General features: G+C 70.2%; 31 protein-coding genes and 3 pseudogenes. 20 read left to right on the forward strand and 14 right to left on the reverse strand.

Annotation, left to right across the window (positions count from 1 at the left end):
- A pseudogene (locus ACFYX0_RS38100) lies at positions 1–91 on the reverse strand (IS607 family transposase); the annotation flags it as partial.
- 116 nt (positions 92–207) lie between these two features.
- Positions 208–351 (reverse strand): hypothetical protein, encoded by a 144-nt coding sequence (locus ACFYX0_RS38105; RefSeq protein ID WP_388977938.1) that lies wholly within the window; start codon positions 349–351, stop codon positions 208–210.
- 518 nt (positions 352–869) lie between these two features.
- Between ACFYX0_RS38105 and ACFYX0_RS38110 the strand changes: the two genes are divergently transcribed.
- Positions 870–1,316 carry a hypothetical protein gene (locus ACFYX0_RS38110; RefSeq protein WP_388977941.1) on the forward strand — a complete coding sequence of 149 codons (447 nt, stop codon included), beginning with the start codon at positions 870–872 and terminating at the stop codon, positions 1,314–1,316.
- 424 nt (positions 1,317–1,740) lie between these two features.
- Here ACFYX0_RS38110 and ACFYX0_RS38115 read toward each other — a convergent pair whose 3' ends face one another.
- Positions 1,741–3,339: a PHB depolymerase family esterase gene (locus ACFYX0_RS38115; RefSeq protein ID WP_388977944.1), complete on the reverse strand. Its 1,599-nt coding sequence runs from the start codon at positions 3,337–3,339 to the stop codon at positions 1,741–1,743.
- Positions 3,340–3,985: 646 nt separating this feature from the next.
- Between ACFYX0_RS38115 and ACFYX0_RS38120 the strand changes: the two genes are divergently transcribed.
- The 5 genes from ACFYX0_RS38120 (at position 3,986) to ACFYX0_RS38140 (ending at position 10,445) form a co-directional block, all read left to right on the forward strand.
- Positions 3,986–4,300, forward strand: a complete 315-nt coding sequence (locus ACFYX0_RS38120) for a PAS domain-containing protein (protein WP_388977947.1) — start codon at positions 3,986–3,988, stop codon at positions 4,298–4,300.
- A gap of 198 nt (positions 4,301–4,498) precedes the next feature.
- Positions 4,499–5,590 carry a SpoIIE family protein phosphatase gene (locus tag ACFYX0_RS38125; RefSeq protein ID WP_388977950.1) on the forward strand — a complete coding sequence of 364 codons (1,092 nt, stop codon included), beginning with the start codon at positions 4,499–4,501 and terminating at the stop codon, positions 5,588–5,590.
- Positions 5,591–5,964: 374 nt separating this feature from the next.
- Positions 5,965–6,789 carry a 3-hydroxybutyrate dehydrogenase gene (locus ACFYX0_RS38130; RefSeq protein ID WP_388977953.1) on the forward strand — a complete coding sequence of 275 codons (825 nt, stop codon included), beginning with the start codon at positions 5,965–5,967 and terminating at the stop codon, positions 6,787–6,789.
- A 186-nt stretch (positions 6,790–6,975) separates the two neighbouring features.
- Positions 6,976–8,373 (forward strand): MFS transporter, encoded by a 1,398-nt coding sequence (locus ACFYX0_RS38135; protein WP_388977955.1) that lies wholly within the window; start codon positions 6,976–6,978, stop codon positions 8,371–8,373.
- Between the two features lie 119 nt (positions 8,374–8,492).
- Entirely contained in the window at positions 8,493–10,445 is a 1,953-nt protein-coding gene (locus ACFYX0_RS38140) for a helix-turn-helix domain-containing protein (RefSeq protein ID WP_388977958.1), read from the forward strand.
- An 82-nt stretch (positions 10,446–10,527) separates the two neighbouring features.
- Here ACFYX0_RS38140 and ACFYX0_RS38145 read toward each other — a convergent pair whose 3' ends face one another.
- The 6 genes from ACFYX0_RS38145 to ACFYX0_RS38170 are packed head-to-tail and all read right to left on the reverse strand — an operon-like array spanning position 10,528 to position 16,365.
- A complete protein-coding gene (locus ACFYX0_RS38145; protein WP_388977960.1) occupies positions 10,528–11,496 on the reverse strand; it encodes an alpha/beta hydrolase in 969 nt (322 codons plus the stop codon).
- Entirely contained in the window at positions 11,493–12,626 is a 1,134-nt protein-coding gene (locus ACFYX0_RS38150; protein ID WP_388977962.1) for a branched-chain amino acid ABC transporter permease, read from the reverse strand. Before ACFYX0_RS38150 ends, ACFYX0_RS38145 begins: the two co-directional genes overlap by 4 nt.
- Positions 12,623–13,510: a branched-chain amino acid ABC transporter permease gene (locus ACFYX0_RS38155; protein ID WP_388977965.1), complete on the reverse strand. Its 888-nt coding sequence runs from the start codon at positions 13,508–13,510 to the stop codon at positions 12,623–12,625. The genes ACFYX0_RS38150 and ACFYX0_RS38155 overlap by 4 nt, the downstream gene beginning before the upstream one ends.
- Entirely contained in the window at positions 13,510–14,316 is an 807-nt protein-coding gene (locus ACFYX0_RS38160) for an ABC transporter ATP-binding protein (protein ID WP_388977967.1), read from the reverse strand. Before ACFYX0_RS38160 ends, ACFYX0_RS38155 begins: the two co-directional genes overlap by 1 nt.
- Positions 14,313–15,125: an ABC transporter ATP-binding protein gene (locus ACFYX0_RS38165; protein WP_388977970.1), complete on the reverse strand. Its 813-nt coding sequence runs from the start codon at positions 15,123–15,125 to the stop codon at positions 14,313–14,315. The genes ACFYX0_RS38160 and ACFYX0_RS38165 overlap by 4 nt, the downstream gene beginning before the upstream one ends.
- 4 nt (positions 15,126–15,129) lie before the next feature.
- Positions 15,130–16,365 (reverse strand): substrate-binding domain-containing protein, encoded by a 1,236-nt coding sequence (locus ACFYX0_RS38170; RefSeq protein ID WP_388977973.1) that lies wholly within the window; start codon positions 16,363–16,365, stop codon positions 15,130–15,132.
- Positions 16,366–16,663: 298 nt separating this feature from the next.
- Here ACFYX0_RS38170 and ACFYX0_RS38175 point away from each other — a divergent pair, with 298 nt between their 5' ends.
- The 6 genes and pseudogenes from ACFYX0_RS38175 to ACFYX0_RS38200 all read left to right on the forward strand — a co-directional run.
- Positions 16,664–17,464: a CoA transferase subunit A gene (locus ACFYX0_RS38175; protein WP_388977976.1), complete on the forward strand. Its 801-nt coding sequence runs from the start codon at positions 16,664–16,666 to the stop codon at positions 17,462–17,464.
- A gap of 2 nt (positions 17,465–17,466) precedes the next feature.
- Positions 17,467–18,126, forward strand: coding sequence for a CoA transferase subunit B (locus ACFYX0_RS38180; protein ID WP_388977978.1), 660 nt, complete (start codon positions 17,467–17,469; stop codon positions 18,124–18,126).
- A 433-nt stretch (positions 18,127–18,559) separates the two neighbouring features.
- Complete coding sequence (locus ACFYX0_RS38185) at positions 18,560–19,192, forward strand: response regulator (RefSeq protein ID WP_388977981.1); 633 nt, start codon at positions 18,560–18,562, stop codon at positions 19,190–19,192.
- Positions 19,193–19,337: 145 nt separating this feature from the next.
- Positions 19,338–20,390, forward strand: a complete 1,053-nt coding sequence (locus ACFYX0_RS38190) for a sensor histidine kinase (protein WP_388977984.1) — start codon at positions 19,338–19,340, stop codon at positions 20,388–20,390.
- Positions 20,391–20,608: 218 nt separating this feature from the next.
- Positions 20,609–22,930 carry a hypothetical protein gene (locus tag ACFYX0_RS38195; RefSeq protein WP_388977987.1) on the forward strand — a complete coding sequence of 774 codons (2,322 nt, stop codon included), beginning with the start codon at positions 20,609–20,611 and terminating at the stop codon, positions 22,928–22,930.
- A 369-nt stretch (positions 22,931–23,299) separates the two neighbouring features.
- Positions 23,300–24,328 (forward strand): annotated as a pseudogene (locus tag ACFYX0_RS38200) (glycosyl hydrolase); the annotation flags it as partial.
- 81 nt (positions 24,329–24,409) lie between these two features.
- Here the strand turns inward: ACFYX0_RS38200 and ACFYX0_RS38205 are convergent.
- The 3 genes from ACFYX0_RS38205 to ACFYX0_RS38215 all read right to left on the reverse strand — a co-directional run bounded on the left by ACFYX0_RS38205 (position 24,410) and on the right by ACFYX0_RS38215 (position 27,964).
- Entirely contained in the window at positions 24,410–24,721 is a 312-nt protein-coding gene (locus ACFYX0_RS38205) for a hypothetical protein (RefSeq protein ID WP_388977989.1), read from the reverse strand.
- 412 nt (positions 24,722–25,133) lie between these two features.
- Positions 25,134–27,041, reverse strand: a complete 1,908-nt coding sequence (locus tag ACFYX0_RS38210; RefSeq protein WP_388977992.1) for an exo-alpha-sialidase — start codon at positions 27,039–27,041, stop codon at positions 25,134–25,136.
- A gap of 176 nt (positions 27,042–27,217) precedes the next feature.
- The gene (locus tag ACFYX0_RS38215) at positions 27,218–27,964 is read right to left on the reverse strand and encodes a hypothetical protein (protein WP_388977994.1); all 747 of its coding nucleotides are present in this window, start codon (positions 27,962–27,964) and stop codon (positions 27,218–27,220) included.
- Positions 27,965–29,136: 1,172 nt separating this feature from the next.
- On the opposite strand from ACFYX0_RS38215, the pseudogene ACFYX0_RS38220 reads away from it, so the two are divergent.
- Positions 29,137–29,379, forward strand: a pseudogene (locus ACFYX0_RS38220) (hypothetical protein); the annotation flags it as partial.
- Here the strand turns inward: ACFYX0_RS38220 and ACFYX0_RS38225 are convergent.
- Positions 29,336–30,007, reverse strand: a complete 672-nt coding sequence (locus ACFYX0_RS38225) for an IS5 family transposase (protein WP_388977997.1) — start codon at positions 30,005–30,007, stop codon at positions 29,336–29,338. The pseudogene ACFYX0_RS38220 and the gene ACFYX0_RS38225 sit on opposite strands and share 44 nt — an antisense overlap.
- Positions 30,008–31,135: 1,128 nt before the next feature.
- Here ACFYX0_RS38225 and ACFYX0_RS38230 point away from each other — a divergent pair.
- From ACFYX0_RS38230 to pheA, 4 genes are all read left to right on the forward strand, one after another.
- The gene (locus ACFYX0_RS38230) at positions 31,136–33,967 is read left to right on the forward strand and encodes an AMP-binding protein (RefSeq protein ID WP_388978000.1); all 2,832 of its coding nucleotides are present in this window, start codon (positions 31,136–31,138) and stop codon (positions 33,965–33,967) included.
- Between the two features lie 5 nt (positions 33,968–33,972).
- Complete coding sequence (locus tag ACFYX0_RS38235) at positions 33,973–34,908, forward strand: NAD(P)-dependent oxidoreductase (protein WP_311700412.1); 936 nt, start codon at positions 33,973–33,975, stop codon at positions 34,906–34,908.
- A gap of 92 nt (positions 34,909–35,000) precedes the next feature.
- A complete protein-coding gene (locus ACFYX0_RS38240; protein WP_311700397.1) occupies positions 35,001–35,396 on the forward strand; it encodes a nuclear transport factor 2 family protein in 396 nt (131 codons plus the stop codon).
- An 11-nt stretch (positions 35,397–35,407) separates the two neighbouring features.
- The gene (gene pheA, locus ACFYX0_RS38245) at positions 35,408–37,360 is read left to right on the forward strand and encodes a prephenate dehydratase (RefSeq protein ID WP_388978003.1); all 1,953 of its coding nucleotides are present in this window, start codon (positions 35,408–35,410) and stop codon (positions 37,358–37,360) included.
- 27 nt (positions 37,361–37,387) lie between these two features.
- Here pheA and ACFYX0_RS38250 read toward each other — a convergent pair whose 3' ends face one another.
- The gene (locus ACFYX0_RS38250; RefSeq protein WP_388978006.1) at positions 37,388–38,284 is read right to left on the reverse strand and encodes a LysR family transcriptional regulator; all 897 of its coding nucleotides are present in this window, start codon (positions 38,282–38,284) and stop codon (positions 37,388–37,390) included.
- 316 nt (positions 38,285–38,600) lie between these two features.
- Here ACFYX0_RS38250 and ACFYX0_RS38255 point away from each other — a divergent pair, with 316 nt between their 5' ends.
- From ACFYX0_RS38255 to ACFYX0_RS38265, 3 genes are read left to right on the forward strand one after another with little or no spacing between them, the layout of a single operon-like run.
- The gene (locus ACFYX0_RS38255; RefSeq protein WP_388978009.1) at positions 38,601–39,518 is read left to right on the forward strand and encodes an LLM class flavin-dependent oxidoreductase; all 918 of its coding nucleotides are present in this window, start codon (positions 38,601–38,603) and stop codon (positions 39,516–39,518) included.
- Complete coding sequence (locus ACFYX0_RS38260) at positions 39,515–40,051, forward strand: hemerythrin domain-containing protein (RefSeq protein WP_388978012.1); 537 nt, start codon at positions 39,515–39,517, stop codon at positions 40,049–40,051. The genes ACFYX0_RS38255 and ACFYX0_RS38260 overlap by 4 nt, the downstream gene beginning before the upstream one ends.
- Before the next feature lie 52 nt (positions 40,052–40,103).
- Complete coding sequence (locus ACFYX0_RS38265; protein WP_311700391.1) at positions 40,104–40,457, forward strand: DoxX family protein; 354 nt, start codon at positions 40,104–40,106, stop codon at positions 40,455–40,457.
- The last annotated feature ends 295 nt before the right edge of the window (positions 40,458–40,752 follow it).

A 40,752-nucleotide genomic window follows, 5' to 3' on the forward strand; every position in this document is an offset into this window, starting at 1 on the left:
CCGCAGGTACCGGCAATGTGCCCTCACGGAACCATCGATACGCGGTACGCGGGGCAATTCCCTGCGCACGTGCCCATTCCGTCAGGTTCATGCACGAGATCGTACAACACTCATGACATCTAAAAAACACTCATGGACACTTACCCGAGAGCAGGTTCTGACCCTCGGCCCAGGCGCGCCGCGCGGCCGGCTCACCGGTTCGGGCGTTCAGCGGCTGCGGCGTCCTGCTGTTTCAGGCGGCCGTGCTGAGCCGGCCGCGGCCCGGTCCTGCTCGCGCAGCGGGGTGAAGTCCACGTCCAGCTTCGGGTCGTACGCTTCCGGCTGGATGCCGAGTTCATGTGTGCTGTACACGCCGAACCGGTTCACTGTAACGGCTCTGGCCCGCAGTCGGTGGTGACGCCGGGTGTCCGTCAGGGTAGGAGGATGCGGTGCCGGTAGAGGAGGTCGAATCCACGGCGGCACAGGCCGGCGTGCCGGGAGGGGCGGCCTCATCGGGACCGCACCCGGAATCGACCGGATGCGGTCGGGGACGCCGACGCTAGCGGGGCAGGACAGGCCGCGGTCAGCAGCAAGGTCTCCCCCAGCGGGCTCAGCAGCTTTCCGCCCTCGGCATGCCAATCCCGGCGACACCCGCCATCACGTACCGTGATGACATTCACCCGATCTGGTGACAACGTGCAGGTAGGGGGATCGTCGGGAGACGCCCGTTCAGCCTGCGGCATTGCCGAAACCGATGGACGTTGCAACGGCTCACGCGCCCGCTTCGACATGCCGCTCAGCCGCCCACGGGCCAGCCTGGATGCGGCGAGCCGCCCCGAGGAGCCGACCCGCCGCCAGGGGGGACTCCGACGAAAGCAGGAGACCCATCAATGAGCTCCACCCAAAGCCGAAGCGCCCGTGCGCTCGCCGCCGGTGCCCTGTCCGCCGCCATGCTGTCGACCGGTACGGCCGGAGCCGTCGCCGCGACCGGGACGCCGCCCCCCAAGCCCATTATCACCGGCACGCCGAGCGTGAAGCCGTCGCGGACGCCGACCGCCATGGGCTCGATCACCGTCTCGGCCAACCGCAAGGCCGTCAAGGTGGGCAACGCCGTGGTGTTCACCGGCCGGGTCAGGGGCATCAAGGCCGGTTCCACGCTGGTGCTCCAGCACCTGCACAACGGCAAGTGGACCACGCTGAGGACCACGGCGGCCGTCAACAAGAACGGCACCTACACGATCAAGCGGACGTTCACCAAGAAGGGCACCGAGCAGGTGCGGGTGGCGACCAAGTCCGGCACGTTCCACTCCTCGCCGGTCACCGTTCAGGTCAGCTGACGGTGACGGGGGTCCAGCGCTGGGTCGCAGCGGCGTTCGGACGGGCAGCGGGGCCAGGAAGAGAGATCTTCACCGGCCCCGCTCGCATCAGCCGAAACCGAGCGTGCCTCCGCGGTCCACGAAGGAGCCGGTAACACCTTTCGGTGACGGCATCCCGCGCTTGGGACACGGGGATGCCAACGGTGCCTCCTCCAGCTCTTCCTTCGGCCGAAGGAAGAGCTCACATCACGGACTTGCGGTCTTTCAGACACGCTCTCGAGGGCCAGGGCAGTGCCCGCTATGAAGCCGTCGAGGGTGTTCGGCCGGTGCTGAAAGCGCTTGAACCGGTTGCGTACGAAGGCCTCGAGCCGGAGAAGCGGGCGTGCCAAGGCCGGGCGCCGCGGGTCTCGGCACACCATCTGTCACTGGTGCGGTGGGAGGACTGTCATGATGGGCATCCGCTGTTGGCGATGACGTAGTAGCCCGGTGAGGTCTCCTCCAGGGTGTTCGTCGCGTAGGTGTTGTACAGCCCCATGTCCTGGTTGGAGCCGTTGGCGTAGACCTCGCCCAGGGTCTGGTGGGCGCGGCCCGCGGAGACCTGGTTGTAGTTGTTGTCGGTGTAGCAGGTCGGGGTGTAGCTGCTGGTGGTACCGGTCACGGCAGCGGACTGGGCACCCACCTTGCCGCTGCTGTCCACGGCGGCGACGGTGTAGCTGTAGCTCGTACCCGTGCTCAGTGCGGTGTCGGTGTAGCTGGTTTTGCTGGTCGCGGAGGAATTCACCTGGGTTCCGTTGCGGTAGACGTTGTAGCCCGCTGCGCCGGAGACGGCGTTCCAGCTCAGTGCGATCGAGCTGCTGGTCACCGTGCCGACGGTGAGGCCGGTCGGTGCCGGAAGTCCCGGGTTGGTGCCGGTGGTGGTGGCGCTGACGGCGGCGGACTGGGTGCCGATGTTGTCGCTGCTGTCGACGGCGGCGACGGTGTAGCTGTAGGCGGTGCCGGCAGTCAGCCCTGTGTCGGTGTAGGTGGTGGCGGTGACGGCCGAGGTGTTGACCAGGGTGCCGTTGCGGTAGATGTCGTAGCCGGCCGCACCGGAGACGGCGTTCCAGCTCAGGGAGGCGGAGTTGTCGGTGGTGGCGGTGACGGCCAGGCCGGTGGGGGCAGCGGGGCCGGTGGCGTCGAGGCCGAAGAACTGGGCGGTGTAGTAGCTGGAGCAGATGTAGTTGAGGTAGTACGTGCCGGTGCTGCCGCACTGGTTGGTGGCGGAGCCAGGGTTGACGGCCAGTCCGTGACCCATACCGGAGATCGAGTAGGTCTCGACGGCCGGGTTGCCATTGGCGTCGTCGTAGATGTTCTCGGTGGTGCTGCCGGGCAGGGACTTGGTGCTGGACGGGGTCTGGCCGATGCCCCAGACGTTGGTCCAGCCGTCCATGTTGTAGGTGAGTTCGGCGGGGTTGACGGTGGTGTCGGAGCTGCCCTGCCAGATGGCCACGCGCGGCCAGGGGCCGGTGTAGCCGGAGTCGGAGTTCTTGATCAGGCTGCCCCACTGCGCAACCGTGTTGCTGGTCGTGCCCGAGGTGCAGTTGGTGTTGGTAATGCCCGAGGTGGAGCACTGGGCGGCCGGGCCGGAGTCGATCGAGCCGGCGGCGAAGACGTCCGGGTAGTCGGCGAGCATGTCGGCGGTCATCCCGGCACCCGCCGACAAGCCGGTGATGTAGATCCGGTTCGGGTTGACGTGGTAGTTCGTCTCCGCGTACTGGACCATCTGATAGATCGACAAGGCCTCTCCCTTACCGCGGCCGTCATCGGAAGGGGTGCCCCAGTCGAAGCAGTTCATGATGGGACTGGTGGTGGAGGGCTGCTCGGGGAAGACCAGCGCGAAGTGGTACAGGTCGGCGTACTTGGACCAGCCGGAGTTGGTGTAGTAGTCGTTCGCGCTCTGTGTGCAGCCGTGCAGGGCGACAACCAGGGGTGCGTTGCTGGGCAGGCTCGAGGGCAGGTAGCTGTACATGTTCAGGCTGCCCGGGTTGGAACCGAAATTGGCCACCTGGCTAAGACCAGAGGCAGCGGACGCCGGCGCCGCGGTGGGGACCAGGCCGCCGAGCAGCAAAAGCACCCCCGTCAGGAGCGCGGCCCAGCGCCTAAGGGAGCATGGCCGGATGGTTCGTTTGCTTGCCGAGACCGTCATCGCGCGTACTCCTGTCTGGGTGTTTCGGTTTCCCGGCGTCGAACCGTTGGCGTCGCCCCCTCCTGCCTTGCGCCGCTGGCCGAAACCTGCCGCGAAGGATGCGACCGGCGACACAGGCTGCGACATGTGCGCGAAACCCAGTCTTCATCGCGGCGCCGTATTGGAAGTCGACATGGCGCTGCGCGCGAGCCTGTGGTCTGCTGTGACGTCCGGGCGGGAGCGCGTGTTGCCCGAGCCACCAGACGTTGATGGGGTTGACCGACGGTGGCTGTGAGGAGGGGCGTGCCAGGGCGGTCCTGCGCAGCGGGGGCAGCAAGCGCCGGTGGCGGTGACGGCCTGGTGGATCGTGCTCTCCCGCGTCGGAGCGGACCAGTATCAGTCGCCTCGGTGTCTTCGGCGCCTGTCGGTTCTGCAGATCTGGGCGTGCCCGGGCATGATGAGCGGAGGCCTGTCTTGCTGGCGACCGGTGGCGGGGCCATACGGTTTATCCGGGAAGGCGCGGGTGATGGCACCTACGGATCCCACCGCAGGGGGTCTTGCTGGCGGCCCGCCCGCCGAAGCGTTCTGCGACACCGTGGACCTGAACCATCTCTTCGCCCAGGCACCCGTGGGTTTGGCCGTCTGCGACGGCGCGCTTCGGGTTCTGCGGGTCAACGCAAGACTCGAACGTCTCTGCGAGACCCAGGCTGATGAGGTGCTGGGTAAGTCGATCGGTGAATTCTTCCCCACCCGGGACGCCGCCTGTTTGACCGAGCTCTTGCGCACGGTCCTGGAGACGGGCAGACCCGTGGAGAGCACCGTACGTCTGGTCACGTCATAGGCGAGCACGAGGAAGTCTGCTCCCTGTCGGCTTTCCGTCTGATCGACACGCGCGGCCGGACGGTGGGAGTGGCTACCGCCATCTCCAGCCTGAGCCACGGCCGGCACCGGGAAGCCGTGAGCGGCTGGCCCTGCTGGAAGAGGCCACCACATCGACAACGCCCGCCGCTACACCCGCGAGCATCACGCCACGCTTACCTTGCAGCACTCCCTGTTGTTGCAGGGCGCCGTGCCGTCGCGTTGCTCGCTGGAGACCGCGCACCGCTACCTGCCCGCCTGCACCAATGCGGGCGTGGGCGGCGACTGGTTCGACATCCTCCAGCTCTCCGGTGCCCGCGTCGGCCTGATCGTCGGCGACGTAACGGGTCAGGGCATCCAAGCCGTCGCTCGCGCCGGACGACTGCGCACTGCCATGCGCACACTGGCCGCTCTGGACTTCACTCCGGAAGAGGTGCTGGCGCACATCGACGCTCGCGTGCGCCAGGCCACTGTCCGAGAACCGGCCGCCGGCCGCGAGTCCGGCTCGGTCGGCTCCACCTGTCTGTACGCCATCTACGACCCTGTCACCGGGCAGTGCTGCGCAGCCAGCGCCGGCCATCCGGCACCCATCGTCGTGCGTCCCGGAGAAGCGGCCGGGCTTCTGCCTGTGTCCGTCGGCCCGCCACTGGGCCTGGGGGGTCTGCCGTTCGACATGACGCAGACGAGCCTGCCCGACGGCAGCCTTCTGGCCCTGTACACCAATGGTCTCTTCCGGGGCCTTCAACAGGACCCGGACAGCCTCATGCACGTGCTGCATGCCTTGAACGGGCCAGAGCAGCAGCGGGACAACCTGTGCCAAGCCGCCGTAGAGGCGGCCCTCGGCGGTCAGCCCCCGGCGGACGATGCCATCCTCGTCCTGACCCGGGCCCGGAGCCTTGGCCCTGGCCGTGTCGCCACGTGGGACCTGCCGGCGATCCCGGAAGTCGACGCCCGGGCACGACGGCTGGCCTCCGGCCAGCTCACCGTCTGGGGCCTGGCAGAATACGCGCCGCTGGCCGAGTTGGTCATCAGCGAGCTGGTGACCAACGCCATCCGCTACGGCCGCGGTCCCATCCGACTGCGACTGATCCGAGAACACCCGCTCATCTGCGAGGTCTCGGATGCCTCCAGTACTTCCCCTCACATGCGCCAGGCGAGCAGTCACGACGAAGGCGGCCGAGGACTGTTCATGGTCGCGCAACTGGCAGAAGCCTGGGGCACCCGCTACACGCCCACAGGCAAGATTATTTGGGTCGAGCTGGCCGGCCCCTGAGCTCCTCCGTCACGACGGATCCTGGGGAACGGCGACGACGCCACGTTGGATTGTGGACCCGCAGGTGCGAGGAGGGCTCGTCAGCGGCTGGTGTAGTCGAAGCATGCGCGGCCGATCTTCCGGCCGCGCAGACGGACTCCACCATGCATGCCAGCAGCGGCGGTGGCGCGGACTCGGCAATCTCTCCTCCTGCCGGCGAGAGCGACGGCCGCCAGATACACGACGACCGTGCCGAGGGCGCCGCCCGCGTACACTCGCCGACCGTGTGAGTGAGAGACCGCAGGGCCCATGGTGGCAGCACCCATCTCATGCTTTGAAAATATGTCGACGACCCACGTGTCTCACCTCATGGTTCCTACCTACCGTGTTCGGCCATGGACAGTACCAAGAGCTCCGACGAGGGCTCACCCCATCCCGGGCCGGGTGGCACCATCGCATCCGGTCTGGCTTCGACCCGATTCCTTACCGGCCGCAAGGTTGTGGTCACCGGTGCGGCGAGTGGGATCGGCCGGGCCTGCGCCGAGGGCTTTGCCGCGGCCGGTGCCGAGGTCTACGTGGTGGACCGGGCCGCCGAGGCCGCCAAGGATGTGGCGGAGGCGATCGGTGGCATCGCCGTCGTGGCCGACCTCTCCGAGGCCGACGCCGTGGACGCGCTGCCGGACGACGCCGACATCGTGGTCAACAACGCGGGTCTGCAGCACGTCGCCCCCGTGCACGAGTTCCCCCCGGAGCGCTTCGCGCTGATCCAGCGGGTCATGGTAGAGGCGCCGTTCCGCATCCTGCGCCGCACCCTGCCTCACATGTACGCGCAAGGCTGGGGCAGGGTCGTCAACATCTCCTCGGTGCACGGTCTTCGGGCCAGCCCCTACAAGGCTGCGTACGTCGCCGCGAAGCACGCGCTGGAAGGTTTGAGCAAGGTGGTCGCCCTGGAGGGCGCCGCGCACGGTGTGACCAGCAACTGCATCAACCCCGGCTATGTCCGCACACCGCTGGTCGAGGAGCAGATCGCCAACCAGGCGCGCGCCCATGGCATCTCGGCGGCGGACGTGATGGACCAAGTGTTCCTGGAGCGCACCGCGATCAAGCGCCTGATCGAACCGGCCGAGGTCGCCGAGGCGGCCCTGTGGCTGTGCACCGAGGGCAGCAGCTACATCACCGGCAGCTCGATCCCAGTGGACGGCGGCTGGACGGCTCACTGACAGCACGTCACGGCAGGCCCAAGACTGTTCCGGCCGGCCAGGGCCGGCCGGAACAGCACCCACGCGCCGCTTCCCCTGCGGCGCACCCCACCGACAAAACTCCCCCAGACCCGCTCCTTTCGTCCCCCAGCGTCGAGCGGGCCCGGCGGTTTCTGCTCCCCTCTCACTCGGAAAACGGTGACAACCATGCCCAGCGCTCACACCGCCGTGAACGACCCAGGCACCTCCGGAAGACCACAAGGTCTGCGCAAGATCGTCGCGGCCAGCCTGATCGGCACCACCATCGAGTGGTACGACTACTTCCTCTACGGCTCCGCCGCCGCCCTGGTCTTCGGCCACGTGTTCTTCCCCGAGTCGGACCCGCTGACCGGCACCCTGCTGTCCTTCCTTACCTACGCCATCGGCTTCGCCGCCCGCCCGATCGGCGCCGTGGTCTTCGGCCACTACGGCGACCGCCTCGGCCGCAAGAAGCTCCTGGTCATCAGCCTGCTGATGATGGGGCTCTCCACCGCCCTGATCGGCTGTGTCCCCGGCTACGACACGATCGGTGTGGCCGCTCCCCTGCTGCTGACCACCCTGCGCCTGATCCAGGGATTCGCCCTCGGCGGCGAGTGGGGCGGCGCCGTACTGCTGGTGTCCGAACACGGTGATCCGAAACGGCGCGGCTTCTGGGCGTCCTGGCCGCAGGGCGGCGCACCGGCCGGCAACCTGATCGCCGTCGGAGTGCTCTCCCTGATGACCACCGTGCTCAGCGACGACGCGTTCAACTCCTGGGGATGGCGTGTGCCCTTCCTGCTCTCCGCCGTGCTGGTCATGATCGGTCTGTGGATCCGGCTGTCCGTCGACGAGTCCCCGCTGTTCAAGGAGGCGCTCGCGAAGGCCGAGCGGCGCAAAGCGGAGCAGAAGGCCGAGCAGCTGCCGTTCGTCGCGGTCGTGCGCCACCACTGGCGCGACGTCCTGGTCGCGATGGGCGCCCGGATGGCGGAGAACATCTCGTACTACGTGATCACCGCCTTCGTCCTCACCTACTGCGTCGAGCACCTGAAGATCGACAAGCAGACGTCGCTGAACGCCGTGCTGATCGGCTCGGCCGTGCAGTTCTGCCTGATCCCGCTGTTCGGCGCTCTCTCCGACCGGATCGGCCGCAAGCCGGTGTACCTGGTGGGCGCGGTCGGCGTGGGCCTGTGGTCCTGGGCCTTCTTCGCCCTGCTGGACACCAGGTCCTTCCCCGCGCTCGTGCTCGCCATCACCGTCGGCCTGGTCTTCCACAGCGCCATGTATGCCCCTCAGGCGGCGTTCTTCTCCGAGCTGTTCGCCACCCGGATGCGCTACACCGGCGCCTCCATCGGTGCCCAGCTCTCCTCGGTGGCGGCCGGCGCCCCGGCCCCGCTGATCGCCACCGCGCTGCTCAGCTCCTACGGCAACGCTGCCCCGATCTCGGTGTACGTCGGCCTGGCCGCCGTGATCACCGTGATCGCGGTCATCGCCGCCCGCGAGACGCGTGGCAGGGACCTGGCCGCGATCGAGCCGGACGGCTCGGCGGCGCAGCCCGCCCCGGACCAGCAGGCCGCCACACCCGCCTGACGGCCCGGCACCATCCCCGGCCCGAGGGTCAGGGTCCCGCCCCCCGGTGGGGGAGGACCCCGACCCTCCACGGCCGTTCACTGATTCCACCGTCCACCGATCGCAACGGTTGCCCCCTCATGTCGCACAAGCCCACCTCCCTCACCCCTCATCTGCGCCGGCTGCTGGAACTCCTCGCCGCGGGCGCCCCCGCCGAGGAGCTCAGTGCCGTCGCCGTCGAGGCACAGCGCAGTGGTATCGCCGCCCAGGATCTCGCGGAGGTCGAGCAGGCCACTGAAGCCGCGCTGCGCGTACAGAGCACACTCCGGCAGCACAGGCGCCGGGAGGCGGAGCTGACCGCGCTCTTCGACACCGCCGGCGACCTGGCAGCCCTGCGCGACCTCGACGCCGTGCTGCGCTCCATCGTCCGGCGGGCCAGGATGCTCCTGGGCACCGACACGGCCTACCTCACGCTGCCCGACGAGGAGGCGCGGGACACCTACATGCGAGTCACCGACGGCTCGGTGTCGGAACTGTTCCAGAACCTGCGCCTGCAGCTGGGTGAGGGCCTGGGCGGTCTGGTCGCGCAGACCGCCCGACCCTACGCCTCCCCGGACTACCGCACCGACGACCGCTTCGTGCACACCGGCAGCATCGACGCCGGAGTCCTGGACGAGGGGCTGGTCGCGATCCTCGGCGTGCCGCTGCTGCTGGGGTCGGGAAGCGGCGGTCAGGTCATCGGCGCGCTCTTCGCCGCGGACCGCACGCCACGCACCTTCTCTCCCGACGAGGTCGCCCTGCTGTGCTCGCTGGCCGACCACGCTGCCATCGCCATCGACACCGCCAAGGCCATGGCAGACGCCCGCATCGCGCTGGCCGAACTGGCCGAGGCCAACGCCGTGATCCGGGAGAACGCCGCCGCCATGCAGCGCGCCGAGGAGGCCCACGACCGGCTCACCGATCTGGTGCTGCGCGGCGGCGACGTGACGGACGTGGCCGCCGCCGTGGCCGCGCTGCTGAAGGGGGACGTCGCCGTCCACGACGGCTCCGGATGGCCGCTCACCGCGGTCGGCGAACACACCGGCGCGTTCACCAGGGGCACGGAGGACAGCGGGGGCGCAGCGGAGGCGGCGGCGCTGGTTGAGGCGGCGAAAAGCTCACGCGCGGCCGCCCACGCGGTGTTCCGTGACGGGCGCTGGGTCTGCGCGGTGCTGGCCGGGCAGGAACTGCTGGGCTGCCTGGTCCTGCACGGGCGCCCGGATCTCGACAGCCCCGACCGGCGCCTGTTCGAGCGGAGCAGCGTCGTCACCTCCCTGCTGCTCCTGCTGAGGCGTTCGGTCGCCGAGACCGAGAACCGCGTTCGCGGCGACCTGATCAACGATGTGCTCACCGCGCCCGAGCGCGACCCGGTCGGCCTGGTGGCCCGCGGCCGCCGCCTCGGCTTCGACCTCGACCGGCCCCACATCCTGCTCGTCGCCCAATCCGGCGACGCGGGCCGGGAACGGCTCGCCGACGCCGCCGTGCAGTACCTGTTCGGGTGCGGCGGGGCCAGCGCGGAACACGAGGGCGCCGTCGTGCTGCTGCTTCCGTGCGACGGCACCGGACCGGGTGAGGCGGCCCACATCGCAGCCACGCAACTCGGCCAACTGGTCGGCGCACCGATCACGGTGGCCGGCACCGGGCCGGCTGCCGGGCCACGGGCCATCGCCGACGCGCATGCCGAGGGGGTGCGCTGCCTGCGCGCCCTGCACGTACTCGGCCGCGACGGGCACGGGGCGAGCGTCACCGACCTCGGCTTCCTCGGCGTGCTGCTGGGTGACAGGCACGACGTGGACGGTTTCGTCACCGCCGCCCTGGGACCGCTGCTGGAGTACGACGCCCAGCGCGGCACCCAACTGGTCCGCACACTGCGCGCCTACTTCGACTGCGGCGGAAGCCTGACCCGGACGAAGGAGGAGCTGCACGTGCATGTGAACACCGTCGTGCAGCGCCTGGACCGCATCCAGGCGCTTCTCGGCCCCGTCTGGAACACCCCCGAGCAGGCCCTGGAACTCCAGCTCGCCCTGCGTCTGCACTTGCTGTCGGGCACCTGACGCCCGAGCGGGTGTGCGCGAGAACGGCCCCGGCAGGGACCCGCGGCACCCTCCGGTTATGAGAGGACGGGAGCCGCCGCGGTCACCGTGACGGCGTGCCACCCGGCCCCGCGGTTTCCGTCACGCCGGCCGCGGCCAGCAGATGCTGTGCCACGACCCGGGCGCCCTCGTCCCCGATGATGATCGTGTAGTGGTTGGTGCCGGGTACGAGCCGTGTGCGCACCAGATGGGGGTTGAGGCCAGCCGAGGCGAGCCGCTGCTCGTCGTACAGGCCCTGCGGCTCGTCCATCAGACCGCGTTCCGCCCACAGCAGCACTGCCGGGAGGGGCAGTCGGTGCACCGCACACGACACCTCCTCGCGCAACTGGTCGACGCCGTCGGTGCGGACCGCCTCCAGACTGCAGCAGGAGCGCAGTTCGGGCTCCTCCCCCACGAGATCGCGCTGGATGTAGGCGTCCACCCACGGCGACCAAGAGGCGGCGAAGGCCGGATGCTCCTGCCAGAACGCGCGGTAGGCGTCCCGGTCGCAGAACGTCATCGACAGCCGCCGCATGGCCGGGCCGATCACCGAGGTGATCAGCTCGTCAGGGTCCAGGCCGGCCGGAACGGGGAAGCCCACACCGCCGTCCACCAGCACCAGGGCCGCCGGCAGGTGCGTGTGGCGCACCGCGGTCACGGCCGCGGCGAAGGCCCCCATGGAGTGGCCGGCCAGCACCACCCGGCCCACGCCCAGCGCGTCGACCACGGCGGCCATGTCGTCGGCGTGAGCCGCGATGCCGTACGGACCGGGCAGGTGTCCGCTGCGGCCCCGGCCGCGCAGGTCGGGGGCCACCAGGGTGACCCGGCGGGCCAGGTGGTGGGCGACGTGCGCCCAGCTCAGCCCGTTGGCCGTGATGCCGTGCAGCGCCAGTACCACCGGCGCGCCCGGGGTGTCGGCCGGCCAGCGCGACACGGCCAGCTCACCGCCGGGCACCGGCACCCGAAGTTCCTCGCGCGCTGGTGCGGCCGCGTCCTGACGGGCCGTCGCGTCGTTCTGCGCATTGTTGCTCATGCCGGGAGGACCTCCTCGCGGTCGTCTGCGGCGCGGGACGTACGGGCGGCACGCAGCCGGGCCGGCAGCCGCGCCACGCCGCCGGGCAGCAGGTATATCACTGCGACGAACAGGGCGCCGAGCAGGAACAGCGGCTGCGAGAGCGGCACCCGCAGCAGGGAGGGCAGGCCGGCGACCGCGCCCGAACCGGCCAGGTCGCCGAGCCGGTGGTCGGCCCAGGTGTAGACGATGCCGCCGACCAGGGGGCCCCACCGGGTGCCCGAACCGCCCAGCACCACCATCACCAGCAGCGACAGGGTGAAGTCGGAGGTGGTCGTCTGCGGGGTGGCGCCGCCGGTCAGCAGCAGGTACACGATGCCGCCGAGCGCGGCCAGGGTGCCGGCCAGGACGAACGCGGCCAGTTTGAAGCCGTACGGGCGCAGGCCCAGCACCTCCACGCGGCGTTCGTTCTCCTTGATGCCCTCCCAGACCCGGCCGATGGGCGAGCGGACCGTCCACTGCACGACGGCCAGCACCACCACGAGGTAGGCCAGGGCGATCCAGTACAGGTTGGCGGTGTGTTCGATGCCGACGAGTGAGGCGGGCAACCGGTCGGCGGGTGCGGCCCTGCCCTCCTCACCGCCGGTGACGCCTCCGGGGTCGCGCTGCACGAGGATCGACCCGGCCTGCGCGAAGGCCAGGGTCACCATGGAGAACCCGATGCCGCTGACCCGCAGGCCGACCGCGCCCAGCAGGGCGGACAGCGCCACCCCGGCGAGCAGGCCCAGCAGCGCGGACACGGCGAACGGCAGGCCCGCCTCCAGCATGACGGTGTTGGTGACGTAGGTGCCGGCGGCGAAGTAGAGGGCGTGCCCGAAGGACAGCAGTCCGGTACGGCCGAGGAGCAGGTCGTAGCCTGTGGCCAGACCACCGAAGAGCAGGCACAGGGCGAGCAGTTGCAGGTTGCCGGGGCTGCCGATGGGGCCGTCCAGGAGACCCGGCAGCGGCAGCGCGCTGTAGGGCACGGTGAAGAGCACCACGAGCAGCAGGGCGGGCCACCAGCGGGTGGCCCGCCGCAGCCGTTCGGAGCGGGTGGCGACGGGGTGGTCCGCCGTACGGGCCCGGCCGCGCGGCTGGGTGGCGGTGGTCATGCGAGCCTCCCGGTGAGCCCCCGCGGCCGGACGAGCAGCAGGGCGGCGAGCAGGACGACGACGGCGAGGTCGCCGAGCCCGGCGGTGGTGTAGTAGTTGGCGAACTGCTGGACGAGGCCCACGGCGATCGAGGCCAGGGCGGCACCGGTGAGCGAGCCCATGCCGCCCGTCACCACGACCACGAAGGCGAAGATGAGCAGCGAGGTGCCCTGCTGGGGGTCCACGGAGCCGAAGTAGAGGCCACCGAGGGCACCGCCGAGGGCCGCCGCCGCGCCGCCGATGGCGAAGACCAGGGTGAAGGCCTTGCGCACGTCGATGCCGAGCGCGGTGACCATCGCCCGGTCTTCCACCCCGGCGCGGACGACGAGTCCGTGCCGGGTGCGGCCGAGGAACAACTTGAGCACGGTCAGCACCACCAGGGCCGCGCCGATCAAGACCAGGCGGTTGAGGGGCACTTCTGCGCCCAGCAGGCCGAAGGTGCCGGACAGTGCCTTCGGCCCGGGGAAGGTCCGCGCGTCGGACCCCCAGATCGCGGACAGCAGGGCCGGGACGGCCAGGCCCACACCCACCGTCGCGAGGATCTGCTCGCGCGGGCGGGTGTAGAGCGGGCGGATCACGGCGAGTTCGAGCAGCACGGCGGCGACGGTGCCCACCGCGGTGCCGAAGACGACGGCGAGGACGAACCCGGCCCCTCCGGATCCGGCACCGGGCAGGTGGCCGGAGGCGGCCCACCAGGTGCCGTAGGCGCCCACGGACAGCAGGGCCCCGTGGGCGAAGTTGAGCACGTCCATCAGCCCGAAGATCAGCGACAGGCCGGAGGCGACCAGGAAGTACAGGGCGCCCAGGCCGAGCCCGGTGCAGGTGAGCAGTACGACGGTGGACATCAGGCGTCTGCCTCCATGGTCCGGGCGGTGGGGCGTGCCGCGGTGTGAACGGACGGGCCGGCGGGCGCCTGTGCGCTGCCGCCGTGGCTGGCGCTGCCGACGCCGAGCAGCCGACGGGCCGCCTCGGCGTCGGCGAGCAGGTCGGCGGCCGGGCCCCGGTGCGCGGTGCGGCCGTCGGCGAGGACGACGCAGTGGCGGGCGAGGCGGCGCACCATCGCGAGATTCTGCTCCACGAGCAGTACCGGTACCGCCTCGGCGGCGCGCTCCAGCACCTGGGCGACCTCGGTGACCACCCTGGGTGCCAGGCCCTTGGTGGGCTCGTCGGCGATGATCAGCCGGTTGCCGTTGAGCAGGGTGCGGGCGATGGCGACCATCTGCTGCTGGCCGCCGGAGAGGGTGCCGGCGGCCTGCCGGGCGCGTTGCTTCAGCTCCGGGAACAGCTCGTGCACCAGGTCGTAGGCTGGTTCACCGGCGCCGGGCCGCTCGGCCAGGCGCAGGTTCTCGGCCACGGAGAGGGTGGCGAACACGCCGCGGTCCTCGGGGGCGTAGCCGATGCCCCTGCGCACCAGGGTGTGGGTGGCCAGGCGCACGGTCTCCTCGCCGGCCAGCAGCACGCTGCCGGTGCGTGGGACCAGCCCGAGGATGCCGCGTACGGTGGTCGTCTTGCCGGCGCCGTTGCGGCCCAGCAGAGCGGTGGTGCCCGAGGCGGCGACCTCCAGGTCGACGCCGTGCAGGATGTGCCTGCCGCCGATCACGACTCGCAGATCGCGCACGGTGAGCAGGGATGCCGGGGCCGGGGGTGTCACAGGTCCTCCCCCAGGTAGGCCTGCTGCACGGTGGGGTCGGCCATCACCGCTTCCGGAGTGTCCAGCGCGAGCAGGGTGCCGTGGTGCATCACGGCCAGCCGGTCGGCGAGGTCCAGCAGGACGTCCATGTGGTGTTCGACCATGAGCACGGTGCGCCCCTCCTCCTTGTGCAGCGACCGGATGAGCTCGGTCAGCGCGGGCACCTCCTCGGCGCTCACGCCCGCCATCGGCTCGTCGAGCAGCATCAGCCGGGGCTCGCCGACGAGCAGGACCGCGAGTTCGAGCTTGCGTTTCTCGCCGTGCGAGAGGGCGTCGGCGCAGGAGTCGGCGCGGTGCTCGAGCTGCGTGCGTGCCAGCACCCGGTCGACCTGCTCCGGATAGGTGTCGGCGCGTCGCCAGACCCGGTACGAACCTCCGCCGGCGGCCTGGGCCGCCAGCGCCACGTGGTCGGCGACCGTCATACCGGGCCACAGGCTGGAGGTCTGGAAGGTCCGCCCGAGGCCACGCCGGGCCCGGGCGTAGGCAGCCTCGGCGGTGATGTCGCGGCCGTCCAGTTCGATGGTGCCCCGGGAGACCGGACTGAGCCCGCTGACCAGATTGAATAGGGACGTCTTGCCCGCGCCGTTGGGGCCGATGAAGGCCAGGAACTCGCCTTCGCGGACGTCGAAGGACACCGAGGCGACGATGGTCGCGCCGCCCACCGTCCAGCCGATGTCGCGCAGCCGGAGCACCGGCGCCGGGAAGGTACGCCCATCCGCGGCGCCCCGAGCCTCCGCGGCGGCCGGTGACGTCGTGTTCGAGGAGGACATCCGCTCAGCCCGCCGTCCCCGCAGCCGGTGGTGCGACCGCCGTCATCGGGATGCTGTCGATCAGCTCCGGCCGGGCGGCGCTGCCGCTGCCCTTGAGCCGGGCGGTGAACATCGGCTGCAGCAGGGCGTGGTCGGCGGCGCGGATCTGCTCCTTGCCCTTGGGCCCGTCGAAGCTCCAGCCCTGAAGCGTCTTGACCATCGCCAAGGTGTCGGTGACGCTGCCGGACTCGATCGCGTGCACGATCATCAGGGCGGCGGTGAAGCCGTCCGGGCTGAACAGGTCGGGGGTACCGCCGGCCTTGGTGATGCCGTCGAGCATGGCCTTCTCCACGGGGTTACCGCCCCCGGCGCCAGGGAAGTAGTGCGCGAGGAAGGCCACCTTGGAGTCGGCCGTGCCGAAGACCGGGTAGGAGGCGGTGCCCGCGAGCCCGGTGACGACCTTGCTCGTATCCAGCACGCCCTGCTGGTTCAGCGCGGTCCACAGGGCGGGAGCGGTGGCGCCCGCCCAGGCGACGAACACCAGGTCCGGCTTGCCGGCCCTGGTCTGGCGGGCGAAAGGCGTGAGGTCGGTGGCGCTCGGCGGGGCCAGCACGGAGCCGACGTGCGCGCCCTTCTTGCCGAGGACCGCCTTGACCGCGGCCACGTTGGCCTGTCCGAACGCGGAGTTCTGGGCGAGCACGGTGACCTTCTTGCCCTTGGCGTCGCCGAGCAGGGTTCCGGCCGCGAGGATGTCCTGGTAGGACTGCCGGCCCGAGCGGAAGGTGTAGGAGTTGACGCCGGTGACCGCGTCGGCGGCGGCGGGCCCGCTGACGTAGAGCACCTTGTTCTGCGCGGCCAGCGGCGCCATCTGCAGGGCCACACCGGAGTCGGTGGTGCCGGCAAGGATCTTGTAGCCGTTGCCGATGAGGGTCTTGGCCACGGCGACGGCCTTCGCCGGGTCCCCCGCGTCGTCCTGTTCGGTGACCTGGATCGGGTGGCCGCCGGCCTTGTTCGTCCCGTGCGTGGCATAGGCGAGGCCCGCCTTGAAACCTTCCTCGTACTGCTTGCCGTAGGCGGCCAGGAGTCCGCTGCGAGAGTAGACCAGCCCCACCTTCACGGGAGCGGCCTTGCCGTCCGAGCCGGCGGAGGCGGTGCCGGCAGTGCCAGCGGAGGAGCAGCCCGCGACCAGGGCGCCGAGGGCGATCAGGGTGAGTGCGCGAACAGATCTGTTTCTGAAGGTGTCCGTGAGGCTGGGACGCATGACGATCGGCTCCTGACAGTGTGTCGCCCGCCGCCGCCAGTTGCCGCCGGCCTTGCCAGGAACGGCGGCCGGGTTCGCGACGACGGGAGCGCGGTGCGTGGTTGCCGGAACCCTAGGAGCGCCGTACGACGCGCGGCATGTTGCCAATCACCGCTCTTTGAGGCCCAGTCATGGCACCGGCACACATGGTCGGTGACCGCTGGTCCAGGCAAAGGTGAAAGACACCCGGTCCTGATCGCCCCGTCGTGGGCAGGCCGGGCCGGCGAACGGAACGGACCTTGGTGGAGAAGGAAACGGCATGGACAAAGTGATGGCCGCGCCCGCGCGGGCAGTGGCGGACATCCCCGACGGCGCGACACTCGCGGTCGGCGGGTTCGGCCTGTGCGGCATCCCGTCGACGCTGATCGCCGCGCTGGCCGAGACGAGCGCGTCCGGGCTGCGGGTCGTGTCCAACAACTGCGGTGTGGACGACTGGGGGCTGGGCCTGCTGCTGCGGGCCGGCCGGATCGCCCGGATGACATCCTCCTACGTGGGTGAGAACAAGGAGTTCGCACGCCAGTACCTGGCCGGCGAACTGGAGGTGGAACTGACTCCGCAGGGCACGCTCGCCGAGCGGCTGCGGGCCGGCGGCACCGGCATCCCCGCGTTCTACACCCCGGCGGGTGTGGGGACGCAGGTCGAGGAGGGCGGCCTGCCCTGGCGCCACACCCCCGACGGCGGCGTCGCGATGGCCTCCCCGCCCAAGGAGACACGAGAGTTCGACGGCCGCCGCTACCTGCTGGAGGAAGCCATCACGGCCGACTTCGGGCTGGTGCGTGCGGCCGTCGCGGACCGGCACGGCAACTGTGTGTTTCACGCCGCGGCGCGCAACTTCAACCCGCTGTGCGCGATGGCAGGCCGCGTGACCGTCGTGGAGGCCGAACGCATCGTCGAGGCCGGCGAAGTGCCGCCGGACGCCATCCACCTGCCGGGCGTGTACGTGGACCGGGTGGTCGCCGTCGATCCCTCGCTCGACAAGCGCATCGAGCGCCGCACCGTCCGCCCCGCGCCCGCCGACACCGACGCAGCCGTATCGCGCACCGACTCCGAGGAGAAGTGACCATGCCGCTCGACCGGAACCAACTCGCCGCCCGCGCCGCCCGGGAACTGCGCGACGGCCAGTACGTCAACCTCGGCATCGGCCTGCCCACCCTGATCCCCAACCACCTGCCGGACGGAGTGCACGTGGTGCTGCACTCCGAGAACGGCATCCTGGGCGTCGGCCCCTACCCCTACGACGGCGAGGAGCACCCCGACCTGATCAACGCCGGGAAGGAGACGGTGACCACCGTTCCGGGCACCGCCTACTTCGATTCGGCGCTCTCCTTCGGCATGATCCGGGCCGGCCGGATCGACGTCTCCGTACTCGGCGCCATGCAGGTCTCAGCCCGAGGCGATCTGGCCAACTGGATGATCCCCGGCAAGATGGTCAAGGGCATGGGCGGCGCGATGGACCTGGTCCACGGAGCCCGCCGACTGCTGGTCGTGATGGAGCACGTCGCCAAGGACGGCAGCCCGAAGATCGTCGAGGAATTGAGCCTTCCCGCCACGGGCCGCCGTATGGTGGACCGGATCATCACCGACCTGGCCGTCATCGACGTCACCCCCGAGGGCCTGCGACTGGTCGAAACCGCTCCGGGCATCACCGTCCGGGACGTCCTGGCCGCGACCGACGCCCGGCTCCTCGCCGACGAGGACTCGGCGGCGCTCACCCCCAACTGAACCTCCTCGACTCCCCCAAGAGCCGGTCTCCCACAACGGATGACGGGATGTCTCACCACAGCGGCGGGGCCGTGCAACCACGTCCAGTTGTGACGGTCGGCGACTCGGCCCAGGCAATCCATGGCCGGCGCGGCGCGCGGAACGTGATGAGCGGCTTGGAGGGTACCGAGGGCGAGGTGTCGAAGTCTTTCCGTTTTGGCCCGCGCTCGCTGAGGAGCCCAACCGGTGGCTGAGCGCCGTGGACGCCTCGGTCGGCCAGGCCGGCACGGCCGCGATCAGCACCCGTCAGGAACATAGAGAACAGCCGGACGTGATCCTGTGCCGCTCCAACGTCGACGTGCGTGGGTCCTCGCTAGCAGGCACACGGCGCCGGCGGCGCGGAAGTTGTCCTTTTCGGCTGCCGCCGGTACCGCCCGGTGAGCAGAATGGCGGCATGCTGCAGTTGGGGCTCGTGGATGATCACCCCGTGGCGCGTCGGGGGCTTGCGGCGATCCTCGCTGAGGACCCGGAGGTCGTGGTGGCGGGGGCCGGGGCGCACCCGGCCGACCTCTGCGATCCCGGGGCCCTGGACGTCGTGCTGTGCGATCTCTACCTCGGCGAGGACCGTCCGGCTGTGGCGGAGGTGCGCCGGCTGGCGGAGGTCACGGCGGTGCTGATGGTGTCGGCGGGCAGCCGGCCGGCCGACGTGCTGGCCTGCGTCGCCGCCGGTGCCTCTGGATACGTCACCAAGGACAGCGACGAGGACGTGCTGCGCGCCGCCGTCCACGCTGTCGCCGGCGGGGAGTTCTACCTGTCACCGCAGCTGGCGGGGATCGTCGGCACGGCCTGCCGGAGCGCCGCGTCGAGGGGCGGTGCCTCGCTGTTGACGGCCCGGGAGGAGGAGGCTCTGGGCTGGATCGCGCGCGGCCTGACGCACGCCCAGACCGCCCGCCGGATGGGCGTGCAGCCCTCCACCGTGGACACGTACGTCAAACGCATCCGGGCGCGGCTGCATCTGGGCAACAAGGCTGAACTGGCCTGGTTCGCCCGCAGCCTGACTGAAGGGGGCGGCGCTGGAGGGCAGTGAGCTGCCGGCTCGCGTCTTCGGTGCGCGGCCCGAAGACGCGAGCCTGCGCCTGGCGCGCCTGGAGGGGCGGGCGCTCTTTGCGACGCGGGCCGCGGCCCTCCTCAACGTCGCCGTCGCCCTGGGCACGGGCGTGCAGAAGGGCGCCGTGCCCGCCGTGGCAGTGGCGTTGGCTGCGGCCCTGCTGGCCGAGTCGGTGGCGTTGTCGGTGGCCGTCGCACGCCGTCCCCGGCTGCCCGGCTGGGTAGGGGCGGCGGACACCGCGGTGAGCTGTGCCGCTCTCGCGCTGAACGCCGCCCTGGTGACCGGCCCGCCCTTGCACACCTGGGGCTTCTTCGCGTACCCGTACTCGCTGGTCGCCTCCTGTGCCTGTGGGCTGCTGCTGCGCACCGCCTGGCAGGTGGGCGCCGCCTCGGTTGCCTTGGCTGTGGTGGACGTCGTCTCGGATCACCTGGCGAGCGGGCAGCCGTTGTGGAACGCGATCCCGAACGCGGGGAGCTACCTCGGCATCGGGCCCGTCACCTGGCTGGTGGCGCGAGAGCTGCGGCGCATGGCCGCCGAGCTGGACGCCTCCCGGGCCCTCGCCCTGGAGCTGGCCCGTGCCGGTGCGGTGGCGGAGGAACGCACCAAGCAGTCCCGGCTGCTGCACGACCGGGTGCTGCAGACCCTGGAGACGCTGGCGCACGGGCGGTGGGTGGCCGACACGTGGATGCGCGACCAGGTGCGCGCCGAGGCCGGTTGGCTGCGCTGGCTCATCGACCACGGCCCCGACGCGGTCGGCGCCCCGGCCACGCTCGGCGCCGCCGACCTTGCGACCGGGCTGCACGCCCTGGCGCAGGCGCGGATCCGTCAGGGTCTCAAGGTGTCCGTCTACCTGCCGCCGGAGCCGGAGGCGCACTTCGTCGACGTGCCGCGCCCGGTCACCGACGCGCTGCTGGCCGCCTGCCACGAGGCGCTGACCAACGTGCGCAAGCACGCGGGGACGGACAGGGCAACGGTGGCCGCCGCTGTGGAGGCGCGGTGTGTCGTGGTGAGCGTCGTCGACCAGGGGCGCGGCTTCGCCCCCGCGGAACGTCGCGAGGGCATAGGCCTGGCACGCTCCATCCGTGGACGGCTGACGGAGATCGGCGGAACGGTTGAAGTCAGCAGCGCGCCCGGCGAGGGCACGGTCCTGGAGATGCGCGTGCCGCTGGCGCCCTGACCAGCCGCACGGGTGCGGGATGCCCGGCACCGGCCGGCCCTTGTCCCCGGAACCGGGGACAACCGACCGATGGTGGTGGGCGGTTGGGCTGCCGTACAAAGGAAGGGCCCCGCTCGGGGACGCCCCGCGACCGGCGTGCGCGGCGTGCGTCCCGTTCACCCCGCCTTCTTCGACCCGCGGTGCACGCTGCCCATCCGCCGTCCGAGAGGAAGACCGCCGTGCAGAGCTCCGACCTGGCTCGCCGCGCGCTCGACGCGCTGTCCGCCGGACCCGCCGCCACCCGCAACGACCCGGTGCCGCGGCATCTGCTGGACCGTCACCCGCCCCTGCGGGGCGCCTGGCAGTCCTGGCGGGAGAATCCCGCCAGGGCCGAGCGGGCCACGGCCCTGCGCGTCGCCCTGGACGAGGCGCTCGACCGGGACGCGGAACTCCGCTTGTGGGCCGAGCGGCTGGTGACGAACAGCCAGGCGCCGTGCCCCGCCGAAACGCTGATCCCCCCGTGGGCCACCGCGACCGCGCCCCAGCCGCCGGCGCGTCCACCGCACCCGCCGGCCGCACCCCCGGTGCCGCCTGCTGCCCCGTACCCGCCCGGTCCGGCGGCCGCGCCGACACCGCCCGGTCCGCCCCCGCCCCCTTACGGTCCGCAGCCGTACTACCGGCAGCGCCGCTTCCAGATCGCGGCTCTCGCGCTGGTCCTCGCGCTGATCGGAGTCGGTTCCATGCTCGCGCTGACCGGCACCGGCTCCGGTTCCGCAGGATCGGGCGGTCTCCACCACCGCTTCGCTCTCGGTGTCCAGGGCCACCGGACGGTGAACGCCCAGGTCGACGTCACCGTGGGCGAGGCGACTCGGCCGCAGTGCGCGGGCCACGCCGCGAAGGGCACGGTCTATCCGGTGACGATCACCATCCACAACACCGGCCCCGTCTCCTGGGACACCAGCGAGACCCCGGAGGACGACGTCCAGCCCTCGCTCCACCTGAGCGTGCAAGGAGCTAACCCCGGCATGCTGGTGGGCACCGACTTCCCGGTGCGCGGCGACAAGCAGCACTCCGGCTCGGCCGGCTGCACGGGGTTCGAGGACAAGCAGCGCGACGCCCTGGGACTCGCCGTGGGGCAACGGGCCTCCTGGACGACCGAGGTCGACACCGCGCAACGCGCCCCGGGGGACGAGGAGTTCCTTCTCGCCTTCGAGGACTCCACGGGGACTTCGAGCGCAGGCGAGACATGGAGCTTCCGCGGCGACGGCAGCCACCAGGGCTCCCGGACCACGGTGACACCGAACGCCTCTGCACAGGGTCCCGGCACACGCGAGGACGCCTCCGGCACCACCACCTCTGCCCCCGACCTCGCCTCCGGCACCGGTCTGGGCCCGAAGCCGGCCTGGACGCTGGCACGTGAGGAGACCGGCGACAACCACCAGGCCGACGTGATGTTCTTCGCCGACCGCATCGCCTACGTCGCCGGCGGCGACATCAGGATCGTGAAACCGGCCACCGGGGAGGTCACGGCCACCATCCCGATCCCCGCAGACACCGGCGAGCCCTCTCCCCCTTGGGCGCAGGGCGACTGGAACGGCACCGAGGTGATCGGCGTGACGACCCACACCACCGTCCCCGCGGACGGGCTCACCCCCGAGCGCCACCGCACCACCGTGCGGACCTACAGCCGCGACGGCAAGCAGCTGGGCGCCTTCACCCACGACGACGACCAGGGCGGCAGCCAGTTCCTGAACGGCTGGATCGTCACGACCGACGCCAAGAGCGGCACCACCGCCATCCGTGATCCGCAGGGCAGGACCCGCGCCGTCTTCCCCACGCACACCGGACTGCTCGACGGCTCGAACAACCTGGGCGTCCACGACATCCAGGGCGGCCACTGGGCCTTTGCCTATACCAAGGACGCCGCAGGCCTGCGGAACCTGGACGTCTACGACCTCGCCGCGGGCGGCGGCCCGAAGTGGGGCACCGCGCAGAAGGCGCCACGGGACGCCCAGCAGGACACGAACATCTCCCCTGCCGTCTGGGGCGTCCTGGAGGACCACGTCCTGCTCCAGTGGCCGGGCGGCGACGTGTACGAGTACGACGTGCGCACCGGGCAGCAGCAGGGCCGGATCGGCGCCGCCGACGACCGGCACGCGATCTGGGACGCGGACCATCTGCTCTTCTACAGCGTCGACGGCTCCCGCGCCTACGCCTACGACCTCACCTCCCACCGCCGTACCTGGCAGCAGGACGCCGACCAGCGGACCTTCTACCCCGAGACGTATCTCGCCGGACGGCTATACGGGGCAGTCGGGTCCTCCGACGACGCCAGCGGCAGCGGCAGCGGCAGCGGCAGCGGGGACACGTCGAGTACCGTGGTGCTCGACGCCGCCTCGCACCAAGTGCTGGCACAGAACCAGTCATTCCACATCAAGGGGATGAGCAACGACGGCTTCGCGGCCGTCGAGTTCGACCACCCGGACAACTCCGGCGCGCAGGACTCGGCAGCTCCCTACGTGGTCTACCGCGTCGCCGCCGCGCCGCGGTCGGGAAACTGAAAAGCGGCAACTGTCCGCGGACGACACCTCCCACGCAGCAGCACGGAGTTCAAGGTCACCTACCTACATGCCAACCTCTCCCTCTGCGCGCGTGGCACACAGACGATCCGCGTCTTGTCCGGGTGCAACTGAAGCCCGACCTCTTGCATCCGCCGCTCCAAGGCCGCCAGCAGCGCCCTGGCTTGGGCGAGGCTGCGGCAGTGAATCACGGGGTGAGTCGGCGGCGGGAATCTCACCCGCCGCCGCTCGCAGAACCGTGCGGGAGCCTCTCGACTCACACGGCTCCCATTGCCCAGCCATCAGGTTTGAGACCGAACCGCCAGTGGGCGAACATGTTGGGGTACCGGCGGGCCGTGCCAGCCAGTAGCCCTCGACGCCCTCCAGTACTACTCCGTGGGCGTCGGCAAGGACCTCGCCTACGGCGGGGTCTCGGTGACCGGCGGCCTGCAGGACAACGGCCAGTCGATCCTGCGTGGCCACGACAAGGTCATGGGTTCCAACTTCGGGGGCGACGGCGGCGACACCATCACCGATCCCGCCAACGGCTGCAACATCGCCCAGGAGTACGTCTACCTGGACATGTGGGTCACCCAGAACTGCGGCGTGAACAACGGCGCCTGGTCCACGGACCCGTCGAAGGCCACCGAGTACGAGGTCGCCCCGCCGGACAAGGACCAGGGCGGCAACGGCGCCCGCTTCATCGCACCGATCACCGCCGACGCCAAGGACACCAACACCTGGATCGCCGGCGGCCGGCACGTGTGGGTGAACACCAAGGGCTACGCGATCCGCTCCGGCAAGGAGTGGACCAACTCCTACGATCTCGGTGACGGCCATGTGGCCACGGCCGTGGCGTCCTCCGGCGGCACGGTCTACGTCGGCTGGTGCGGACCCTGCAACAACCAGGGCTTCGCCCGGGGTATCGCGGTCGGCAACGCCGACGGCACCGGCTGGCACCAGTTGAACCTCCCCGTCACCGGCACCGTCCCGAACCGCTACATCTCCGGCTTCGAGATCGACCCGGCCGACGCCCAGCACGTCTACGTGGCGATCAACGGCTTCTCCCGCCGCTTCACCGAGGGCCCGGGCGCCGGCGTAGGCCACGTCTTCGAGTCCAAGGACGGCGGCGCGAGCTGGACGGACGTCTCCGCCAACCTGCCCGACGTCCCCGCCGACACGGTCAAGCTCCTCCCGAACGGCGGCCTCGCCCTCGGCACCGACCTGGCCACCTTCTACCGGCCCGCCGGCGCCGCCAAGTGGCTGGTCTTGGGCCACAACCTGCCCACCACGGCCGTCATGCAGCTCCGCCTCGGCCCGGACGGCAAGCTGTACGCCGCCACCCACGGACGCGGCATCTGGTCCTTCGACGTACGGCGTCTCAAGGCCCGTAAGGACTGATCACCACCCGTACGCTGCGTAGCACGACGACGGCCGGTGCCGCCCCGAACCCGGGGGGCACCGGCCGCCCGGCGTTCGCGTTCACTGCACCGGATACGCCGCCACACTCAGCCGGAGTGTGAAGAGCGGCGCGCTCTCGGGACCCCAGGTCACGGACGCCGAGCCAATGCGCGCGGCACGCACCGTGACCCGGGTGACGCCCTTGCCGTAGGTGCCGGAGGAGGTCACCAGCGCCAGCATCGGGTTGCTGCTGCGCGGCTGCGGCCAGGAGCCCTGGGCGCGTGGCTCCAGGACGACGGTCACCGTCGTGCCGGAGCGCACACACAAGGTGCGGGCGGTGGCGTCCCCGGCGCTGTGGGTGATCGTGGCGGAGCCTGCCAGGCAGCCAGGCAACGCGGAGGCCGTAGCAGGGGGCGACGACGGTGTCCCAGGAGCTGCTGTGGCCGATGGCGAGGTGGAGGGCGAGACTGGATGATCTGTCGCCCCCGTACTGCTTGCCGACGGCGTTGTGGCGTGCGGGTCGGCGGAAGGGCGCGGTGGCGTGGAGTCGGAGTGTGAGCTGCTCCCGCTGCTTCCGCAGGCGGTCAGAATGCAGGCGACCGCAACGACGGCGGCCCCGAACCACGGCCCCTCGAGCCCTGGCCTGCGTCTTTGCTGCTCCAGCGCCACAAATGCCTCCTCACGTCGCCGCACGCCACTGTGACGTTCTGGCCCGGCGCCCGGTTCCTGTGCCGATCGTTCCTGTCCCCATATACAAAGGTGCGCCCCGGCGTCCCCGCCGGAGCGCACCGTGTGCTTTCTCAGGTCAGTGCCGGATCGGCAGCGGCCTGGTGAGGTGCTGTGAGGGGGCGGTCGCCGCGCCGTGGGTCGTGGAGCGTGCGCTGCCGCCGCTGACGGTGAGCGGGCCAGCGGTGTAGAGAGCCTCGTCGAAGGCTTGCCCGTTGGTCGGGGCCTTGCCGACGGCGAAGACGGAGACCGCCTTGCCACTGACGACGGAGGTGGAGATGTAGTCGCCGACCATGCTGCCCTGGGTGGAGCCAGCGATCTGTGAGAGGGACATGGGGCCGGCGACCGTGGCCGGGGAGCTCCAGGTGCTGCCGCCGTTGGCGGAGGAGATGTAGCCGACCTCCAGCTGGCACGTGGACGTGGTGCAGTTGGCGTTCGGGTAGAAGTAGTAGTAGAGGCCGATCTTCGCTGTCGTGCCGGAGGTGGCGGGGTCGATGCCGATGCCGGGGATGAAGTGGTCGACGCCGCTGGTGGTGGCGTCGATCGGGACCCGCGTCACCGACGACCAGCTGGTGCCGTTGGTCGAGGTGGCGTAGACGATGTCGTTGGCCGGGCAGCCGGAGCGGAAGCGGCAGTCCTGCCAGGCGACGTAGATCTTGCCGGCTCCGTCGATCTCGGCGGACGGCAGGCCCTCACCGTCGCGCAGGTTGCCGGCCACGCCGTGGCTGGAGACGTTGGCGATCAGTGTGCTGGCGGACCAGCTGGAGCCGCCGTCGGCCGAGTTGAAGGCGCGAACGGAGCTGCCGTTGGCGGAGTAGGGGACCACGACCGTGCCGTTCGGCTGGACGAGAGGCTGGCCGCCCAGACCGCTCGGTCCTCCGGACGGTGCCACCGGCGCCGACCAGGTTGCGCCGCCGTCGGTGGAGCGGCTCATCACCACCGCGTTGCCCGAGGACGTGACGTCGACCTCGACGTAGCAGGTGCCGTAGTACGGGCTGGTGGCGGAGTTGTCGCAGACGATCCACTCCTTGTCGTAGCCCTGGCCGTCGTTGCCGACCGCGATCACCGGGTTCTGCCAGCTCGTGCCGTTTGTGGAGCGGCTGACGCTGACGCCGGCGCCGTTGACGTTGCTGTCGATGACCAGTCCGGCGACCATCCAGGTGCCGTGCTTGGCGTCGTAGGCGACGGCCGGGTCGGAGACGCGGGCCCAGCTGCCACCGCCCTGGTAGGTGGTGATGCCGGGCAGCATGCCGTGCTGCCAGGTGGTGCCGCCGTCGGTGGAGGTGTTCCAGCCGATGTCGGAGGCGCCGCCGTCGGTGAACCGGCCGACCTGGGAGGAGGCGACGATCGTGCTGCCGTAGGCGAAGGTGTCCGGTTCGAGCTCGGTGGCGTGCTGGCTGGAGGAGTTGGTGAACGGGTCCGTGCTGACCTGGGTCAGACCGGGCGGCGGGGTGGCGGTGGTGAAGGCGACGTCGTCGTAGAGGGTGTAGGTGGCGTCGCCCGCGTAGTTGTCGTCGTGGCTGACGAGTTTGAGGGTGTAGCTGTGCCCGGCGGTCACGGACGACGTGACCTGCTTCCAGCCCTGGCCGTTGGTGCAGGTCTTGGCCAGTGCGGTCGTCGTGGTGCCGGTCGTGGTGTCGGTCAGGGTGGCCGTGGCCCAGTCGTACGTGACCGTGTCGGGACAGGTCACGCTGTACCAGAACGACAGCTGGGTGGCTCCGGTCGGCGCGGTGAAGGTCTGGGCGATCGAGGAGTCGCCGTTGGTGGGCGAGGTGCCGCCGACACGGGCGGCGTAGGTGCCGCTGTGGGCGCCAGAGCCGACCACAGATGTGGTCCCGGCGGAGGTCCAGCCGGTCAGGCTGCCGGACTCGAAGCCGCCGTTGGAGACGTCGGCAAGGGCCGGGTGAGATGCGAGAAGGAGACCGCCTAACGACAGCAGAGCGGTGGTGGCGGTCGCCACGAATCTACGGAGAGCAGTGCGCGACATGAGGAGACCCCTCGTCGTCGATGGTGGGTGTACGCCCTCAAGCGAGGGCGTTTGAGGAGGGGCGGACCACCGGCGCAGGTCCGCTGGTCCGCCCCGGGCACGACGTTTCAGGAACCGATCTCTGGCCCGACGCCGGTCAGGACAGGGTCACGTCGTCATAGCGGGTGTAGGTGGCGTCACCCGTGTAGTTGTCGTCGTGGCTGATGAGCGTGAGCGTGTAGCTGTGACCGAGGCGGTCTTCTGGAGACGGCCACGCACTCGTAGTACGGGCCCGAGGACGAGGAGACGTTCGCGAACTGCGTCACCACCCAGCGATTGGCCAGCGTGTCCCAGCGGACCACCCCGTCATCGTCGTTGGTGGACTGGCAGGACCCGCCGAAACCGGACCACAGAGTGCTGGTGTCGGTCGGAGCGAGGACGGTGGCACCAGACTCGGAGTAGACCGCGTAGGCGGTGGTCACGGTCTCGACGATCTGGCTGGAGCCGACGGCGGCGTTCGGGTCCGGCGGGACACCGCTGATCGAGTAGTTGCTGGCACCGATGCCCTCGAAGTTCGTGCCCGTCGAAGGGGCGGACGGCCCGCCGGGGCTGGACTGCACGACCGGGTCCGGGATGTGGGACGCGGGCGGGTGCGGGAGGCGCGCCTCGCCGGGGTCGTCGTCCTGCTGCTTCTTGCCGTGGTGACCGTGGTGCGCGTGGGCGACCATGGAGCGCAGGGTGGGGAAGGTGTCGTGGCGGACGGCCGGGCCGGTGTCGACCGAGTGGTGGGCCGCCTGGGGTGCGGGGTCGGCCTGGGCCGCGGGACGGCGAGCCAGAGTACGGGGACTGCGGTCAGGATCGCGGTGAGCGCGGCTATCCGGCCGCGTCTGCGTCTGGATCGGGACACGGAACATCCTTTCACGCAGCCGGAGATCGCCCGACATGTGGGGACAAGAAGGACGTTCACGCCGATGGAGCGCGTGTTCACAATCCGGGATAGTTGCACCGGACATGTCATGCAACAAGAGAGATGCAGCCTGCATGGCGCGAAGCAACCGAGAATTTACGCAGTGCAGTCAACCCACAGTAAAAACGCAGGGTTTCCTCTGCATCGGCACAAGGGATTTCCCTGTATCGCCCGTAGGGGAAGCGCGAGTCCCAGCCGGATCACGGAACGGATCCATCCTCAGCCGCGTCCCACCGTCCGGCTGTCCCGACTCCACCCTGGGGGCACCGTGAGACACCACCACACTGGGGCTCGTTCACTCGCCGTTGTCGCCCTCATTGTTTCAGCCGCCACCTGTGCGTCCGGCACCGGGGCCACCGGGGGGGCCAAGGAGGACCCTTCCGCCACAGCTCCGGCCCTGTCGTCCACCGGGAGCCCGGCCATCACCAACTCTTCTGCCTCCGGCTCGACCACCAGTGGCTCAGCATCGCCCGGCCGCACCACCTCGGCGTCGCCCGGCGCGCCGGCAGCTCCACCCGGCTGTGCCTCAGCGGCACTGTCACGGTCCGCCACCCGCCTTCCGACAATCCCCTGCGCGCCGTCTGCGTTCACATCGGCACGATGATCCGCATCACCCTCAAGCCAGCGCACAACTTCACCTGGGGGCCGGTCACGAGTTCCAACCCAAAGATGGTCATGGTGCTCGATGACCGCACAGAACCCAATGGCACGCGGTCTGGCACGGCGCGCGCCGCCACCCCCGGCACCGCCATCTTGAGGTCGGCCGACGCCTACACGCCCGACCCGCACGATCCGCCTTCACGAGCCTGGCAACTCACCCTCACCGTAGGACCCGTACGCCTACGACGGCTCGACGTGCAGCCGCAGCCGCCACAGCCACGTCTGCGGCCCGAACCGATCCCCGTGGAACGAAGACGTCGACCGCAGCTCCGCATCTCCAGGACCGCCGGCCCGCACGACGGCCCGGACGTTCCCGTCCTCCAGCTCCGCCGGTACTTCCAACCGACCGGCAACAACCTCAATGTGTGTCCAGCCGTAGCTGGGCGAGCCCTGCACACGGTGCGCGCAGAACACCGACGAGCGACCGGTAGCCATACATATTCAGCGGTCCATCGGGCAGGCTGGCCTACGCCTCGGCCCGGGCGGGGTACGGTGCTGTCGGTGGACTACCAGCGCATTCTCAAGGCGCTTGCGGACCGGGCCCGGCTCGGCCAAGGGCCGCTGACCTGCCAGGAGATGGCCGCAGCGTTCGGCATGGACGTGGTGCCGGCGCGGGTGGAAGCACTGCGGTCGAAGGCGAAACGCCTGGTCGCGCGCGGCTGGCTGGCCCAGCCCGCGCCGGGCCGGTTCACGCTGGCTTCGGGCGTGAGCGGGCCAGGCGGCGCGTCATGAGCAGCGTCATCGACCAGTAGATCATCGCTTCGGCGCTGGTGGTGCGGCGTTCGAAGTCGCGCGCCAGGCGGCGGGTGCGCATCAGCCACGCGAAGAGGCGCTCGACGATCCACCGTTTGGGCAGCACCACGAACCCCTTGTTGTCATCGCTGCGTTTGACGATCGTCAGGATCAGCGCGAGCGTGGCCAGGCAGTAATCGACGAGGCTGCCGGTGTAGCCGCCGTCGGCCCAGATGAGGGCGAGCCGGTGATGCGCGTCGGACACCCGCTCAAGCAGGACCTGGGCGGCGGCGCGGTCGCCGGTGTCCGCGGCGGTGACCATCACCCCCAGCAGCAGACCGAGCGTGTCGACCACGACGTGCCGCTTGCGCCCGTTGACCAGCTTGCCGCCGTCAAAGCCGCGGCTGTCCGCACCGACGACGGCGTCCGCCTTGACCGACTGCGAGTCGATCAGCCCAGCCGTCGGCTCCGCATCCCGCCCCAGACTCATCCGGACCCGACCGCGCAGCCGGTCGTGGAACTCCTTGACCAGGCCGTGGTCGCGCCAACGCCGGAAGAAGGCGTAAACGCGGTCCCACGGCGGGAAGTCGGCGGGCATCGCCCGCCACTTGATGCCATTGTCGACCAAGTAGCGGATCGCATCGAGTAGCGCCCGGGTTGCAGTACGCCTCCGGTTGCCCTCCCCGGCCTCGCATCCAGCCCGGCACCGGCAGCAGCGGCCGGACGGCTGCCCACTCCGCGTCCGTCATGTCCGTCGGATAACGCGGCTGCCGGGACCAGTTGTCGGCGGCGTTTCCGAACCGGTGAGCCAGACAGTCACACTCCCGCGTGACGGAACTGGACTGCCCGGCCATCGACACGGAACACTGCGGCACCAGGGCTTCCTGATGTTGCTCGGTGATTCGACACCAACGAGCTGTTCAGGAGGCCCTGCTCGTATGCGCCGAGCAGCCCGTGACCACCCAATCGGGACTTCCGTTCGATCGACAAACCGAACGATCGGTACGACAACAGCTATTTACTCCCAAGGCTTCCCACCCGACAGACCGTCATGAACCGGACACCATCCGGCTACGCCGAAGCCCTAGGACAGAAGGGCTCGTCCGGGGCGGCCGCCGTTTATTTCAGGCCACGGGTCTCCGAACGCCAATGCCCGGCCGACAATGTGAGCTGCGCAAGTCGCATTCCATGCTGGTCGTTTCAAGCTATGTGGCATGAACTCCCTTGTTCCGACATTCTTATTTATTGTAAGTTCAGTCGCGTGGTCGGCATCGGCCTTCTGACGTCTTGCGCGTCCGGTTGATCCTTAGATACGAGACGTTTCGTAAACATTCACGTGGTGGAAATCGGAGAGTAGCGACTAGTAAGGAAAATGTGACGCCGAGCTGCCAACTGGGAAGCCTACGGTCGATCCGGCGCACAATCGGTCACACAGAGCTATTTATAGCGTTCGCGGTCACGCTCCGATTACTTGCCGAATGTATACGACGTTTCCGCTCTACTTGCCCCAGCGTCTCGTGATCCCGTTACTGTCACTCCATTCGGCTTCGCACGAGCCCCTGACCAGCACCTTCAGCGCGAGGCGAGTGACGCAAAGAGACTCACGCGACACTAGCGATGACAGTACGGGCAGGACTTCGTCCATTTCGTGTTCATCTCGACTTCTCCCGCGCCGTGATTCAGTTCTGTCTTTGTCGGCCAGACGACGTCGCTCGACTCCGGACCAATACCACGCAGAAAGGATTCGTGGGGACTCATGAGCTCTGTAACGCAGGTGAGTAATGCCACGCGGAGGCCCGCCGCTGAGGCGGGCGACCGCAACATCACAGCATTACTGCTGCGAGCCGCACAGTCGCACCCGGACACCGGCCTGCGCTTTTGTCATGGCGGAGCGACTGACGAGGCCACCTTCCAGTCCTACCCCGAATTGCTGGACGAGTCCCGTCGGCTGCTGTCCGGGCTGCGCGCCCAGGGCGGACGAGCGGGCGCCAAAGTGGCTCTGCTGGTGGAGAGCCCACGGGAGTTCATCTCTTTGTTCTGGGCCTGCCTGCTCGGCGGCCTGGTACCGTGCCCGCTGGTGCCGCTGCGCGGCGACCCGGAGCGCTGGTCGGCCCAGCTCGCTCACGTCAACCAACTGCTGGACCGGCCGCTGCTGATCGCCGACGAGACGCTCGCCGCCGAACTCCCGGCCGGTGCCGACGTGACGGCCGTCCCCCTGGCGCGGCTGCGCGGCATGGCCCCCGCCGAGGACCTCCACGACGCGGCCCCGGCCGAACTGGCCCTACTGGTCCTCACCTCGGGCTCGACCGGCAATTCCAAAGCGGTGATGCTCAGCCACGGCAACCTGCTCGCCTCCATGGTCGGCAAGAACGGCTACCACCGCCTCACCGCCGACGACACCGTGCTCAACTGGGTCTCCTTCGACCACGTCGCGGCCCTGCTGGAGTGCCACATGCTCCCGCTGTACGCGGGCGCCCAGCAGGTGCACGTCGAAGCCCCCGTGGTGCTGAAGGACCCGCTCGAGTTCCTGCGGCTCATATCGCGGCACCAGGTCACCGTAACCTTTACTCCGAACTTCCTGCTCGGCTTGGTCAACGGCATGGTGGACCGTCTGGCGGACGCGGACGCCGAGCCGGTCGACTTGACGCGGCTGCGACACATCATCAGCGGCGGGGAGGCCGTAGTGTGCGCCACCGGCAGCGCGTTCCTGGAGCATCTCGCCCCGTACGGGCTGGTGCCGACCGCGCTGTGGCCGGCCTTCGGCATGACCGAGACCTGCGCCGGCAGTATCTACTCCACCGGCTTCCCCGGGACCGATGTCGGCCAGGAGTTCGCTAACCTCGGCCTGCCCGTCGAGGGCCTGTCCATCCGGATCGCAGACGACGACAACCGGCCGCTGCCCGAGGGCGAGGTCGGTGAACTCCAGCTGTCCGGGCCGATGATCACCGCCGGCTACTACAACAACAGCCAGGCGACCGAGGACGCGTTCACCGCCGACGGCTGGTTCCGCAGCGGCGACCTCGGCCGGATCGACGAGGGCCGGCTGACCCTGGTCGGGCGCAGCAAGGACAGCGTCATCGTCAACGGCGTCAACTACTACAGCCACGACATCGAGACCGCCCTGGAGCAGATCGACGGCGTCGCCAAGTCCTACGCCGCCGCGTTCCCCACCCGCGCGGAAGGCACCGACACCGAGCAACTGGTGATCGCCTTCCACGCCGAGGTGCCCGACGGAGACGAAGCCGGGCTGTTCCGGCTGGTCACCGCGGTCCGCAGCACCGTGGTCATGCACTGGGGCTTCCGGCCCTCCCTCGTACTGCCGCTGCCCGAAGCGGCGTTCCCCAAAACCAGCCTGGGCAAGATCCAGCGTGCCCTGATGCGCAAGCGTCTGGAGGCCGGCGGCTACGACGACCGGATCACCGCGATGTCCGAGCTGACCACGCGCCAACTCGGCGGCTACACCGCCCCCGAGGGCGACACTGAGTGGAAACTCGCGGCTCTCTACGCCGAGATGTTCGACACCACCACGGACAAGATCTCTGCCACGGCGAGCTTCTTCGACCTCGGCGGCACATCCCTGGACATTCTGCGGCTGCGCCTGCACGTCGAGCAACGCCTGGGCGTGGCGGACCTCCAGATCGTCACCGTGCTGACCGCCCCCACCGTCCGCGCGCTGGCCGCCTACATCGATGCCGACCGGACCTCCGGCGAGCGCCCGTACGACCCGGTGGTGCCCATGCAGGTCAGCGGCACTAAGACCCCGCTGTTCTGCGTTCACCCGGGCGTCGGTGAGGTCCTGGTGTTCGTCAACCTGGCCAAGTACTTCGTCGCGGACCGGCCGTTCTACGCCCTGCGCGCCCGCGGCTTCAACCGCGGCGAGAAGCCGTTCACCAGCTTCGCCGAGATGGTCGACACGTATGTGCTGGCGATCCGCGCTAGGCAGCCGCACGGACCCTATGCGGTGGCCGGCTACTCCTACGGTGGCGCGGTCGCCTTCGAGATCGCGAAGGTGCTGGAGTCGCAGGGCGAGCGGGTCGACTTCGTGGGCAGCTTCAACCTGCCCCCGCACATCAAGAACCGCATGGACGAACTGGACTTCGTCGAGACCGCCGCTAACCTCGCCCTCTTCCTGGAGCTGATCAACAAAAAGCAGTCCTTGGACCTGCCGTCGCAACTGCGCGGGCTGTCCCGGGAGAGCCAGCTGCAGCACTTCATCGACATCGCGCCCGCCGACCGGCTGGCCGAACTCGACCTGACCGCCGAGAAGTTCGCGGCCTGGGCGGAACTGGCCAACGGCCTGACCGATCTGGGCCGCAGCTACACGCCGAGCGGCTCCACCCGCTTCATGACGGTGTTGTACGCCGTACCGCTGCGCGGCACGAAGGAGGAGTGGCTAGCCAACGAACTGCGCCGCTGGGACGACTTCACCGCCGAACCCGTCCGCTACGTCGACGTACCCGGCGAGCACTACACACTGATGGGCCCGCAGCACGTCGCCGCCTTCCAGGCGATCCTGCGGCGTGAAATCGACCTGGCCATGGGCGACGGTGGCGTTGGCACCGCCAGCCGCCACAGCGACGGGGCGTGACGTACGTGAAGAACAAGAAGATCCTGGTCACCGGTGGCACCGGGCAGGTGGCCCGACCTGTCGCCGAGGCACTGGCCGAGGACAACGAGGTGTGGAGCCTGGGCCGGTTCGGCACTCCCGGAGTGGAGGCCGAACTCACCGCCCGCGGCATCAAGACCTTCCACTGGGACATGGACGACCTCGGCCCCGACACCCTCCAGGGACTGCCCGAGGACTTCACCCACGTCATCCACTGCGCTGTCCGCCGCGGCGAGGACGGCGACTTCACCGCCGCCGTCACCGTCAACTCGGTCGCGGCGGGTCGGCTGATGACCCACTGCCGCACCGCCGAGGCGTTCCTGTTCGTCTCCACCGGCGCGCTGTACGCCCGGCAGACCCTCGACCACCTCTACACCGAGACAGACGCGATCGACGGCAGGGCCGACTGGCTGCCCTGTTATCCGGTGGGCAAGATCGCCACCGAGGGCACCGTGCGCGCCTTCGGTCAGGTGCTGGGTCTGCCCACCACCATCGCCCGGCTCAACATCGCCTACGGGCCGGGGGGTTACGGCGGTGTCCCGATGCTCTACCTCAAGCGGATGCTGGCCGGCGAGCCGATCCCGGTACCACTCGAGGGCCAGAACTGGTGCTCCCTGCTCTACACCGACGACCTGGTCCGCCAGGTGCCGCTGCTGTGGGACGCCGCCACCGTCTCCACCACGCTGGTCAACTGGGGCGGCGACGAGTCGGTCGGCATCACCGACTGCGTGCGCTACCTGGAGGAGCTGACCGGCGTCACCGCCAAGCTTGTGCCCAGGGAAGTGACCCGCGAGACCTACCGGTTCGACCCGACGCTGCGCCGCAAGCTGACCGGACCGTGCGAGGTGGGCTGGCACGACGGCATCCGCCGCACCGTCGAGGCGCTGTACCCCGACCTGGTGGGGCCGCGCGCCGACGGCTGAGGGCCGCCGCGCCGAGCGCGGAACGTCGAAGTCCCCCTGGTGACGTGAATCCCGACACGCCGAGTTCCACCTCGAAAAGGAGCAATCCGCCCGTGCCGACCAACAGGGAAACCGTTCAAGCCGCCTACCAGGCGTTTCACGAGCGCGACGTCGACGCCCTGCTCGCCACCCTGGACGCCGACGTCGACTGGGTGCACCCCGACGGAATGGTCGCCTACGGCCTCGGCGGCACCAAGAAGGGCCACGCAGGCGTCAAGGATTTCCTGGCCCACGTGCCGACCGTGCTGGGCGGGATGCGGCTGGAGCCGCAGGAGATCATCGAGTCCGGCGACCGCGTCGTGGTCCTCGGCGTCCGGCAGGTCACCTCGCTCAGCGGGCGCACCGAAACCCTGCGGTTCGTGCACTCGTGGACGCTGCGAGACGGGAAGGCCACCCGCATGGAGGACATTTTCGACACCGCCCTCTTCCACCGCCTGATCGAAAGCTGAGGGCGGCCCCGATGGAGTATGCCTATCTGGGGCCCGAGGGCACCTTCACCGAAACCGCGCTGCACTACGCCCTCTCCCGCTTCTCCCCCTCGCCGAACGCGACCTGCGTGCCGTACGCCACCGTGCCCGCCGCACTCGACGCGGTGCGCCGGGCCGAGCGCGCCGCCGCCATGGTGCCGATGGAGAACTCCCGCAAGGGTGTGGTGCCCGCCACCTTGGAGGGACTCACCGTCGGCGGGGACCTGCACATCGTCGCGGAGGTGGTGGTACCGGTCACCTTCGCCCTGCTGGCCGCTCCGGGGGTCGGCCTCGACGGCATCGGGCGGGTGCTGAGCCACCCGCACGCCCTCGCCCAGTGCGCGGGCTGGCTCCGCAGAAACGTGCCGGGCGCGCGGTTGGAGCCGGCCCACTCCACCGCCGGCGCCGCGCGGGACGTCGTCGTCGCCGACGACCCTTCCTGCGCGGCGATCGCCGCCCCGGCCGTCGCGGACCAGTACGGCATGCGCGTCCTCGCCCAGGACATCGGCGACGACGAGAACGCCGTCACCCGCTTCGTCATGGTCCGCAGGGCCGGAGTGCCGCCGGCCCGTACCGGCCGGGACCGCACCTCGCTGCTGGTCTCCGTCGGCGACCGCACCCCGGCCGCGCTGCCCGGCATCCTGTCGGTCTTCTCCACCGGACGGGTCAATCTGACCTGGGTCCAGGCGTGGCCGACCGGGACGCGGCTTGGCACCTACCGCTTCTTCGTCGACGTGGACGGCCACATCGACGACCAGCCGGTCAGCCGTGCCGTGGCGGCGCTGTTCGACATCGGCGCCGAGGCCCGCTTCCTCGGCAGTTACCCGCGCGGCCTGGCTGCCGAGCGAGCTCAGCGGCCGGACCGCGTGAGCTCACCGCACCGCCCCCACCCACACCGTCAGGAAGGACATGCCTTGAGCACTGAGCAGCCGGTCCCCGGAACCGCTCAAGACCGGATCGTCCAACTCGGCCTCGGTTTCTGGCCAGCGAAGGTACTGCTGACCGCTGTGGAACTCGGGCTCTACTCAGACCTCGCCGAGCACGGCCCTGCCGACGCAGCCACGCTCGGCAAACGCCTCGGCCTGCACCCGCGCGGCGCTCGGGACTTCTTCGACTGCCAGGTCGCCCTCGGTCTGCTGGAGCGGGAGGACGGTGTCTACCGCAACACGCCCGACAGCGCGGCCTTCCTCGACCGTGCCCAGGACACGTACATAGGGGGCTTGCTGGAGGTGGCCCAGGAGCTGTGGTACCGCTCGTGGGGCAACCTCACCGAGGCGCTGCGCACCGGCGCCCCGCAGAACAACCTCGGCGGCGCGGACGGCAACCCCTTCGCCGCGCTCTACGCCGACCCCGAGCTCACCAGCCGGTTCCAGAAGGCGATGACCGGCGGCTCGCTCGCCGCCTCGCAGGCGCTGGCCGCGAAATTCTCCTGGTCGAAGTACTCGACCGTGGCCGACATCGGCTGCTCGGAGGGCATCCTGCTCAGCACGGTGCTCGCCGCCCACCCGCACCTGACCGGCATCGGCTTCGACCTGCCGGCGGTCGAGCCGACCTTTGAGGAGACGGTGCGGCGGTCCCGGCCCGACGGGCGGATGGCCTTCACCGCCGGTAATTTCCTCACCGACAAGCTCCCCTCCGCCGAGGTCGTCGTCTTCGGCCGGGTGCTGCACGACTGGGACCTGGACGTCAAGCGCATGCTGCTGGAGAAGGCGTACCAGGCGCTGCCGGACGGCGGGACGGTGGTGGTCTACGAGTCGATGATCGACGACGACCGGCGTACCAACACCTTCGGCCTGCTCACCAGTCTGCACATGCTGCTGGAAAGCCCCGGCGGCTTCGACTACACCGGAGCGGACTGCATGGGCTGGATGACCGAGGCCGGGTTCAACCAGTGCTCGGCCCAGCCGCTCGACGGCCCCGTCTCCATGGTGATCGGCCACAAGTAACCAGCGCCCGCCCGCCGGCGCCCCGGCTCATCCCCCGGTGTCCCGCCGCACCGCAGCCAGCAGCGCGGCGATCGACGGGCAGTCGACCGTACCGGTGCGCACGACGAGCGAGAGCTCGCGGGTGAGAACGGTGCCGGTCAGATCGATCCGGGCCACCGGGCACCCGGGCCGGTCCGGGACCAGATCCGGTACCAGAGCGACGCCCCAGCCGTGCGAGACCAAGCCGAGGACGACCTGCATGTCGTCGGTGGCCGCCACGGCATCGGGCGTGAAGCCCGCGCCGTGGCAGGCGTGCAGGGTCAGCCGACCCAGCGCCGAGTCCTCGTCGAGGATCCACGGCTCGTCGGCGAAGTCGGCCAGCTCCCGGGGGCCGGTACCGGCCAGTTCATGCTCGGGCGGCACCGCGAGCCGTATCCGGTCGCTGGCGAACGGTTTCTCGCTCAGCCCCGGCACGTCGGGCTCCGGGACCTGCCGGTAGCGGGCGGCCACCACCATGTCGAGCTGGTTCAGCCGTACTGCTTGGCGGGCCTCGGTGCCACGGGTGTCGTGCAGGGTGATCCGCAGCGTCGAGTGCTCACGGCGCATCGCGACCAGAGTCGGCACGAGCATCGCCGGGCCCTCGTGGAACGGCACGCCGATCCGCAGGTCTCCGTAGACCTGCCCGCTGTGCTCCTGCAACTGCGACTCGGCGGCCTCCAGTTGGGACAGGATCAGCTCGCCGTGCCCGACGAGCAACTTGCCGACCGCGGTCAGCGTAGCCCTTCCGTTGGTACGGTCCAGCAGCGGGACACCCGTCTCCGCCTCCAACGCGGACAAGTGCTGCGAGACGGCGGAACGGGTGTAGTTCAGCGCCAGAGCAGCCCCGGCGATCGACCCGCGGGCCTCCACCTCGCGCAGGAGCAGAAGTTTCCTTACGTCCAACACCGTCAGTCCTGCTTACGCCGAGCGTCAGATACTGCCACTCCCAACATACAGCGGGGCGGGGCGAGCGGCGGCTTTAATGAAGTGGCCGGAGGGCGGACACGATCGCGGGTACGGGTGCGCGGGGTGACCCGTACGCCCGCAGTACGCCTGTGCCCGGCCACTCGGTCGCCCGGCAGTGTCGCCCGTCGACCGTCGGCGTGAACGGACCGCACCCGCGGCCCGCTCCCCGCGCCACCCGCGCACAGCTTCGTACCCCGGGCCGCACCGCCGTACCGCCCCGCAAACCGCCACTCTGACATCACCGGAGAGACTGCTCATGTCCGAGCCCACCGCAGCACCCGTCCGCCATCCGCTGGAGTTCGGTGTCGCCCTGAACCCGGAGGCGGCGCGGACGGAGGAACTGGTACGCCTCGCCCGGCTCGCGGACAACCGCGGCCTGCGACTGCTCGGCGTCATGGACCACCCGTACATGCCCACCACCCTGGACTCGTGGACCCTGCTGTCCGTACTGGCCGCCAGTACCGAGCACATACGGCTCTTCCCCGACGTGGCGAACCTGCCGCTGCGTCCGCCGGCCATGCTCGCGAAGGCGGCGGCGAGCCTCGACCTGCTGAGCGGCGGCCGAGTGGAACTCGGGCTCGGCGCCGGGGCCGCGGTCCAGCACGGCGGCGGCGGCATGGGCGGCCCCCGGCGTTCGATGAAGGAGGCGATCGAAGCGCTGGAGGAGGGCATTGCCGTCATCCGACGGGTGTGGGCTGCCAGCGACGAACCCGCCGTCTACGACGGGAAGCACTACCGGCTGGAAGGCGTCGTACCCGGCCCCGCCCCCGCGCACCCCATTGGCGTGTGGGTCGGCGCGTATGGGCCGCGGATGGTGGAGCTGACCGGCCGGCTCGCCGATGGCTGGCTGCCGAGCTTCCCCTACCTCGACCCGGCGGCCTTCCTCAAGGTGAACAAGTCAGTGGACGACTCCGCCGTCGCGGCCAGCCGCTCCCCGTCCGACGTGCGGCGGCTGTACAACATCATCGGCCGCATCGATCCGGCGGGCAGCGGTCAGTTCAACGACGGGCCGGACGCCTGGATCGAGCGACTGGTCGAGCTGGCCGTCGAAGGGCAGGTCAGCGGCTTCATGATCACTCCGATGGCCGATCACGACCGGCAGATCGAAGTGTTCACCGCCGAGATCGTGCCCGCTGTGCGGGAGGCGCTGAGCAAGGAAGGCGTGGCCGGATGACGGGCGCCGGCGTCGACCCCGGCGCGGCGCCCCCAGGGGCCACACCCGCCGGCGAGGCCATGGTTAGGACGCTGGTCGCCGCGCACGGGAAGCTGCGGCACGATCTGTCGTCCCTGCAGGAGGCGCTGCGCATGGTCGCCGCCGCGGACGCGCGCTCGGTCCCCGAGGTGCGCGGCATCATCGACGGGCTGTCGATGCATCAGGCCGCCTGGCAACTGCGGTCCTTCTGCGAGACCTACTGCCAGGTCGTCCACGCACATCACTCCATCGAGGACTTCCGGATCTTCCCGGCGGTGCTGCGCACAGCCCCGGAGCTGGCGCCGATCGTCGAGCGCCTCACATCTGACCACGCCGAACTCGGCCGACTGCTGGACGTCCTGGTCGCCGCGGTGGAGACCCTCGCGGGCCCCCAGCCCTCCTGGACCGCGTCCCAGGACTCCATCGGTGTGCTGGCCGAGCGCCTCGCGGCCCACCTCGATCTGGAGGAGGAGCACATCCTGCCGGCCCTGGGCCGACTGCCCGACTGGGTCTGACCGGCACCGGCTCCGACTCCCACGAATCACAATCCCACACCCCGGAGCACCCATGTTCCCCACCACCGTGGTCCTGTCCATCGTCCTGGCCCTCGTGCTGGCACCGCTGGGCGCCTTCAAGATCATCAATCACCCGAAGGCAAGCGAGACCGCCGAGCACCTCGGCCTCTCGCTCAGCCAGTCCCGCACCATCGGAGTCCTCGAAGTCTCCGGCGTCGCCGGCCTGCTCATCGGCCTCGCCTGGGCCCCGATCGGCATCGCCGCCGCGATCGGGTGCATCCTCCTCCTTCTCGGCGCCACCGGCGCCCACTCCAAGATCCACGACCCGGTACAGGTGGCCGCCTTCCCCTTCTTCCTCGCCCTGCTGTCGACGGCCACCCTCATCCTCCGCATCAAGACCGCCTGATCCGGCCCGGCACCGACCACCCGCACGGAGCCGTTCCGTCCGCAGCCACCAGGCAGAACGGCGCGGTGCCGGGGCGGCGACCTCCAAGGCAGTCCGCGAGCAGCGGCTTGACGCCCACCTTCCGCCGTGCCAAGGCAGGCAAGCCGCAGACCCCGGCCAGGGGCTGCCAGCTGCTGCGCGTTTCGTCATCGAATCTCAGCTTTCCTCAACTTCTGTTGCAGTTCGGGGTGTTGTCGGTGGCGGCCGGTAGGGTGAACCGGTGATCGTTTCGCGTGCCTGTGGGAGGGAGGGTTCA

Origin of the sequence: Streptomyces sp. NPDC002573 (assembly GCF_042889625.1) — a bacterium.
Lineage (GTDB): Bacteria > Actinomycetota > Actinomycetes > Streptomycetales > Streptomycetaceae > Streptomyces > Streptomyces gibsoniae.

What these genes read in the sequence shown, in the direction of transcription:
- ACFYX0_RS38120 (WP_388977947.1), top strand. Translation starts at nt 3,986, where the DNA reads ATGGCACCTACGGATCCCACCGCAGGGGGTCTTGCTGGCGGCCCGCCC.
- ACFYX0_RS38255 (WP_388978009.1), top strand. Translation starts at nt 38,601, where the DNA reads ATGTCCGAGCCCACCGCAGCACCCGTCCGCCATCCGCTGGAGTTCGGT.
- ACFYX0_RS38170 (WP_388977973.1), bottom strand. Translation starts at nt 16,365, where the DNA reads ATGCGTCCCAGCCTCACGGACACCTTCAGAAACAGATCTGTTCGCGCA.
- ACFYX0_RS38185 (WP_388977981.1), top strand. Translation starts at nt 18,560, where the DNA reads ATGCTGCAGTTGGGGCTCGTGGATGATCACCCCGTGGCGCGTCGGGGG.
- ACFYX0_RS38165 (WP_388977970.1), bottom strand. Translation starts at nt 15,125, where the DNA reads ATGTCCTCCTCGAACACGACGTCACCGGCCGCCGCGGAGGCTCGGGGC.
- ACFYX0_RS38150 (WP_388977962.1), bottom strand. Translation starts at nt 12,626, where the DNA reads ATGACCACCGCCACCCAGCCGCGCGGCCGGGCCCGTACGGCGGACCAC.
- ACFYX0_RS38135 (WP_388977955.1), top strand. Translation starts at nt 6,976, where the DNA reads ATGCCCAGCGCTCACACCGCCGTGAACGACCCAGGCACCTCCGGAAGA.
- ACFYX0_RS38140 (WP_388977958.1), top strand. Translation starts at nt 8,493, where the DNA reads ATGTCGCACAAGCCCACCTCCCTCACCCCTCATCTGCGCCGGCTGCTG.
- ACFYX0_RS38130 (WP_388977953.1), top strand. Translation starts at nt 5,965, where the DNA reads ATGGACAGTACCAAGAGCTCCGACGAGGGCTCACCCCATCCCGGGCCG.
- ACFYX0_RS38175 (WP_388977976.1), top strand. Translation starts at nt 16,664, where the DNA reads ATGGACAAAGTGATGGCCGCGCCCGCGCGGGCAGTGGCGGACATCCCC.
- ACFYX0_RS38210 (WP_388977992.1), bottom strand. Translation starts at nt 27,041, where the DNA reads ATGTCGCGCACTGCTCTCCGTAGATTCGTGGCGACCGCCACCACCGCT.
- ACFYX0_RS38110 (WP_388977941.1), top strand. Translation starts at nt 870, where the DNA reads ATGAGCTCCACCCAAAGCCGAAGCGCCCGTGCGCTCGCCGCCGGTGCC.
- ACFYX0_RS38265 (WP_311700391.1), top strand. Translation starts at nt 40,104, where the DNA reads ATGTTCCCCACCACCGTGGTCCTGTCCATCGTCCTGGCCCTCGTGCTG.
- ACFYX0_RS38215 (WP_388977994.1), bottom strand. Translation starts at nt 27,964, where the DNA reads ATGTCGGGCGATCTCCGGCTGCGTGAAAGGATGTTCCGTGTCCCGATC.
- pheA (WP_388978003.1), top strand. Translation starts at nt 35,408, where the DNA reads ATGGAGTATGCCTATCTGGGGCCCGAGGGCACCTTCACCGAAACCGCG.
- ACFYX0_RS38230 (WP_388978000.1), top strand. Translation starts at nt 31,136, where the DNA reads ATGAGCTCTGTAACGCAGGTGAGTAATGCCACGCGGAGGCCCGCCGCT.
- ACFYX0_RS38145 (WP_388977960.1), bottom strand. Translation starts at nt 11,496, where the DNA reads ATGAGCAACAATGCGCAGAACGACGCGACGGCCCGTCAGGACGCGGCC.
- ACFYX0_RS38180 (WP_388977978.1), top strand. Translation starts at nt 17,467, where the DNA reads ATGCCGCTCGACCGGAACCAACTCGCCGCCCGCGCCGCCCGGGAACTG.
- ACFYX0_RS38260 (WP_388978012.1), top strand. Translation starts at nt 39,515, where the DNA reads ATGACGGGCGCCGGCGTCGACCCCGGCGCGGCGCCCCCAGGGGCCACA.
- ACFYX0_RS38155 (WP_388977965.1), bottom strand. Translation starts at nt 13,510, where the DNA reads ATGTCCACCGTCGTACTGCTCACCTGCACCGGGCTCGGCCTGGGCGCC.